The organism is Micromonospora sp. MH33 (assembly GCF_003013775.1).
GTDB classification, from domain to species: Bacteria; Actinomycetota; Actinomycetes; order Mycobacteriales; family Micromonosporaceae; genus Micromonospora; species Micromonospora fulviviridis.
In genome coordinates this window covers 1-56,660 of sequence record NZ_MUYZ01000005.1, presented here as the reverse complement: position 1 = coordinate 56,660, position 56,660 = coordinate 1, and the positions used below count along the sequence as shown (strand labels likewise).

At 69.5% G+C, this 56,660-nt stretch carries 55 protein-coding genes (1 of these 55 running past the window's edge); 18 read left to right on the top strand and 37 right to left on the bottom strand.

Going from position 1 to position 56,660, the window contains the following annotated elements:
* From B0E53_RS02165 to B0E53_RS02145, 5 genes are all read right to left on the bottom strand, one after another.
* Positions 1–440, bottom strand: the 5' portion of a protein-coding gene (locus tag B0E53_RS02165; protein WP_107074391.1) for a hypothetical protein. The gene continues 34 nt to the left of window position 1, outside the view; the window shows 440 of its 474 coding nt (coding positions 1–440); its start codon is at positions 438–440; its stop codon lies beyond the left edge, outside the window.
* Positions 441–1,337: 897 nt separating this feature from the next.
* Positions 1,338–4,433, bottom strand: coding sequence for an HsdR family type I site-specific deoxyribonuclease (locus B0E53_RS02155; RefSeq protein ID WP_246835178.1), 3,096 nt, complete (start codon positions 4,431–4,433; stop codon positions 1,338–1,340).
* Positions 4,434–4,463: 30 nt separating this feature from the next.
* Positions 4,464–5,159: a restriction endonuclease subunit S gene (locus B0E53_RS02150; protein ID WP_146167562.1), complete on the bottom strand. Its 696-nt coding sequence runs from the start codon at positions 5,157–5,159 to the stop codon at positions 4,464–4,466.
* Between the two features lie 76 nt (positions 5,160–5,235).
* On the bottom strand, positions 5,236–5,535 hold the full coding sequence (locus B0E53_RS36845; RefSeq protein ID WP_146167561.1) for a hypothetical protein: 300 nt from the start codon (positions 5,533–5,535) through the stop codon (positions 5,236–5,238).
* A gap of 94 nt (positions 5,536–5,629) precedes the next feature.
* The gene (locus B0E53_RS02145; RefSeq protein ID WP_146167560.1) at positions 5,630–6,223 is read right to left on the bottom strand and encodes a hypothetical protein; all 594 of its coding nucleotides are present in this window, start codon (positions 6,221–6,223) and stop codon (positions 5,630–5,632) included.
* A gap of 425 nt (positions 6,224–6,648) precedes the next feature.
* Between B0E53_RS02145 and B0E53_RS02140 the strand changes: the two genes are divergently transcribed.
* Positions 6,649–7,038: an Lsr2 family protein gene (locus tag B0E53_RS02140; protein WP_107074386.1), complete on the top strand. Its 390-nt coding sequence runs from the start codon at positions 6,649–6,651 to the stop codon at positions 7,036–7,038.
* A 139-nt stretch (positions 7,039–7,177) separates the two neighbouring features.
* On the opposite strand, the gene B0E53_RS40335 is transcribed toward B0E53_RS02140, so the two are convergent.
* The 3 genes from B0E53_RS40335 to B0E53_RS02125 form a co-directional block, all read right to left on the bottom strand.
* Entirely contained in the window at positions 7,178–7,519 is a 342-nt protein-coding gene (locus B0E53_RS40335; protein WP_107074385.1) for a hypothetical protein, read from the bottom strand.
* A 189-nt stretch (positions 7,520–7,708) separates the two neighbouring features.
* Positions 7,709–7,960, bottom strand: coding sequence for a hypothetical protein (locus B0E53_RS02130; RefSeq protein WP_107074384.1), 252 nt, complete (start codon positions 7,958–7,960; stop codon positions 7,709–7,711).
* A gap of 874 nt (positions 7,961–8,834) precedes the next feature.
* Entirely contained in the window at positions 8,835–9,032 is a 198-nt protein-coding gene (locus B0E53_RS02125) for a hypothetical protein (protein ID WP_107074383.1), read from the bottom strand.
* A 510-nt stretch (positions 9,033–9,542) separates the two neighbouring features.
* Between B0E53_RS02125 and B0E53_RS02120 the strand changes: the two genes are divergently transcribed.
* From B0E53_RS02120 to B0E53_RS02110, 4 genes are all read left to right on the top strand, one after another.
* Complete coding sequence (locus B0E53_RS02120) at positions 9,543–10,544, top strand: ATP-dependent DNA ligase (protein ID WP_107074422.1); 1,002 nt, start codon at positions 9,543–9,545, stop codon at positions 10,542–10,544.
* A gap of 665 nt (positions 10,545–11,209) precedes the next feature.
* Positions 11,210–11,914: a hypothetical protein gene (locus B0E53_RS36840; RefSeq protein WP_146167559.1), complete on the top strand. Its 705-nt coding sequence runs from the start codon at positions 11,210–11,212 to the stop codon at positions 11,912–11,914.
* Between the two features lie 162 nt (positions 11,915–12,076).
* Positions 12,077–12,757, top strand: coding sequence for a hypothetical protein (locus tag B0E53_RS02115; protein WP_246835177.1), 681 nt, complete (start codon positions 12,077–12,079; stop codon positions 12,755–12,757).
* 85 nt (positions 12,758–12,842) lie between these two features.
* Complete coding sequence (locus B0E53_RS02110) at positions 12,843–13,148, top strand: hypothetical protein (RefSeq protein ID WP_146167558.1); 306 nt, start codon at positions 12,843–12,845, stop codon at positions 13,146–13,148.
* Between the two features lie 57 nt (positions 13,149–13,205).
* On the opposite strand, the gene B0E53_RS02105 is transcribed toward B0E53_RS02110, so the two are convergent.
* Complete coding sequence (locus tag B0E53_RS02105; protein WP_246835176.1) at positions 13,206–15,479, bottom strand: hypothetical protein; 2,274 nt, start codon at positions 15,477–15,479, stop codon at positions 13,206–13,208.
* Between the two features lie 515 nt (positions 15,480–15,994).
* Here B0E53_RS02105 and B0E53_RS02095 point away from each other — a divergent pair.
* Positions 15,995–16,261 carry a hypothetical protein gene (locus B0E53_RS02095; RefSeq protein ID WP_146167557.1) on the top strand — a complete coding sequence of 89 codons (267 nt, stop codon included), beginning with the start codon at positions 15,995–15,997 and terminating at the stop codon, positions 16,259–16,261.
* A gap of 444 nt (positions 16,262–16,705) precedes the next feature.
* On the opposite strand, the gene B0E53_RS02090 is transcribed toward B0E53_RS02095, so the two are convergent.
* The 8 genes from B0E53_RS02090 to B0E53_RS02055 form a co-directional block, all read right to left on the bottom strand.
* On the bottom strand, positions 16,706–17,716 hold the full coding sequence (locus B0E53_RS02090; RefSeq protein WP_107074379.1) for a hypothetical protein: 1,011 nt from the start codon (positions 17,714–17,716) through the stop codon (positions 16,706–16,708).
* 78 nt (positions 17,717–17,794) lie between these two features.
* Positions 17,795–18,397: a hypothetical protein gene (locus B0E53_RS02085; protein WP_146167556.1), complete on the bottom strand. Its 603-nt coding sequence runs from the start codon at positions 18,395–18,397 to the stop codon at positions 17,795–17,797.
* A gap of 11 nt (positions 18,398–18,408) precedes the next feature.
* A complete protein-coding gene (locus B0E53_RS02080) occupies positions 18,409–19,065 on the bottom strand; it encodes a GNAT family N-acetyltransferase (protein WP_107074377.1) in 657 nt (218 codons plus the stop codon).
* Positions 19,066–19,074: 9 nt separating this feature from the next.
* Positions 19,075–20,571: an APC family permease gene (locus B0E53_RS02075; protein WP_107074376.1), complete on the bottom strand. Its 1,497-nt coding sequence runs from the start codon at positions 20,569–20,571 to the stop codon at positions 19,075–19,077.
* A gap of 65 nt (positions 20,572–20,636) precedes the next feature.
* Positions 20,637–21,371, bottom strand: coding sequence for a GPP34 family phosphoprotein (locus B0E53_RS02070; RefSeq protein WP_246835175.1), 735 nt, complete (start codon positions 21,369–21,371; stop codon positions 20,637–20,639).
* Positions 21,368–21,601, bottom strand: coding sequence for a hypothetical protein (locus tag B0E53_RS02065; protein ID WP_107074374.1), 234 nt, complete (start codon positions 21,599–21,601; stop codon positions 21,368–21,370). Before B0E53_RS02065 ends, B0E53_RS02070 begins: the two co-directional genes overlap by 4 nt.
* On the bottom strand, positions 21,598–21,861 hold the full coding sequence (locus tag B0E53_RS02060; protein ID WP_107074373.1) for a hypothetical protein: 264 nt from the start codon (positions 21,859–21,861) through the stop codon (positions 21,598–21,600). The genes B0E53_RS02065 and B0E53_RS02060 overlap by 4 nt, the downstream gene beginning before the upstream one ends.
* 122 nt (positions 21,862–21,983) lie before the next feature.
* Complete coding sequence (locus B0E53_RS02055) at positions 21,984–22,199, bottom strand: hypothetical protein (RefSeq protein ID WP_146167555.1); 216 nt, start codon at positions 22,197–22,199, stop codon at positions 21,984–21,986.
* 112 nt (positions 22,200–22,311) lie between these two features.
* On the opposite strand from B0E53_RS02055, the gene B0E53_RS02050 reads away from it, so the two are divergent.
* The 3 genes from B0E53_RS02050 to B0E53_RS02040 all read left to right on the top strand — a co-directional run bounded on the left by B0E53_RS02050 (position 22,312) and on the right by B0E53_RS02040 (position 24,234).
* On the top strand, positions 22,312–23,121 hold the full coding sequence (locus tag B0E53_RS02050; protein ID WP_107074371.1) for a GntR family transcriptional regulator: 810 nt from the start codon (positions 22,312–22,314) through the stop codon (positions 23,119–23,121).
* Complete coding sequence (locus B0E53_RS02045) at positions 23,118–23,672, top strand: GCN5 family acetyltransferase (protein ID WP_107074370.1); 555 nt, start codon at positions 23,118–23,120, stop codon at positions 23,670–23,672. Before B0E53_RS02050 ends, B0E53_RS02045 begins: the two co-directional genes overlap by 4 nt.
* Positions 23,673–24,018: 346 nt before the next feature.
* Complete coding sequence (locus B0E53_RS02040) at positions 24,019–24,234, top strand: hypothetical protein (RefSeq protein WP_146167554.1); 216 nt, start codon at positions 24,019–24,021, stop codon at positions 24,232–24,234.
* Here the strand turns inward: B0E53_RS02040 and B0E53_RS02035 are convergent.
* From B0E53_RS02035 to B0E53_RS02015, 5 genes are all read right to left on the bottom strand, one after another.
* Positions 24,231–25,550 carry a glycosyltransferase family 4 protein gene (locus B0E53_RS02035; protein ID WP_146167553.1) on the bottom strand — a complete coding sequence of 440 codons (1,320 nt, stop codon included), beginning with the start codon at positions 25,548–25,550 and terminating at the stop codon, positions 24,231–24,233. The genes B0E53_RS02040 and B0E53_RS02035 overlap by 4 nt on opposite strands.
* A complete protein-coding gene (locus B0E53_RS02030) occupies positions 25,478–26,131 on the bottom strand; it encodes an AAA family ATPase (protein ID WP_107074367.1) in 654 nt (217 codons plus the stop codon). The genes B0E53_RS02035 and B0E53_RS02030 overlap by 73 nt, the downstream gene beginning before the upstream one ends.
* Positions 26,097–27,020 (bottom strand): DUF2797 domain-containing protein, encoded by a 924-nt coding sequence (locus tag B0E53_RS02025; protein WP_107074366.1) that lies wholly within the window; start codon positions 27,018–27,020, stop codon positions 26,097–26,099. Before B0E53_RS02025 ends, B0E53_RS02030 begins: the two co-directional genes overlap by 35 nt.
* Positions 26,965–27,450: a hypothetical protein gene (locus B0E53_RS02020; RefSeq protein WP_107074365.1), complete on the bottom strand. Its 486-nt coding sequence runs from the start codon at positions 27,448–27,450 to the stop codon at positions 26,965–26,967. The genes B0E53_RS02025 and B0E53_RS02020 overlap by 56 nt, the downstream gene beginning before the upstream one ends.
* A gap of 294 nt (positions 27,451–27,744) precedes the next feature.
* Positions 27,745–28,119 (bottom strand): 6-carboxytetrahydropterin synthase, encoded by a 375-nt coding sequence (locus B0E53_RS02015; RefSeq protein ID WP_246835184.1) that lies wholly within the window; start codon positions 28,117–28,119, stop codon positions 27,745–27,747.
* Between B0E53_RS02015 and B0E53_RS38980 the strand changes: the two genes are divergently transcribed.
* A complete protein-coding gene (locus B0E53_RS38980; protein WP_246835185.1) occupies positions 28,114–28,275 on the top strand; it encodes a hypothetical protein in 162 nt (53 codons plus the stop codon). The genes B0E53_RS02015 and B0E53_RS38980 overlap by 6 nt on opposite strands.
* 256 nt (positions 28,276–28,531) lie before the next feature.
* Here the strand turns inward: B0E53_RS38980 and B0E53_RS02010 are convergent, their stop codons facing one another.
* The gene (locus B0E53_RS02010; protein ID WP_210405869.1) at positions 28,532–29,200 is read right to left on the bottom strand and encodes a TrkA family potassium uptake protein; all 669 of its coding nucleotides are present in this window, start codon (positions 29,198–29,200) and stop codon (positions 28,532–28,534) included.
* 1 nt (position 29,201) lies between these two features.
* The gene (locus B0E53_RS02005; RefSeq protein WP_168215187.1) at positions 29,202–30,569 is read right to left on the bottom strand and encodes a potassium transporter TrkG; all 1,368 of its coding nucleotides are present in this window, start codon (positions 30,567–30,569) and stop codon (positions 29,202–29,204) included.
* Between the two features lie 207 nt (positions 30,570–30,776).
* On the opposite strand from B0E53_RS02005, the gene B0E53_RS02000 reads away from it, so the two are divergent.
* A complete protein-coding gene (locus tag B0E53_RS02000) occupies positions 30,777–32,090 on the top strand; it encodes a cation:proton antiporter (protein WP_348639640.1) in 1,314 nt (437 codons plus the stop codon).
* On the opposite strand, the gene B0E53_RS01995 is transcribed toward B0E53_RS02000, so the two are convergent.
* The 4 genes from B0E53_RS01995 to B0E53_RS01980 form a co-directional block, all read right to left on the bottom strand.
* A complete protein-coding gene (locus tag B0E53_RS01995) occupies positions 32,072–33,370 on the bottom strand; it encodes an ArsB/NhaD family transporter (protein ID WP_210405868.1) in 1,299 nt (432 codons plus the stop codon). The genes B0E53_RS02000 and B0E53_RS01995 overlap by 19 nt on opposite strands.
* Positions 33,367–33,813 (bottom strand): CBS domain-containing protein, encoded by a 447-nt coding sequence (locus tag B0E53_RS01990; protein ID WP_107074363.1) that lies wholly within the window; start codon positions 33,811–33,813, stop codon positions 33,367–33,369. The genes B0E53_RS01995 and B0E53_RS01990 overlap by 4 nt, the downstream gene beginning before the upstream one ends.
* A 408-nt stretch (positions 33,814–34,221) precedes the next feature.
* Complete coding sequence (locus B0E53_RS01985) at positions 34,222–35,010, bottom strand: ABC transporter permease subunit (RefSeq protein WP_107074362.1); 789 nt, start codon at positions 35,008–35,010, stop codon at positions 34,222–34,224.
* Positions 35,003–35,917: an ABC transporter ATP-binding protein gene (locus B0E53_RS01980; RefSeq protein ID WP_107074361.1), complete on the bottom strand. Its 915-nt coding sequence runs from the start codon at positions 35,915–35,917 to the stop codon at positions 35,003–35,005. Before B0E53_RS01980 ends, B0E53_RS01985 begins: the two co-directional genes overlap by 8 nt.
* 87 nt (positions 35,918–36,004) lie before the next feature.
* Between B0E53_RS01980 and B0E53_RS01975 the strand changes: the two genes are divergently transcribed.
* The gene (locus B0E53_RS01975) at positions 36,005–36,460 is read left to right on the top strand and encodes a MarR family transcriptional regulator (RefSeq protein WP_107074360.1); all 456 of its coding nucleotides are present in this window, start codon (positions 36,005–36,007) and stop codon (positions 36,458–36,460) included.
* A 245-nt stretch (positions 36,461–36,705) separates the two neighbouring features.
* Here B0E53_RS01975 and B0E53_RS01970 read toward each other — a convergent pair whose 3' ends face one another.
* Positions 36,706–37,542 carry an IS5 family transposase gene (locus tag B0E53_RS01970; protein ID WP_107074359.1) on the bottom strand — a complete coding sequence of 279 codons (837 nt, stop codon included), beginning with the start codon at positions 37,540–37,542 and terminating at the stop codon, positions 36,706–36,708.
* Between the two features lie 626 nt (positions 37,543–38,168).
* Positions 38,169–39,638 carry a site-specific integrase gene (locus B0E53_RS01965; RefSeq protein ID WP_107074358.1) on the bottom strand — a complete coding sequence of 490 codons (1,470 nt, stop codon included), beginning with the start codon at positions 39,636–39,638 and terminating at the stop codon, positions 38,169–38,171.
* Between the two features lie 1,703 nt (positions 39,639–41,341).
* On the opposite strand from B0E53_RS01965, the gene B0E53_RS01950 reads away from it, so the two are divergent.
* Positions 41,342–43,474, top strand: a complete 2,133-nt coding sequence (locus tag B0E53_RS01950; protein ID WP_168215186.1) for an NACHT domain-containing protein — start codon at positions 41,342–41,344, stop codon at positions 43,472–43,474.
* Positions 43,471–45,783 (top strand): NACHT domain-containing protein, encoded by a 2,313-nt coding sequence (locus tag B0E53_RS01945; protein WP_107074354.1) that lies wholly within the window; start codon positions 43,471–43,473, stop codon positions 45,781–45,783. Before B0E53_RS01950 ends, B0E53_RS01945 begins: the two co-directional genes overlap by 4 nt.
* A gap of 682 nt (positions 45,784–46,465) precedes the next feature.
* Here B0E53_RS01945 and B0E53_RS36830 read toward each other — a convergent pair.
* The 6 genes from B0E53_RS36830 to B0E53_RS01915 form a co-directional block, all read right to left on the bottom strand.
* On the bottom strand, positions 46,466–46,936 hold the full coding sequence (locus B0E53_RS36830; protein ID WP_146167552.1) for a hypothetical protein: 471 nt from the start codon (positions 46,934–46,936) through the stop codon (positions 46,466–46,468).
* A gap of 357 nt (positions 46,937–47,293) precedes the next feature.
* Positions 47,294–47,641: a helix-turn-helix domain-containing protein gene (locus tag B0E53_RS01935; protein WP_107074352.1), complete on the bottom strand. Its 348-nt coding sequence runs from the start codon at positions 47,639–47,641 to the stop codon at positions 47,294–47,296.
* A 270-nt stretch (positions 47,642–47,911) separates the two neighbouring features.
* On the bottom strand, positions 47,912–48,502 hold the full coding sequence (locus tag B0E53_RS01930) for a hypothetical protein (protein ID WP_246835174.1): 591 nt from the start codon (positions 48,500–48,502) through the stop codon (positions 47,912–47,914).
* Positions 48,503–48,578: 76 nt separating this feature from the next.
* Positions 48,579–49,127 (bottom strand): DNA cytosine methyltransferase, encoded by a 549-nt coding sequence (locus B0E53_RS01925; RefSeq protein ID WP_107074350.1) that lies wholly within the window; start codon positions 49,125–49,127, stop codon positions 48,579–48,581.
* On the bottom strand, positions 49,124–50,095 hold the full coding sequence (locus B0E53_RS01920; RefSeq protein WP_107074349.1) for a DNA methyltransferase: 972 nt from the start codon (positions 50,093–50,095) through the stop codon (positions 49,124–49,126). Before B0E53_RS01920 ends, B0E53_RS01925 begins: the two co-directional genes overlap by 4 nt.
* A 43-nt stretch (positions 50,096–50,138) precedes the next feature.
* On the bottom strand, positions 50,139–51,095 hold the full coding sequence (locus B0E53_RS01915) for a hypothetical protein (RefSeq protein WP_246835173.1): 957 nt from the start codon (positions 51,093–51,095) through the stop codon (positions 50,139–50,141).
* 857 nt (positions 51,096–51,952) lie between these two features.
* Between B0E53_RS01915 and B0E53_RS01910 the strand changes: the two genes are divergently transcribed.
* Entirely contained in the window at positions 51,953–52,816 is an 864-nt protein-coding gene (locus tag B0E53_RS01910) for a hypothetical protein (protein WP_107074348.1), read from the top strand.
* 317 nt (positions 52,817–53,133) lie between these two features.
* On the opposite strand, the gene B0E53_RS01905 is transcribed toward B0E53_RS01910, so the two are convergent.
* On the bottom strand, positions 53,134–53,847 hold the full coding sequence (locus B0E53_RS01905; RefSeq protein WP_246835172.1) for an AAA family ATPase: 714 nt from the start codon (positions 53,845–53,847) through the stop codon (positions 53,134–53,136).
* 447 nt (positions 53,848–54,294) lie between these two features.
* On the opposite strand from B0E53_RS01905, the gene B0E53_RS01900 reads away from it, so the two are divergent.
* Genes B0E53_RS01900 through B0E53_RS01890 form a run of 3 tightly spaced genes read left to right on the top strand, consistent with a single transcriptional unit; the run spans position 54,295 to position 56,566 of the window.
* Positions 54,295–54,678 (top strand): pilin, encoded by a 384-nt coding sequence (locus B0E53_RS01900; protein ID WP_107074346.1) that lies wholly within the window; start codon positions 54,295–54,297, stop codon positions 54,676–54,678.
* A gap of 2 nt (positions 54,679–54,680) precedes the next feature.
* On the top strand, positions 54,681–55,601 hold the full coding sequence (locus tag B0E53_RS01895; protein WP_107074345.1) for a conjugal transfer protein TrbL family protein: 921 nt from the start codon (positions 54,681–54,683) through the stop codon (positions 55,599–55,601).
* Positions 55,598–56,566 carry a PrgI family protein gene (locus B0E53_RS01890; RefSeq protein WP_107074344.1) on the top strand — a complete coding sequence of 323 codons (969 nt, stop codon included), beginning with the start codon at positions 55,598–55,600 and terminating at the stop codon, positions 56,564–56,566. Before B0E53_RS01895 ends, B0E53_RS01890 begins: the two co-directional genes overlap by 4 nt.
* Positions 56,567–56,660: the final 94 nt, after the last annotated feature.

The following is a 56,660-nucleotide window of genomic DNA, read 5'->3' as shown; positions in this document are numbered from 1 at the left end:
CCGTTCGTCCATTCCGGGAGGCGGCGGGCTAGCTTTTTGAGGGACGGGCCGCGGACGTGGTGGAGGTGGACCGCGAGGTTTGTGCCGAAGAGGGTGTGGAAGTACGAGCCGAGGGCGTGGCCTGTGCCGGAGAAGGGGTCCTTCGGGGTGGGGGGTGGCGGGGGGTTGAGGCGGTAGATGCAGAGGGCCTTGCGGCCTGGGATGGGGCCCGGGAGGAGCGCGATCGCGCGGATCGCCGGCCAGCCCAGTTTGAGGATGGGGGTGTAGCCGTACGCGTAGTGGTATGCGATTCCCTCCGGGTGGAAGCGGATTGCGGGGTCGTCGGGGCGGGCGGGGGTGGGGCCGCCTGTGTAGGCGCGGAGGGTGGTCAGCCAGGTGCTTGCCGGGCGGTAGAAGAGGGATTGGCGGTAGAGGTTTCCGTAGTGCGCTTCGGTGGTCACCGCGGAGTTCCTTCATGGGATCGGTTCCGTCAGTTTTTCAGGGCCTCCCCGGGACGGGTCCCCGGCAGAGACCCCGAGCCCCGACAACGTGACGAAGATGCGGACACGAGTTCCTGGGTCCAGGACCTATGTTGCGGGCCTGCCGCGGGCACCCTTCCTGAGTCGGAATGCGCGACGTTCCTGAGAGTCCGGCCAGTGGAGCCGCCCGGTTAGTCGCCAGTACCGCACGCACGCCCATACCTCGCGTAGCCGGCTCGGGACGCAGGGCAGGTGCTCGCACAGATCCTCGGGCTCACTGCTCAGCTCGGGGGGAACGTGGTCCCAGAACTCCTTCGACCGTGAGGCTTGCCCGCTGCGTGTCCAGCGGTAGTCGTCCGGCGCCTTGGTCCGAGCCATGTGCAGCATCCGGATTTCCCACCCCTCCCCGTGCATGACGGCGAGGAGACCCAGGGTCCAGACGTGTCCCCGCCGGCAGCGGCGGCACAGATCGAAGTCCAGCTCGCCCCAGCTCCGCTTGCCGGTCATGACGAGGATCTGACGGCTCTCGCTGTGGGGCGAGTACCGGAAGTACTCAAGCCTGGTGTACCGGGCCGCGGATCGCGGGCCGGCGGCATCTGCGCGGGCAAAGATCAGATCGCGACGCCGTTCCGCTTCGATCTCGTGTACGGGGCGACCCTCGTTCGCTGCGTCGTCGTCGTATGCCGAGCCATACTCAATTCGCACATTTCGAGCCTAGCCTATATCTCTCTCCGTTCACCTGCTGCTACGTAGCTGTGGCTCTTTCCTCGATTCTCGACCGGGCCGCCGGGACGCGCGGCCCACTGCCCAAGGGCACGACCGATACATGGTCCGTGCTTATCGGCGACCGCCACAGGTTGCCGAGACGCGATGCACTCGTCAGTCAACGAGGTAGTGGGCTTCGATGTAGGCGACGGTGGAGTCATACGGCTCTCCCACCGGCTTCAACATGTACCGGCGGAAGACGGCGGCGGTGGCGCGGCGGACGCCTCGGTTGCGAGCATCTGCGTTGTCCCATGTTTGGGCGAGGGTGCGGGTGACCACCTGGTCGATCTCCTCGGCCAGGTTCCGCTCGGTGACGGTGAGCCCGGGCGGTGCGTGGTCGTGGATGATCCGCGACAGGACGCCTACATGGTCGTCGTCGAGCACGACGACGGCTTCGTCGGGGTGCTTCTCGGCGTTCACGATGGCGCGCGCGATCCGGAGTGCTTCGGACAGGAAGTCCAGGGCCTCCTGGGCGTTCTGGATGATCCGGTCGCGCAGCAGCCTGATCCGCTCCGCGAGGGCGGTGTACTTCGCGGAACCCGGTTCGACGCCCTTTTCGAGGGCGGCCCTGATGTGGTCCAGGATCTCCGCCGCGGACGGCGGCATCTTATCCTCGCCGCCGTCCTTGTCGGGCTTGGGGCGGACGAGGGCCAGCAGCTCTTTGAGGATGGCGATGCCCTGGGCGTCCAGAACGAGGGGTTCCTCCTGGGAGGCGACGACGGTGAAGGAGTGGACGTGGGCGTTGATGATCTCTAGAACCATCGGCCCCAGCTCGGCCAGCCGCTCCTTTCTCTCCTCGTCGGAGGACTTCTTGAACAGGGTCGTGTACACGGACCCGAACAGCCCGAAGCCATCCCGGTACTTGGCTATCCGATTGTCGGTGTTGATGAGCGGGTACAGGCGGGCCAGCAGCCGGTAGTCCTTGGTGAACACCTCGGCGGCGCCGGGGTTGGTGTCCAGGAAGACGTTGATGGCTCGTACGGACTCGTATCCGTGGACCGTGAGGTCCAGGTCGTCCACGTCGGCGAGGAGGTCTTCGATGCGGGCGAAGGTGGTGCGGAACTCGGCGACCAGTTCGGACAGGTCGGTGACAAACCCGCCGCCCTTGCCTGCCCCTTCCGCCGTGGGGTCGACGACGGCCCGCTGGACCTCTTCGGCCAGGCCGATGTAGTCCACGACCACGCCGCAGGTCTTCACGAACCCGGTCGGGGACACCCAGGTGCGATTCGGGCGGGTGATCGTGTGGAACAGGGTATGGGCCTTCAGCGGCTTGTCCAGGTAGAGGACGCCCTCGTTGGGGGCATCGAACCCAGTCATCAGCTTCGCGGTCACCACCAGGAAGCACAGCGGGTCGTCCGGGGTGAGGAACCGCCGCTTCTGCTCCTCCTCCTCGGCCTCAGAGAGGCGGTACGGCCGCATGGCGGGATCTTCGTCCTTGGAGTCCGAGACGGAGATGTTCACCTCGGCGGTGATCCGGTCGTGCTTCCCGACCTCGGCGGGCACCTGTGACGCCTCGAAGCCGGCCAGCAGGTCGTTGATCTTGTCCGTGTACGCCACGGCCAGCTCGCGGTTGTAGGCGACAACCTGGGCCTTGAGGCCGTTGCGGTAGGCGCCGGCCAGGTAGTGGTCCACGATGTCTTGGCAGACCGTGTGGATGCGGTCGGGGTTGGCGAATACCGAGGTGAGTCGCCCGAACTTGCGGGACAGGGCCTCACGATCGGGATCGTCGAGGTCGAAGTCGTCGGCGAACTGGTCGAACTCAGCCTGCAACTCCTGGTCGTTCATCTCGAACGAGACCGGGCGCGGGTCCAGCATGACCGGGACGGTCGCCTCGTCCCGCAGAGACCTCGACACTGAGTACCGGTGTAGCACCCTGCCCGGGTCGGTCTCCTCGCCGAAGAGAGCGAACGTGTCGGTGGCGAGGTTGCGGAGGGGGGTACCAGTCATGCCGAAGAACTTCGCGTTAGGCAATGCTGCGCGCATCTGCTCGGCCAGTGTCGGCCTGACGGGCAGTCTCCCCCGGTCCCGGCTGACGGCCTGAGTGCGGTGTGCCTCGTCGACCAGCACGATGATGTTGTTCCGGGTCGACAGGTCCTTTCCGGCGTCGGCGAACTTGTGGACGGTCGTGGAGATGACGCCGCGCACGTCGTCGGCCAGCAGGGAACGCAACTCCTGGCTGGTGGCGGGCTGGTGGAAGTAGGCGTCCCCCATCGCGGAGGTGAACACCCCGGAGGTCTGCCGGACGAGCTGCGTCCGGTCGGAGAGCAGGATGATCGTGGGCGACTCGGTGTGAGTGTCGGCCAGCAGCAGCGAGGCGGCGAACACCATCAGCAGCGTCTTCCCGCTGCCCTGGTGGTGCCAGATCAGGCCCTTCTGACCGCCGGCCAAGACTCGCTTGTGAATCAGGTGGGCGGCTTCCCTCTGCGGGTAGCGGGGCAGGTACTTCTTATCCACCCCACCACCGACGGTATCGAACAGGGCGAAGTTGGCCAGCATGTCCAAGACGGTCGCCGGGTTGAGCAGCAGCTCGACGGAGCGCTGCACGTCAGCCTGCCCGGACAGGTTCTCGTCGTCGGCGGTGGACCGGAACGGCTGCCACAGGTTCAGCGGCGAGCCAACGGCGCCGAATCGCAGCTTCAGCCCGTCAGAGGCGATAGCAAAAACGTTGGGGGTGAAGAACCACGGGTACTCGGAGACATACACGTCGTTGATGTCGCGGGCAGCCTTGGCCCACCCGGACTTCGCGGTCGGCGACTTCACCTCGACCACGACCAGGGGCAGGCCGTTGACCCAGTAAACGAGGTCAAACCGGCGGGAGGTCTTGCCGGGGACAGTGATGGTCACCTCGTCCGACACGACCAGCGTGTTGGCGGTCGGGCGCTCGAAGTCGATGATCTTCAGGGCGTGCCAAACGCCGTCGGCGTCCCGGAACTCCTTCTGCCCGCGCAGCAGGCGTAGCACCTGCTCGTTGGCCCGCACCAGCCCGCCCTCAACAGCGTTGACCGTGGCGATGATCTCCTCGATCACAGCGTCCACGTCGAACCCTCCGATCATCCCAGGGTTGAGCCGGACGATGGCGTCCCGCAGCTGGCCGGCGACCACCGTCTGCGTCGTCTCACGCGGCAGCGACCTGCCCGCCGTGAAACGCCAGCCCATCGGCAGGGACCACTGGATCATCAGGTTCTGGAACTCGCGCTCTCGAATGCCCATCGCCATAGCTCGGACCCCCAGCTCGGCTGACTAAATCTCGATGGTGCGGCCCAGCAGGCCCGACAGCAGCCCCGCCCGGGCCTTACGAAGACGGTCTTCCTCAGCACGGGCGGCCATGATTCCCCTAACCACGGCCTCGCACCGCCGTACGTACTCACCCTGTTCAGGGAGTGGCGGAATGGGCACCCGAACAGCAGCAAAACCGCGCTTGTTGATCTTGACCATCGACTTGCTCGTTCCACCGGAAGCGCCAGAGATGCGGGTCCGCAGTTCACGTGATGACAAAGCGTGCTCGAGGTAGTCCGTGGAAACACGAGATTCGTCCACGCGAAGGCGCCAGATCAGATCAGGCATGAACGTCCCCACAGGCACATTCTTTGCGACGGCAACGAATCCAACGCGCTCCGGTGTGTTTGCTCGCGTAATGAGGAGGTCTCCGTTCTTCACCACATGACTGGGCGAGAAAGCGGTGTCCTCTGTCAGCGCCTTTGCCTCAGAAGGCTTGAACCAACCACGCTGCACCGCGCTGAGCTTCAGGATTCGGTACTCGTCCTCGGCAGAGGCTTCTTCCCCAGCCTGGACGCTTTTGCCGCTGTCGATTCCCACCAGTACGTCAGCAATGGGAATATGAAACGTCTTCACCATCGCCTGTAACACGTCCGGCGACGCGCCCTCGATCTGCTCGCGCAGCAGGTCAACAGCGTTCACACTCTCAGATGCGGCCATCGCGTTCCTCTCCTTCATGACTTGGTCGTCTCGAAGGATCACGCGATGGCCGTCTCCTATCTACGCAACACGCCCATCACGGGCAAATCGTACACCACTCCCGTGGACGCAACCTTGACCAGTAGCGGCCACGCCGGTGTCGCTGCAGGCGCCGCATGTGGGTGAACCGTTCGGTGTTGTACATCGGGCCGCGGTTGCGGGTGAGCATGTTCCAGGGGCGGTACTTGTCCCCGTTGAACCAGTGGTAGTCCGGGAAGTCTTTGTGTGGGGGTGGCACGCGTGTCCACTGCTGCCACCAGGAGGGGCCGGCGAAGACCCGGGTGACCCGGTCGTCGGGCTCGGGGTCGGGATAGCGCCACACGTAGGGAAGCCGCACAGCGGGGTGTTTACGCATCAGGTTGACCGTTCGGGTGTCGGGGTTGTGTGGACGGGGTTGTCGAGGGCGGGTGGTGACCGGCGTGGGGAACCGGTCAGCCGGGGTTGACGGGCGCTACGAGCAGGGCGTGGCCGTGACGATGCGGACGTCGTGGTGCAGTCCTTGCCGCTGTAGGCGCAGCCCCTCGGCCGGGTTCGCCAGCGGGTGGAGCACGATCGCCGGCTGCCGTTGCAGGGTCCAGAAACGCGTGCAGCAGGGCGGCGACCGCGCGTTGCCCCTGCACCGGGTCGTCGAGGCAGCAGCGGCCCTCCGGGGCCGGGTCCTGGACCTGGTCGACGCGCCTCTGTGGTGTGTCGAGGGCGATCAGGGGCCTGCCGGCGGGGATGTCGGCGAGCCAGATGAGCACGTACGGACCGAACTCGGCGGCGAGCCCGGGAGCGGTGGCGAGTTGGGTGCGGCGGCGGGCTGCGGCCGGGTCGAGGGGGTCGTTCCGGTCGGCCCAGCCGGTGATCCACCAGCCGGTGCGTCCGGTGACGGTGGTGCGGTAGGCCGTCCAGGCCATCGCGCCGATCGAGGTGACCTCGCCACGGATGTCGCGCTGGTAGATCGGTTCGGACAGCAGCACCACTCCGGCGTCGCTGGGAACGATGTCGGGGTCGACGACCGCTCGACTTCCCGGGTTGATCAAGTCGACATCTGCCCGCAGATGTGACTGGGCCCTGTGGTCGGAACGTGGGCGCGCCTGCTGGCACGAACGAGCCAGGCCGTTGCCGTGCCCCGTTGTCGTCCGGCGGCGTCCGGTCCTCCGAAATGAAGAACCGCCGCAGGACACCTCTCGGACACGCTAGGTCATGGGGCATCTACGTAGGGTCGGCCGGCGTGCGCGCCGAGTCACCTGCAGGACGGGCGATCGCAGCAGACGAACCAGTCGACCAAACTCAATGTCGCCATTCCCACACGCGATAGTGATGGTTGCGCACGTTGGAATTCATGACGCCGGTTAATCGCGCTTAATGCTCGTTGTGGCTTGTGCGGCGTCCCACTTTCGCGGCAAGCGGCGAGCGGGATAGTGTGCAGTCCAGCCGGTACTCGCGGATTGGAAGGAACGAAGACGTGGCCAAGCAGATCATCCATAAGCTGATCGATGACCTGGACGGTGGGGACGCCGTCGAGACCGTCAGGTTCGCCCTCGACGGCGTGCAGTACGAGATTGACCTGTCGGAGGTCAACGCGGAGAAATTGCGCGACGTATTCGCCCCGTACACAGCCAACGGGACCAAGGTTGGCCGCGGCGGCGTCGTGGGCGGCGGCGGGCGGGCCGTCCGTGGCGTTGCAGGGGTTGGCGGCGGGCGAGGCGCCCGTGTTGGTGGCAGCACCACCGTCGACCGGGAGCAGAACAAGGCGATCCGCGCTTGGGCCAAGAAGGCCGGCAAGGACATCTCTGACCGCGGCCGGATCCCGCAGGAAATCGTCGACGAGTACCACGCCACTGCCGGTCGCTAAGACCCAGCGGCCAGCCACCAAGCCGATGACATGCCGCTACGGACGGGCTAGACGAAGGCATTCCTCATAGGCTCATGGCGCAGCCGGAAATAGCGGGCGCTCGCGGGGTGTACGGCGACGCGGTGCCGCGTTTTCGATGTCATCGGCAAGAGCGCGGCGACCCATTCGGCCGCTGACCTACGGTGGGCCCGGCCGGAGAACCGCTCGCGTCGCCGCCGCTGGGCTGGGGTGGCGTGCCGCCTGCTTGTTCACGCCACTGCCTGGCGGTGTCGGCGCGCAGGAGCCGGTCGACCATGTCCGCCGCTTCCCGCTCCGTGTCGAACTCCCACCGCAGTACTTTCCCGGTCTCGGTGTCGCCGGCACGGGCGATCACCGTCCAGCGGGTCTGGCGGACCAGCCACACGTCACGGCGGGCCAGGCGCCCCCAGACACCGTTCCAGAGCCGCCGGACCACCCTCCTCCACCCCGCAATCGTACACATGTTCGACCCGGATGGGGTGGAGTGATGTGGTTGAAGCCGCCGCCAGTGTGACTACCAGCGATAGTTGGCGCTTCCAAGCGATAGTTGGCACCGGGGCGGTCGTCTCCCGATGAGGGCGGGTGCCGCATCAACGAGTTGGTGAAGGTCTGGCAGTGCGGGTCGCCGATGACGACCCGCACTGTCGCCGAACTACCTCCGGCTGCCGGGAGGCCGCCTGCGGAGCACCACCGCGATGGCGCTGATCGCGGCCAGCGCGATGGCGCTGATCGCGGAGATCGCGACTGGGGCAACGTTGCCCATGTCAGCGCTGATCTTCACCACGTAGACCAGTGCACCGATCGCCATGATCACGACCATCATGAGCGCCGCGATCAGGACGTTCTCTGTGCTGTTGGTCCCCCTGCTCTGGTGCGGTTCCGCACCTCTCGTTACCGTGGTCACCTGGTTTTCGTTCTCCTCGTGTAATGGTCCTTGCCTCGGACATGGGTGGACGTGACCATCACGGCGGCCCCGGGGCTCCTACCCCCCGGGTGCCCGCCTTGACCCCGGACTTGCGGCTCACCGGCCACGCTCAAAGCACTGTAGAGGGCGGAGGGCTGTAAACCGTCCCGCCTGACCTTGCGGGAAGGCGTCGCACCCGTAGCGCCACGCCTTCCAAGTAACCCAACGGCGTAGCCGCAGCAGTGTTACCGCCACGACCATCCGTCCGCGTCCCCGTCTATGGACGAGTCCCGCAGGGGCCTTGCACTTCTACCGAATCACATCGACCTGACAGGGCTATGGCACCCGGTGTGGATATCTTGCGGGCGTGGTCTGAAAAACGGCCGCCCCAGCATCGACACTGTGAGCTAGTCGTCGTCGGGAGTGGACGCCTCGAGCACGGGCGAAGTTACCTCCGGCGGCATCGTTTCCCAGGTCAGAGGCCACGGGAGGCAGGTGCCTACCTCCCGGACGGTTGCTCTAGAAGGGGAGGTTGTCGAGGACCCTTTTGTGCATGTCGAGGTCGTAGATGAACTTGGCATGCCCTCATCGGCGTTGCACAGCGCGTTGAGCAGCCGGTCGAGGTCGCTGAAGCTGATCCGGCGGCTCCGCGAACACCTTGTGCAGTGGCTGGCCGGGGACCGGTTGAATGTCCACGCTGCGGCGCGGAGCCCTCGGGACGGGGCGAGCCATGTTTCTGGACAGCCTCGCCGAGGCCAAGAATCCCTGGGAATCGATGTCAGCTACCGCTGGCCCGGCATCGGAGACTCCCAGGCTGATGCCCACTCCCGGTGTCAACTATCGCTGGTAGTCACAGCCAGCCGGGGGGCCCGGGTCACTCGCAGCGGTCCTCGCCGCCCCGCCCGTACGGCTCGCAGCAGTCCGGGCGATGCCGGTAGACCCGAAGGTCGCGGCCGCGCCGGTGGCCGTACTCGGGCGTGATCTCGTACAGGCAGGCCTGCCACACCACGGTTTCCCCGCTACCGGGCACTACCTGCCCGTCACCTGGCCCGCCGCGCAGCAGCACGTCCACCCTCCGACGGTACTGCTCGACGATGCCGGGACCCAGGTGTAGCCGATTCTGCCGCCCACGCGGAACCCGCACCTGGACGGGCGGCGCCGGTCTCCGCGACTGGCCGTATCGTCGCGGAGACCGGCTTTGTCGGTGGCCTGCGGCCGAAGCTGCTCCACTGCACAAGGGCCGTGGCCAGCAGCCGAAGCGGTGACCTCGCCGACGTGCTCCAGGCTCGTCGCCCACCGCCGTGCTCGCCAGCACAAGCCGCTGCGTTGTGGATAAGTCTGACGGGATGTGGATATCGCCCTGATCATGTCCGGATCTGCTATGGCAGTTCGCCGTCGTGCCTCACCTGCCATTTGTTGTCGCGGATCTCCGCCCGGACCGAACCGCCTTCCTCCCAGGATGACGTGGGAGGCGGAGGATGAGCGGCACTGACGGTCGGCGTAGCGGGAACGACGGGTGACACCCGGCCGTCGCGAGCCAGGCGGCCGGCCGATACCAGTGCTGCGCCGGCCGGTCGCCCCGATGCTCGCGGCGCCGGTCGACGTGGTGCCGGAGGGCCCGGGCCTGGTGCACGAGCCGAAGTGGGACGGGTGGCGGTGTATCGCCTTCCGCGAGACCGGCGGGGTGTACCTGCAGTCGCGGGCCGGCCGGAACCTGACGACCTACTTCCCCGACGTCACCCGGACGATCCGGGCGGCCGTCCCGGCCGGGGTGGTGCTCGACGGTGAGCTGATCGTCTGGGAGCGCGGCCGGACCAACTTCGCGCAGCTCCAACGCCGGATCACCGCCGGCCGTGACCTGCTGCGCCTGGCACACGAGTATCCCGCCCACTACGTGCTGTTCGACCTGCTCGCGGACGCCGGCGGGCGGGTGATCCTCGATTTGCCGTTGGGGCAGCGGCGGGCCCGGTTGGAGCGGCTGCTCGCCGGCGCGCCGACGCAGCTGACCGTGACGCCGCAGACGGCGGACATGCGGCAGGTGGCGGACTGGTTGCTGCACTGGACGGTCGCGGCGGGCATCGAAGGCGTGGTCAGCAAGCGCCTGAGCGGCCGGTACGAGTCTGGCCGGCGTGGCTGGTCGAAATTCCGCACCCGGATCGTCACCGAGGCCATCATCGGTGGGGTGACCGGCAGGATCAGCAACCCGGAGACGGTGCTGCTGGGCCGGTTCGACAGTCGGGGACGGCTGCCCTACACCGGCCGGTCCCACCCGCTGACCAGCGACCAGCGTGCCGCACTGGCCGAGTTGCTGTCGCCGTCGCGGATGCCACGGCGCGGCGCCGTGGCTCACCCGTGGCCGGAGCCGCTGCCCGCGTCTTGGTCGGGCCAGTTGGACCGGCCCGAGCCGCTGTCGTACGTCCAGGTGGACCCGACGGTGGTGGCGGAGATCGACGCCGACGTGGCTTTCGAACACGGACGCTGGCGCCACCGAGTGCGGTACGCGCAGGCTCGACCAGATATGTCGGTCTACGACGCGCCGCTGCTTCTCGGCGAGGAGAAGGGCTACTTCGGCGACCTGGGGTGAGCAACGGCTACTTCCCGCGGGCAACGATCCGATCCCTGCGACGACGCCGTGGCGAGGTCGACGACGCGCCGTTCGGTGCTCGCGTCCCTGCTCCGGTGTTGGGCAGCGGCCGAAGCCCGCGTCTGGCCAGGACGCGACGCGCCAAACCCGACCAGCATCGGACTGTGATCGGTTGACTTCGTTCGGTAGAGTGCGGGCGTTGATCGTCGGCGATGGCCGGGGGTCGGAGGGGTGCGGGGATGAGTCGACGGGGAGGGCGGTGGACGCGGGTCGCGCTGCGCCTTGGACTCCTGCTCGGCGGGGTCGTCGTGGCGTGGGGCGTCCATGAGGCCGCCACCACCGGGGTCGCCTACGCCGCCGACCGTCCGCCGGCCGCGCCGGTCGACGCGGCCGTTGACCTGCTCACCGGCCTCCTCCGCCCGATCCTCGACCCGACAGCACCGCCTGCCCCTGACGTGCCTAACGGCGAGACGACCCCCGGCATCCCTCCGAGCGGAGCCGGCCCTCGTCCGGCGTCGAACCGACCGCCAGCCCGGCCCGCGGCCCCGCCGGCGAACCAGGTCACGCCACCGCCGGCCCGCCCCGCCCAGGTCGGCACGCCGAAGCCCGCCGATGGGGCGGGCCGACCGGCCACCCGACCGGGGGGCGGTGAGGTGCTGGCACCGGTGGGTGAGGTTCTCCGTCCGGTCACGGGTCCGGTTCGGACCGGGGTGCTCACCCCGGTGGCCGACGTGCTGCGCCCGGTCACCGACCCGGTGCGGGCCGGCGTGCTCGCCCCGGTAGCTGAGGTGCTCAGCCCGGTGATCCAGCCGCTCGCCCCGATCCTGTCCCCCGTCTGGCGAGGGCTGGAGCCGGTGCTCGAGCCGCTGGACCCCGCGCTGGACACCCTCGACCCGGTGACGGACCTCCTGAACCCGCCCGCCGGCTCGGCCATGCCACCACTGGACCCGCCCGCTGGCCCGCCGGCCACGCCACCACCTGCGCCGGCGCTACCGGCGGCGCCGCAGGCCGGCCCTGGCTGCTGCACCGGCCCGGCTACGGCACCGGTCGGCGAATCAGGCGGAATCGTTGCGGCCCCCACCCCCACCAGCATCCCGACGGACTGGCACACCACCACACAGCTTTCGTCCCTGCCGCGCCTCGCTGGCTCGGATGGGCCGTACCCGCCCCGGCCTGACGCGGACTCCCCGCCAGCCACGCCCACCCCTGGTGCCAGTGGATCCGGCTCGTCCGGCTCCGCCCACGGAGGCCCGGCTGACGCCACCGCCTGCGTGTGGACGCCGCCCAGCCTGGCTGGACGCCACTGCCACCCGAGCGGTGGCGTCGCTCTCCCGTCCCGCTCGCCTCGACCGGGCACCCGGCCCGCCTGACCGGCGGGGCGTTTGCGTGCCGCCTGTGTGACACCGGCGGCCTCTGCGCACCTGCATGCCTGACGGCCCCTGGTGGCCCACGCCGGCCCGCGGCGGTCCCGCGACGAAGCCGGCGTCCTTCCCCGACTTTTCTCGATCACGATGGTTGACCAGGAGTTACTCATGAGCGTGACCATGCCCGTCGTCCGGGCCCGGTGGTGCGACATCGCCCGGATCGCCGATCTCGCCGCCGGAACCCTCTCCCCCACCGCCCTCGGCGCCTGGCTCGTCCCCGACGAGCAGCACCGGCCCACCGTTCTCGCCGCCGTGGCCCGGATCTGGATCGAACACGCGCTGCTCTTCGGCGACGCGTTCCTGCTCCCCGACGGCACGGCCGCGACCGTCTGGTTCCACCGCTACCGGCCCATCCCGCCCCCAGCCCGCTACACGGACCGGCTCGCCGCCGCGTCCGGCGCGCACCAAGAGCGTTTCCTTCAACTCGGCCGGGCCCTCGCCGCGCGGCGGCCCACCGAGCCGCACAACCACCTGGCGCTGCTCGCCGCGCCCGGTCCGGCCGAGTCGGGCCGCGCCGCGGCCGTCCTCGCCGGAGCGCAGCAATGGATGGACACCCTCAGCCTGCCCACCTACGCGGAGGCCTTCACCGACGCCGACCTCGACCTGTTCCTGCAGCACGGCTACACCCACCGCGACGCCGTCCCGGTCGACGATCACACGACGGCGCATTCGATGTGGCGTTTGTCGCCGTTCTGCCGCGGCCGGTCCAGCCGCAACGTCCGCTCACCAGTGCGGCGTCCGCTCGTCCTGGCCCACAACAGTCCGTCAACCCGGTGGGCGCTGCGCTGATCCATCCGGCCTGATCGGGGCGGCACCGGCCGCCCCGATCAGTCGGGCCGCCATACGGCCGCGCCAGGACGCGTGGACCAGCAGCATGGAGCACGGCGAACCCACCGGAGCAAATCGATGGGTCGCGCTCGCGTCGGTGGAACACACCCGGCGCCGCCACGTCTCGGCCGATGATCGGAACATGTGGGCGAAGACCGACGTACCGTGCGCCGGAGGGCCGGTGGACGGACGCTCCCTCCTGGTGCCAATCGATGAGAACGGCGCGCCCCCTGAACGAATCGATCAGACCTGGCTGTGGATCGAGTACTGCGGTGAGTTGCTCGACGCGGACATGAACGGCGTCTACGAGTTGGAGTCAATCGCCGGCGAACGCGCCTGGCGAGATCCGTAAAGGCCGGCGGACTCGGGCGAGGTGGTCTGATCAGCGGCGCCGATAGAAAGGGCGCTGTTACGTGTTGGGGTGGTTGATCCCGTCGGTGAGCTCCCGTACGGCGGTTTGGTACTGAAGTTGGGTGTGGTACGGCCAGTGGCGTTCGACCGGTGGTGGCACGGTGTCCGCCGGGTCGATGGTCACGGCGCGCGGGTCGCGTAGCCGGACGTCGACCGCCTCGGCGGCCGGATTGTCACACACAGGTGATGCGCCGTGGCGGCGGTCGAAGACTGCTCCGCCGATCGGGTCGGTGTCCCGCCAGAGATTGCGCCACCGCCAGTCGAGTCGTTCGCCGAGGTCGCACATCGTCTGCTGCCCTAGATAGGCGGGGTAGAGGCGGGCGTAGATGCGGCGCAGCGGGCAGCCGTGGGTCAGCAGAGCGACCCGGGACAGGGCGGCGGGCGGCAGTTGCAGGACCGCGGCCGCAGCCAGGACGGAGCCGTGACTGTGGCCGGAGATGACCACCGGGCCCTGCGCGGCAAGCGCGGACACCCGCTTGGTCAGCTCCGGCACGGCCCGGGCGGCGTAGCAGGGTGGCGCGAACGGGTGGACGGTGCGTGGCCAGAAAGTGCCCAGATCCCACAGGACCGCCACGAGACGCCGGGCCTCGGCCGAACGGTAGGCGCGGAAGCCGAGGATCAGCAGCCCGATGACGAGCAGGCTGATAACCCAGATCCCGACGTCGCTGACGTACGCGACGAGCACGGCGCTCCCGTCGCGCCGCCCACTGATCTCGGCGACGAGCTGCGCCGGACCGATTCCGACCAGGTCGAGCGCGACGGCGGCCAGGCCGATCGAGGAGATCACGAAGAACGCGACCAGTGTGGGTCCCAGTTCCTCGGTCACGTGGGATCTGGCGATGGTCTCGCGAACTACGCGAAGCCGTGACGACGCGCTGGCGGGGACACGGGGATAGTCCTGTTCGGCGACGCGATGCGCATAGGCACGCCGTCTTCGACGGCTGATCAGCAGCGTGATGGTCGCCGCCGCAGCAACGACCAGCAGGGCGGTGAGTCCGGCGAGCGCGGCCCACCAGTACGCCACCGGCGGTTCCAGCGGACCAAGGGCCGGCGGGTTCGGCCGGATCGGATCCGGAATGCGACCGCGGTCGAGGTGGTCGGCGACCCGGAAGACCAGAGTGGCGGTGAACGCCGACGCGACGCTGACCGACAACGCCGCCACGAGCGGCGTGCCGAGCCCCCACAGGAACGGGCGGGTCCCGTCCGGGCCTGCCCGCCGCCGCACGACGGTTAGTGCGGCGACCAGCACGAGCAGAACCCCCTGCGCCCCGACCAGGCCAGCGACGCCGCCCTCGTAGCCCGGCATCTGCCCGACCACGACCGGAACCTCGCGGGTGAACGCGGCGTAGCCCAGGCTCAGGACAGTCACCCCAGCGACGACCCCCCACAACAGGCGCAGGAAGCGCCGGGCCGGCACCCCTGCCGCCGGCACGGGCAGACAGAGCAGCACCACGCAGAACATCACCAGGCTGGCGGCGGCGTACCGCACCAGCGAACCGACCAGATTCCGCCCGCTGTCCGACACGCCGACGAGCAAGCTGACATCGACCGTGCCAGCGCCGAGCCCGACATGGATCTGGCGCAGCCACGAGGTCACCCGCTCGTCGTCCCAGAAACCCGGAGCGCTCAGGCTCTCGGTCCCCTCCGATGTTCCCGGCTCCGAAGGTGTCGCGCCGAAGCCCTCGAAAGCTCGCGCCGACCGGGCACCGATCACCCAGAACAGACGCAACGCGAGCAGCGGGATCAGCGCCAGCACGGCCAGCCGAGGGCCCATCGGCAACGCGGCGAGCCAGGACAGGTACGGGCGGCCGACCCGGCATTCGACGTACGGCACGCACTGCCAGCCCACCAGATTCATCGCGGAACCGACGATCGCCAGCGTGAACGCCACGGTGAGAGAACCAGCGAGCAGACGGCACAACCCGCCGAGAAGACCGAACCGGTCCGCCGTTGTCGGGCGTAACCAGATCGCGACGTTGCCCAGCATGAACGGCAACAGCAACAGCATCGACGCCGTCCGCACCGCCGCACCAGCGGTCAGGGCGCCCCAACGATAGGCCTCCACGGCCACCCCGGCGGTGGCGCCGCCGGCCGCGCCGTTCCCCGGCCGGACCCGGTAAAACCCGGCGTTCCGGTCCCCGGCAACCCGCACCACGATCGGGTGATCGAGAATCGTTTCCGCCGACGCGCCCGACACCCCATGCACCCGCAACTCGACCGCCTCACCCCCATGCGCCCCCACGCCGACAGGGTCACAAATGACCACCGCCACCCGCTGCCAAAACCGTTGAACTGCCCCGACAAAGTTGCACGACGCTGACGGCTGTCAGGGCGTATCTGTCCGAGCTCATCGAGGCTGTTGTTCATGGCGTTTCGTACGACGGTGCGATCGGTTCGGGTGACTGCTGCGATGGCGATGGCCAGGTGCTCGGGCGCAGACAGGGGCGGCCAGGCTGGCGGGGGGATCCAGATGTCGCGCCTGTTGTCGTGGAAGTTGCCGCTGCGGATGAGCTGGGCGTAGTAGGGATTGACGTCGGAGTCGAAGCCCCATGTGTTCAACTGATCCCAGCCGTCGAGGAGGCCGGGCGTTGCCGGGGACGGTCAGTCCTCGCCGAGTCGCGTACGGTGACTGAGGTGGATGGCCGTAACCGATCCTCCCCGCCCCCCGCTGAGGCGGACGCCGGCGAGCGTGACACCGCCGACCGGGTCCCAGTGACACCTAACAGGAGCCGGTCGGCCGCGAACTACTCTTTTGCGTGCCTGGTCCTGCTCAGCTGGCACGGCCTGGTGATCATTGCCTACTTCGTCCTCCTTGACCAGCAATCGGGAATAAGGGAGTCGTGGGGCAACTCACCGCAGGAAGGCATGCTGACCTTCGGGGTCTACGTCGTCGCACCGGGACTTCTCGTCACCCTGCTGGTTGGGCTGATCCTGATCCTGAGGTCCCTGGCGAGAAGCCGGATCAGCTCGGCGGTGGTGCTCGGCACCGTCGCCGCGTCACCGATGCTCCTGTTTGTGGCGGCGGTCGCTGGCCTGTGGCCTGGCCTGCGTTGAGAATCCGCCCGGTCGACCTGCTCAACCGGGAGCAACCGGCGCCAAGCCCCGGCAGTGGCCCGGCCCCCGAACCCGACGACAGCAAGGCGACACCGTGAGCACGCCCTGCACCGCACCTGCCTGACGCGGTCGCGGCGGCTGTACATCGTGCTCGAGGCGTGCCGAGGCGTCGGCGCGGAAGTGGGCGAAGCACTGGTTCACCGCCATGAGACCGAAGAGTGGATCACCACCAACGGCGGCATCTCCGCAGCCGTCGCGGCCTCGCTGCGCGGCGCCGGACTGACGCCCGAAGACGCCACGGTGCGGATCCGCACTCCGCGTGGGTTTGTGCCCAAGCTTTCGCTGGCGATCCGTGTTTCCTGCGGTGGGCTGACCGCGGCCGAGGCTGCGGCCGAGATGCGGGAGATGCGGGAGATGCGGGCTGGGGTGTATTGCGACCGGTCTTCACCTCAACGGTCCCGCCGGTCGCCAACCAGCCCATGGGCTGTGCACTTTCTGGTGCGCTGTGCAGGGCTGCGTGGAGAACAGGAGCCACCTGCGGGAGTGATGGGGCTGCATCCGCTGGTCCGGTCGATTCGCGGTGGTGGTGTGACCGTCGGAGGGTGGCTCCCACCAGCGGCGCGCGGTGTGGCTGTGTGCGAGCAGAAGCAGGTAGCGGTCCGGCCGCCAGCCGGTGGCCGTGAGCCTGGCGTGCTCGTAGGCGAGGACCTCGCCGCTGGCCGGGTGCAGGATCAGCAGATGACGCTCGCTGCCGTCGCGGCTGGTGGTGGCCACGCCGATGCCGCCGCGGCCAGCGCGGTCAACTGTGTGGGGGTAGGCGAGCAGCCCGGGCGTGTCGGCGAGGACGGCGAGGCTCAGTGCCCGCCCGGACCGCGGCGGGCTGCGCCAGGTGGCCAGCATGGCCAGGCCGACGAGCACCTGCTGCGTGGGATCGATCTGTTGAGGTTGTCGCGTGACTCGGCTACGCAACCAGTCGGCGCTGACGAACACCTGCTGCAGGCCTTGGTCGTGCAGCCACCCTGGCGCCCACCAGTCGACCGCTGTGGCGGTCCACCGGCCGGAGTATTCGTTGACCATCTCGGCGCCGGAGTCGTCCTCGGCATACCAGCGCACGACATCCCGTGTGGTGGTCTGTCCGGTCGCGCCGTCGATTTGCCAGGCGCGGTGTCGCACCAGGTCGAACCGTCCCTGTGCCTGGTCGCACGTCGCCGCGCCGATGTGCAGGGCGAGCTCGCGCAGGACGGACGCCGCCGGCCGCGGATAGGCCAGAACGGTGGTGCTGGCGTCCGACGGCGGTGCGGGAGCGAACCCATCGCAACCGCTGCCGGTGCTGGTGAGCAGGACTGGCCCCGGCAGGCGTACCGGGGTGGGTAGCGCCGTCGTGGCCAGGGCGGTGGCTAGCCCAGCGGCGCCGGCGGCTGCCAGTGCGCGGTCAAGGCACGTGGGTGAGCGCATGTGTGACGGATCCTTACGGGTGCGAAGGTGCGGTGGTGGCCGTCGTACCGGGCACGGCGGCCACCACCGGCGGGACGATCAGCTGGAGTTGGTGTTCCGGATCGGGCGGCCGGCGCGGGTCATCGGCCAGAGCGTCGGCGCGCCGGGCAGTCCGATCGGCAGGCCGGCGTGGTAGCCGTGCTCGCACAGCAGGTCCCGTGCCGCTGCGGTCGTGACGACGCCGTACACGGGGTGGCCGACGGCGTCGACGACCTGGTGGTGCTCGCGCAGCAGTTCGCCAGCGATGTGCCATCCGTAGGCGGGATGCACCGCGAGCCACGACAGCCAGTGGTGCGGCGCCGCTGACCCGTAGCCGCGTACGGCGGCGTGCAGCTGGCCGAACCGGTTCGCTGACCGGCCCGCGAACGTCGTCAGGTGGTAGTCGCCCAGCGCCCAGCGCTCCGCGTCCAGATCGTGGCGCCGCCACACCGCGATAGCCGACCAGTCCAGCGTGACGTAGACGTTGCCCGTCTCGATGGCGTGGTCGACCTCGACGGCCAGCAGCCGGTGCAGCACGTCCGGCCGCTCCTTCGGATCCGGCACCAGCCACTCCGCGACCGGGTCGCGTCGTAGCGCGTCGACCAGCAGCGCGGTGGCCGCCGCGACGTCGGTCGGTCCGGCCTGTCGTACATGGGTGCTCATGGCGGACGCGGTCACAGCGACCGCAGGTGCAGCGACGTCGGCGGCGGGAACGACGAGCGCGCGCCGCCGTTGAGCTGCGCACGCCACATCGGCCAGAACTGCGGTCCCGACGACGTGGGTCGCATCGGCGGGCCGGCCTCGTAGCCGTGGCGCCGGTAGAGGTCACGGTTGCGGGGATCGCTGGCCTCCAGATACGCCGGCAGGTTCTCGGCGTCGACGTCCTCATGGGCCTCGGCGAGCAGCGCGGACCCGACGCCCTGCCCCTGCCAGGCCGGGGCTACGCCGATGTAGGCAAGGTAGGCGTGCGGCAGACGCGGGTGGCGGGCCTCGAACATCGCGTCGAGCAGGAGGAACTTCGGCGCGTACTTGCCGATGGCCTCCTCCAGCCCGAACACGTGGTCCGGCACGGGCGACGGCGTCTCGTCGCGCCGATACCAGATCGCGGCGCCGGACAGGTCGCTGGTGGTGTCGACGCGGCCGTAGCGCATGCCCAGCTCGAGCATGAACCGGAAGTAGCCGGTGAACACCTTCAGCCGGTCTGCGGGCTCGGGGACGGCCCATTCGGCGACCGGTCCGGTCGAGAACGCCTCGGCCAGCACGGGCAGCAGCGCCGGCAGGTCGGCGTGCCTGGCCGGGCGGACGGTGAGGTCGGTGCGTGTCGTGGACATGGGCGCTCCTCAGACGGGCATGCGGACGGAGTCGGTGGTACGGAGCGGGGCCGCGGCGCTGTCGGCGCCCAGCCCGATCGCGCGGTAGACGTCGGGCCTGCTGGACCGCAACGTGAACGCCCACCCGAGCCCGAGCAGCGCGGCGACCGCGTAACCGGCCGGGAACCACCACCGCAGCGGGTTGGTCGGCTCGACCCCGAGCAGAGCGTCGAACTGGCGGACGGTGACGACCAGGATCGACCCGAGCGCGAGGGCAGACAGGAAGGGCGCGACCGCTGTTCGCCAGGGTCCATCGCCGTGGACGGTCCGGCCGAAGAACGCGACCACGGCCACGCTGGTGACCGTCATCAGGATCAGCACCCCGAGTGCGCCCATCGACGTGAGCCAGAAGAACAGGTGCACGATCGGGTCCGCGTCGGCCAGGACGTACCCGACGAGCACCACCGCGGCGATGGCGGTCTGGAGCATGGAGCCGGCTTTCGGCGCTCCGGTGCGCCGGCTGGTCCGTCCGAGCGCGGCCGGCAGCACCCGCTCGCGGCCGAGCGCGAAGGCGTACCGGGCGACCGTGTGGTGGAAGCTGAGTAGGGCGGCGAACAGGCTGGTGATGAACAGCCACCGGCCGAGGGTGACCAGCGACGAGGTGAGGTGTGGGGACACGAGGTTGAAGATGAGGTCGGTGCCCTCGGTCTGGGCGGCTGCGACGATCTGGTCGGGCCCGGTGGCGACGGACATCGCCCACGCCGACAGCCCGTACAGCAGGCCGGTGACCGCCACGGCGATGTACGTGGCCCGGGGCACCGTGCGCTGAGGGTCCTTGGTTTCCTCGGCGAACACCGTGGTGCCTTCGAAGCCGACGAACCCGGCGATGCCCGTGACGAGGGCGGCGCCGATGCCCGGGCCGATCAGGTTGCTCGGGGCGAGGGTGTCGAAGCTGACGCCGAGATCGTTGACGGGTCGGGCGACCATCACACCGTCGTAGACCAGGGCGATCGCGCACTCGGCAACCAGTAGGAGGGCGAGGACCTTGCCGTTGAGGTCGATGCGCAGCAGGCCGAGCACGGCGATCACCGCGCAGGCGCACAAGGCGCACAGCCACCAGGTGGTGCCCCAGCCGTACCGGTCGTTGAGGAACCCGGACAGGACCGCGCCGAAGACGCCGTACAGGCCGATCTGCATGCTGTTGTAGGCGAGCAGAGCGACGATCGCGGCGGCGACGCCGGCCGGTCTGCCGAGGCCCCGTGTTACGTAGGTGTAGAACGCTCCGGCGTTGACGATCCGGCGGGACATGGCCACGTAGCCGACGGCGAACAGGGCGAGCACTGCGGCGACCACCAGATAGGCCAGGGGGATGCCGAGCACGCCGGTGACCGCGTATCCGGTGGTCGCGCCGCCGGCGACGGCCGTCAGCGGCGCGGCGGCCGCCACGACGAAGAACACGACGGCGGGGATGCCGAGTCGGCCGCGGGCCAGCACGGCGGAGACGGTGTCAGGACGAGATGAGGACATGGGGGGATCGGTCCCTCTCATGGGCTTGAATGGGTGGAAGGGGTAGCGCGGGCCGCAGCCCGTGGTCAGGTGCGGTGGCTGAGGACGGCGTGGCCGATCGCTGTGTCGAGGTCGGCGAGGAGGTCACGCATCGGCTCCGGGGCGGCCGCCAGCAGCCGCCGCAGGTGCGCGCCGGCCGCGTACGGGGCGCCGTCGAGGATGAACTGGTCCAGGCGGCAGGACGCGGCGATGCCGGCCAGCGCGAGGTCGAACGGTTCCAGCTGCTCGTACCGGCGCAGCTTCTGCGACAGCCGGGCCCACGACCAGGCGGCCACGTTGATGTCGGTCGGCACGTGCACGGTGACGTTGCCGAGCACGCCGAACAGGCGGCGCTGCTGTTGAGGCTCGACCTTGCCGGCTTGGAACAGCCGCTGCGCGACCTGGTCGTGCGCCGTCTCGGCGAGGTAGGCCAGCCACACGCGGGTGGCGGTGTGCTGCGACTCGGCGACCAGCCGGTCGAGGACGAGGTGTTGCAGCCAGTCGGCCGGTGGCCGGGCGTCGAGGACGAACAGGCTGCCCCGGTCGAAGGTGATGTGGCCGGCGCCTGCCAGCTCGCCGAGTAGCCCGGCGGCGAGGCCGTGCCGGATCGCGCTGTCGTGCAGCCGCGGTCGGCCGGTCTGGTCGTCGTGGGCGATGAGGAAGAACTCGTCGGCCAGCAGCACGGGCGTGTGCGGGCCTGATCGTGCGGGCCGGTGGCGGCCGGCGGGCTCCGGGTGCATGTGCACGGGCTGGCCGTCGGCTGTGCCAGGGGGTGTGGTCACCGCTGCTGGCCTTCCTCGGTCATGGTTTTCACGGGTTTGGGGGTGCGGAGCTTGTCGAGGACCTGACGCCCGCCGGGGTGCCGGGTGAGTTCCTCCAAGGCCCAGGTTCTCTGGGAGCAGGTGCCGCCGATGCAGTGCCAGCAGGTGCCGCCGTCGACGTGCTGGAGCGCGGTTCGGCGGGCGGCGTCGAACCGGTCGGCGGGGCGGTCGCTCTCGTCCACGGCGGTCACCGGGCAGAGCGGGGACGACCCAGTCCGCGCAGGCGTTGGCGCAACGGCGGTCGGGCCGGCGCCGGAGCGCGGTCGAGGGCCACCCAGAAGGCGTGATTCGCCTCGGCCAACTCAGTGGCCGGCGGGCGGCCCAGGCCGTCGGCGCCGGCAAGGTGGCAGCCGCCATGGTTGCTGTAGAGAGTGGCGGCTCCCTCGCAGTCGATGCCGAACGGCGCGAAGGCCCGGTCGTCGGCCGGAGTGAACCACTTGATGCGCCTCATTGCCACCACCTCCCTGTGAAGGAACCGCGGTCGGGCCCTCCCCGGCACCGACCGCGCTCCCCGGTCCGGTGGGTGCAGAGACCGCCCGTGCTGGGGGGACCAAGGCGAGCCCTGCACCCGGCTCATGTGCGGGACTGCTCCCGCAGGTACTGCGTGACCCGGGCGGCCGACTGTCCGGCCTGCTCGACGAGGGTGAGCAGCGGCGAGTTGGTCTGCTTCTCGCGCAGCTCACGGACGTCGGCAGCTCGGTCGAGGGCGGCCAGGTGGGTACGGGCGGCGTCGAGGGCGCGGTTGACGCGCTCCATCTCCCGCGCCGCCTCGCCTGCCTGAACGCTCATCGGTGCCCCCATGGTGATCATTACCCAACCGTCCGTAACGTTGGATTCATACCAACCATTCCAGTGGAGTGCGACACAGTCAAGGCCATCCCGTTAGATTGGTTGGGACGACATGAGGGAGGGTGTGGGCGTGGCCCAGCAGCCGAAGTACCGCCAGATCGCCGCCGAGCTCCGGGAGCAGATCGTCTCGGGCGCTCTGCGCGTCGGCGACCGGCTTCCGACCGAGCCGCAGCTTCAAGAGCAGTACGGCGTCTCCCGCAACACCGTCCGTGACGCGACCGCGCTGCTCGTCAACGAGGGCCTGGTCGAGTCCGTGCCCGGCCGCAGCGGCGGCATGGTTGTCCGCAAGAAGGTCACCTTGACCTTCCACGCCCACCGCGCGGAGATGCCCGGTCCGACAGCCGAGACTGACGCCTGGCGGTCCGAGGTCGAGCGCCAGGGCTACGAGGCGTCCCAGGACTTCCGGCTGACGATCGAGGTGCTCCCCGCGGAGCTGGCCGAGCGGCTGCACGTGGAGCCAGAGTCTGCGGCCGTTCTGCGCCGTTGCGTCCGGTACATCAACGGGGAGCCGTCCTCGATCCAGGACACCTACTATCCGATGGACCTGGCCAACGAGGTCTCCGAGCTGCTGTCACCGAAGGACATCCCGCAGGGCACCACACGGCTGCTCGCCGAGCGTGGTCACGCGCAGGTCGGCTACTACGACGAGTACGTCTCCCGGATGCCAACGCCCGAGGAAGCCGCCACGCTCCGGTTGCAGCCCGGCACGACGGTCCTTCTGCACATCCGCACCGGCTACACCGCGAAGCGGCCGGTCCGGGTCTCCATCAACGTGTTCGCCGGCGACCGGAACCGGATCGTCAGCACCCACGGCGACGCCAGTGTCATCGCCACGTTCCGGCCGGAGGAATCGACAGAATGATCATCACGCCTGCCCGGCTGAGCGACGTCGACGTCATCATGAGCTGGCGACGCGAGCGCGTCGCCTGGCTCGCCGCCCGGGGCGAGGAGCAGTGGTCGATCCCGCTACCGCGCTCCGCCGTGGCGTCGACGGTCTCGGCCGGGCAGACGTGGATGGTCTGGGACGGCGACGACCCGATCGCCACGATCACCTTGACCGCGTACGTGGACGTCGACAACCTGTGGAAGCCCGACCGCGACCCCGAGGCCCTGTGGTACCCGGAGGACGACCCGGCCGACGCCCTGTACGCGGCGAAGATGATGATCCCGCTGCGCTACGCCGGCGAGAACCTGGGCGGCGAGATGCTGGACTGGGCCGGCGGCCGCGCCTACGAGGCCGGCCTGACATGGCTGCGGCTGGACTCCTGGACCACGAACCACCGGCTGCACGACTACTACCGGCGGCAGGGCTTCCGGCACGTCCGCACCGTCGAGTCCCGGGTGTCCGGCGCCTGCTTCCAGCGGCCATCCCAGCCGTACACCAGCGGCCAGCTCAAGACCGAGGGAATCTGACCGGCACACCGGGTCCGCAACCCGCCCCGGCGCGCCCTCTCCGCCGTGTGAAGGGCCAACCTTTAGCCTTCCGCCATGCCCATCACACTCCCATTCAGGTGGTTCGCTGACCGGCCAGCGCCGGCCGTCACCGTGGTGCAGGTCTACGGCTGGCTGTTCGACGACCACGGGCGCGTGCTCGTGCAGGACACCCCAGACGGTCACAACCTCCCCGGCGGCAGTCCCGAGCGGGGCGACGCCGACGCGGCGGCCACCCTGCACCGGAAGCGCCGAGGAGTCACAGGTACGCCTCACCGATCCGGTGCTCCTCGGGCACGAGCTTGCCGGCGAATACGCTTATCTGCGCATGGCAGCGCGGATCGTCGGGTTCGACCCCCGCCGCCCGGACCCGGACGGCGGTCGCCTGCTCGGCCGCCGGCTGGTGCCCGTGACCGACGTGCCGCTCCTGCTCGGCTGGGGAGAGTCAGGAGCGGAGCAGGCCGTTCTAGCCGCCCGTGTCGCCGAGAGCAGGTGGATGCTGCCGGTGTGGTCGCACACCGCCCCGCCGGTCGCCGTCGACTAGCGGACCGCCCACGGCGCGACCGTACGCAGGAAGCGACCCACGGCGGCGTCATGGTCGAAGCGAGAAGTCAGCGCGTCCTGGCCCGCCCGGCGCATCCGGTCCCGCTGCTTCGGAGTGGTGGCCAGCGCCCGGTCGATCGCCGCGGCAAGCGAATCCGGCCGCCCCGGCTCGGCGGTGAAGCCGGTAAGCCCATCGGTTACCTGCTCGGCCAGCCCGCCAGCCGTGGTGGCCACGACGGGCGCGGCGCCAGCGGCGAATGCTTCGAGGGGGATCCGGCCGAACGGTTCCTGCCGCGAAGGCACGACCACGGCACGGAGGCCGGGATGGGCAAGCAGCGTTCGTAGCCGCGGGTCGAACCGTGTATGGAGGCTGACGTCGACACCCAGCTCTGCCGCCCGATCGGCAAGCTGCCGCTGGTACGGGCTGGCTGACTGGCTGTCGGTCACCGCAGCGAGCACCAGGTGCGGCAGACGCCCGCCCGGATAGTCACTGCGGAGCAGCGCCAGGGCGTCGAGGAGGTCCTCGAACCCCTTGTACGGCTCCGCGCGGCCCAGGGCCAGCAGGAAGTCAGCGCGCCCTGCGGCGGGCACCAAGTCGTCGGCTGGCGGCAGCGCGCGACGCTCGTCGGCGGTGAGCCCGTCGGGCAGGTCGATCAGCGCGCCGGCTGGCACCGCAAGCTCTTCCTGTAGGTGCCGGCGCATGTACGCGGAGATCACTCCGACCCGCGCGCCGCCGGCGACGGCAGCCGCCAAGCCCCGCCGCTCGTAGTCGACACGCTCGCTGTTGTCCGGGTCGTGCTGCAACGCACTCGACCGGGGCACGTACGTCAGGTGCGGCAGGTAGGTCGACGGCAGATGCATGGCGACGCCCGAGAACGGCACATCGAAGGCGACGACAGCAGGCGGTTCGTCGAGTCGGGCTGCGATGTCGGACAGGACCCGGCCGGTGTCGTCGGCGAGGTGCTGGAACGCGGCGAGCCCACCGAATCGGGTGACCCCGTCGGTGCCGTTGCTCAACGGCGCGACGTGGGCGCCGACGGGGCGCAGCATCCGCGCGGTGTCACCCGCCCACTGTGCGTCGTACTCAGGGCTGGCGGGTGCGAGGTAGACCGGCGCGACCACCAGCGGCACGCGAGGCGCGAGGTGCCGGACCGTCGCGCGGAGGAACGCCCGGTTGGCGTACCCGGCACCGGTACCCGCACCGTAGAACCCGTCGTGGACGCAGACGATGAGGCCCCGGGCCATCACGACGCCGCCAGCAGTGCAGTAACGTGCCGGCGAATCACGCCGAGGTCGACGGCCGGCAGCCAATGCCACGACGCGGCGCGTAGCTCGGCGGCCAACGCCGGGTGCACACGGCCGATGGCGGCCGCCGGGTCGCGGTAGAACACGGCCAGCTTGGCAAGGCCGGCTCGTGTGCTCCACGGGTGGCCGGGGGTGAGCCGATCGACGCGGCGGGCGATGCTCGTCTCGGGGGCGCAAGCGACGATGAGGTACGCGTCGGGGACGGTGAGGTGCCCAGCCGTCAGGTGCCCATGGGCCCACGACGCGCGGGCGGCGAGTAGAGCCCGGTCGCCCAGCGAAGCCGCGTACGCGAGTGCGGAGAGCCAGTCCCGGTCGCTGAGCACGGACCCATTCATCCGTGCTGCGGTGACCTGCTGGTGCTTAATGAGCCAGTTCGCCTGGTGCGCGTTGTCGTCGTCGACGTGCGGGTGTCGTCGGACCGGGATTGTGGCGCCGCCCGGGGTGGTGTATTCGCCGACGACCGTGTGGCCGGCGGCGGCGAGGGTGTCCGCCGTGGTGGTCTTCCCGGAGCCGGGCATGCCTTCCAGGACGACGAATCGGCCCGCCCGGGGGCGAGGGCTAGAAGAGCGCTTCGGGGACGTGCTGCTGGTCATGAGTTCCTGCCAGGTTGAGAGGGCGCATCGGAGGCGCAGCGGCGCCGCGGACGTCCGCGCGGGTGAGATTCCAGCCGGCGAGCGTGCGTACGTTCAGCAGGCCTGGACCGGCGATCGTGTCGAGGATGAGGTCGTTGCCAGCCACGGCGCTGATCCGCCCGACGAGCGTGGCCCCGTCACGAAGTGCCCCGATCTCCCGAGCGGGCAGAGCAGGCGGCGCGGTCAGGCCGTAGGTAGCGGCGAGATCGTGTATACGCGGCTGCCGCACGGTGAGCTGGGCGTCCCCGGAGATCTGAGGCACGGCGCGGTGCCATGCCTCACGGAGCTGCTCCACGCGCTGCTCCGGAGTGCCGAGACGCCACCACGCGCTGACCTTGCGGTCACGGCGGACGAACTCGCTGACCTCGCCGAGCCCGCTGATCAGCCGTTCGGCGCGGCGTACCGCCGGTAGCGGCCCTTCGGCGAGCCAAGTGAATGCGAGGGCGGCCTGTTCGGTGAGCCGGTCGCTGCCGCGTTCCAGGGCGGTGAGCCCCACCTTGATCAGCCCACTGTCGAACCAGGCGAGGTACAGCCCGAACGTGCGAGGGTCGGTGAGGTCGTCTCCTCGAGCGAACCGGCGACCGGGGTCGGCGGCTTGGCACGGCGGGCACTGGGTACCGGTGGCGTCCAGCACGATGTGGTGCCGGTGGGGGCACAGCTGCTGGCGGAGGCTCTGGCGGTTCCACGTGCCGATGCATCGGCGGGGCCCATGCAGGTTCCAGCCGACGAGCTGCCCGAGCGCGAGGGGCTGGTGGCGGATGGTGCCGTCCGAGGCGGCCAGCGCCAGGGTCGCGCTACCCGAAGTCCAGACGAGTCCGGTACTGAGCAAGGCGTTGGTCGGCTGCGGCACGGTCGTACCTCCCGTACAGGTCGTCGCGGGTGTTTTCGCTGATCAGGTGCGCCAGGTCGCAGAGTGCGTCCCCCGGAGAGTCCGGCATGTGGAGGTGGTTGCGCAACACGTCGCCGCCGGCGAGTCGCGCCCGGATGCCCAGCTTCAGGTCCTTGGGGTTGCGGGCGGCGTCGCCGTCGAGCAGCAGCGCGTACACGGTCACCGGGGCGCTGGTGAGGTACTCGTCCTGCCGGGCGACGTACTCGGCTCCATAGGCGTCCGGGTAGAGCCGGCGAGCGTCCGACGAGGTCAACCTCTTGGATGCGACGGCGGTGACGAGGTGGTCGCCGCGGAGCGCACGCAGAACCCCGGGTGCGTCGCCGCCGGGTTTGACCATGGCGACGCTGGCGCGCAACGGTGGCCAGTCGACGTCGCCGCCCGGCGTCCGCATCCGCTTCGCCCATTCAACCAGGCAGCCGCAAGAGCTCTGGGTCAGCGAGTCCGGGTGCCTAACCGGCCGGGCCTTCGTCAGGGGTCGCCGCCATGGTCAAGCACCGTTCGCACGCGCCAGGCCGCGCCCACACCTTCAGCCCGAGTTCAGGTGCAGGAGTCTGGGTGCGGTAGCAGACCCACCAGGTGTCCCAAGGGTTATCGGCGAGGACGGGTGCCACAGGCGCGCCGATCATGGCTGACTCGGTGACGTAGGCGAGCAGCGCGGCGACCTTGACTCGGTATGCCGGGGCGGTCATCCGCGCAGCCTCCGCACCGTGGCGGAAACATCGGGGGCTTCCGCCAGCTCCAACTCCGCCCAGCGCAGTCCTGGCATCGGGGCGTGCAGCAGCACCTGGTCGATGAGGTGCCCGGCGATCGCCTCCGTGGTGGTGTTGGCCACCGGCAGGACGGTCACCGCGCGCGCGGGCAGGACGTAGTCGCCGAACCCCACCCGGGCCGGGACGCTCAGGTCGACGTCCGCCGCGCGGCCGGCGACGAGGGTGCGTCGACGCAGCGGCGCGATGACCCGGCGCAGGGTGCTCTTCACCGGTCCGAAGTCGGTGACCATGCCGTTGTCGTCAGGCTCCCCGGCCAGGCGCAGCGTGACCACGAAGGTGTGCCCGTGCAGGGGCTCGTAGACGTCGGCGTGCAGTCCGGCGTGGGCGGCGCAGAAGCTGAATGGCTGGCGGTCCTGTGGAAGCAGCGCGACCGCCGCCGCGAGGAGTTCACTGTCCAGCACGAGCGGGTCGAGATGCTCTACAGCAGCGCCAACCCCTACGCCTGACCTCCCTCGTCAAGACTCGGTTGTCCGCGTTTGCGCGGACCTCATGGTCCGCGCGAACGCCTCCTCCCAGATGGGCAGCACATCGCCGCGTTCGGCGTGGCTGACACCCGGGTATCGACACGACCGAACTGATCCTCCAGGTCGTCTTCGCCGCGATCGGCATGTCCGTCGCCGCCGGCGCTACGGCCGACGCCGCCTCTGACCCCCAATAGTCGCCCTCGCCGCCGGCCTCGCAGGGCCTGGCGAAGAGGGCGTTTCACTCGCTGTCGGCGAAGCGTTCCACGTTGTCGATCGGTCCGACGATGAGGATCAGGTCGCCGTAGGCGAGCACGGTGTCCGGGGTGGCATGAGTGAACTCGGGTCGTCGGCCCATCGGTGGAGCCTGTGGTTTGACCGCGACCACCGTGATGCCCCACCGGCTGCGCACCCGGGAGTCGCGCAGCGACACGCCGACGACATCGCGCGGCGGAGTGGTCTTCACGACGGCGAAGTCGGCGTCGACCTCGACGTAGTCGAGGATCCGACCGGAGAGCAGATGGGCCACCCGTTCGCCCATGTCGTGTTCTGGCGCGACGACCTTGTGGGCGCCGACTCGGGTGAGGATGTGCCGGTGCTGGTCGCTGACCGCCTTGGCCCAGATGTCGGGGATGCCGAGTTCGGCCAGCAGGCTGGTGGTGAGGATGCTGGCCTGGATGTCCGTGCCGATCGCCACGACGGCGCGTCGGAACTCTGCCACCCCGAGTTGTCGCAGCGCCTCGATGTCGGTGGAGTCGGCCGTGACCACGTGCGGCAGGCGGCCGGACATCGCCTGCGCCACCTTCGGCCGGTGGTCGATGCCAAGCACTTCGGTGCCTCGGCTGACCAGTTCCAGGGCCAGGGCACCGCCGAAGCGGCCCAATCCGACGACCACGACGGGTTCGGTCATGTCAGCCAACGATCGTCCTTTCCTCAGGCAGTTCGTAGCGTCGGGTGCGGTCCCGCAGCGCCAGCGCGGTGGCCAGGGTGAGCGGCCCGATCCGGCCGGCGAACATCAGCACGACCAGCAGCAGGTCCGCCTGCGGTGGCAGGCTGCCAGTGATCCCGGTGGACAGCCCGACGGTGGCGAAGGCCGACACCACCTCGAACAACACCCGCTCAAGACCGTGCGGCGTGATCGCCACCAGGGCGAAGGTCGCGGTGACCACGGCGCCGACGCTCAGCAGCGCCATCGCGAGCGCCTGCCGCTGGTTGCTGGGCGGGATGCGTCGCTGCCCGACGTTGACGTGGCTCTCGCCGCGCATCTCCGACCAGAGCACGAAAGCCAGCAGCCCGAACGTGGTGACCTTGATGCCGCCGGCGGTGCCGGCGCTGCCGCCGCCGATGAACATCAGCACGTCGGTGGCGAGCAGACTCTCGGGGCGCATGGCGGCAATGTCGAGGCTGTTGAATCCGGCGGTACGGGTCATCGCCGAGGCGAAGAACCCAGCCAGGAGCTTCTCCGGGCCACTTAACGGGCCCAGCGTGTCCGGGTTCGTGAACTCCGTGATGGTCAGCACGGCCATGCCGAGCACCAGCAGGGCCACCGTGAGGGTGACGGTCAGGCGGGTCATGACCGACCACAACGCGGGCCGCCGCCAGCACCGGGCGAGCTCGAACACGACGGGAAAGCCCAGGCCGCCGAGGATCACCGCGCCGGCGACGGTGAGGCTGATCCACGGGTCGGTGACGTAGCCTACGAGGCTGTCCGCGTTGGTGGAGAAGCCGGCGTTGTTGAACGCTGACACCGCGTGGAACACCCCGTGGTAGATCGCCGGCCCCGCCGCTTCGTCGTAGCCTGCGGCGAATCGCAGCGCGAGCGCCACGGCCACGACGGTCTCGCTGGCGAGGCTGAACAGCACGATTCGCCGGACCACTCCTCGTACGTCGGTCAGATCCAGGCTTTTGGTCTCGGCCTGCGCGAGGAACCGGGCCCGCAATCCCAGACGCCGTGACACGAGCACGGTGAACAGGGTCGCCAGCGTCATGATGCCCAGCCCACCGGCCTGGATGAGTAGCAGGATGACCACCTGCCCGAATGACGACCAGTAGCTGCCTGTGTCGACCGTCGCCAGACCGGTGACGCACACCGCCGACGTCGCGGTGAACAGCGCGTCGACCAGCGGCGCCCGCTGCCCCGACTGGGTGGCCACCGGCAGCGACAGCAGTCCGGTGCCCACCGCGATGGCCGTGCCGAACCCGAGGGAGATCATCTGGGCCGGATGCCGGAACCGGGTGCTGCTCCGTTGCCACACCGGCCGTCGCGTGATCAGGGCCATGACGAACCTGTCCGCCCCGGTCCTGCTGCCGGCGTCCTCTGCCACGCCTGTCGTGCCCGCATCACGCCTGGATCCTGCCACGACCCTACCCGGCGGCGATCACCAGCGATGGCCCCTCGCGACGCCGGGAGCGGCCCGAGCGAGGGGCCGATATGATCGGCGGGCTCCATGGCGCGCCGGGAAGTCTGGTCGGCACCGTAACCCGTCGTGCTCGCTGGAGGGTCACCCGTGCTGCTGCTCTGCTTCGCCGCCGTCCTGCTCGCCGCGGTGCTGCTGTCGGCCCTCGCGCACCGCACGATCCTGTCGACCGCGGCGTTGTTCCTGGTGGCCGGGTTTGTCCTGGGCGAGGGCACCACCGGGGTGCTGCACCTGCACGCGGACTCGCCGATCGTCGCGCAGCTGGCCGAGCTGGCGCTGTTCGCGGTGCTGTTCACCGACGGCATGCGCGTCGGTTGGGCGGACCTGCGGTCGGCGTGGCGGCTGCCCGGCCGGGCGCTGGGCTGGGGGCTCCCGCTGACCCTGCTGGTCACCGCCGTGCTGGGGCACTATGTGGCCGGACTGGGCTGGGCGGAGGCGCTGCTGATCGGCGCGATCCTCGCGCCGACCGACCCGGTGTTCGCGGCCGCGCTGGTCGGCAACGACAAGGTGCCCGCGAGGTTGCGGCACCTGCTCAACGTCGAATCCGGCGTCAACGACGGCTTGGCGCTGCCGTTCGTGGTGGTGCTTCTCGCGGTCGCGGCCGGCTCGGACGACCTGCACCTGGGGGAGTTGGCCACCGAGCTGGCCGTCGGGCTGGCGATCGGCGTCCTCGTGCCCCTCGCCGCGATCGCGCTCGAGCGGAGCCGGTTCTTCGCTGCCTCGGCCGCGTATGCGCCGCTCAACGGTGTGGCGATCGGGCTGCTGGTGCTCGCGCTGGGAAAGGCGACGCACGGCAACTTGTTCCTGGCCGCGTTCGCCGCCGGCATCACCGTGGCCACCTTCGGGCCACGCGAGCGGTCCGCGTTCGAGCACTTCGGGGAGAACGTCGCCGAGCTGCTGAAGCTCGCCGCGCTGCTGGTCTTCGGGGCGCTGATCTCGGTGGAGTTCCTCGGCGACATCTCCTGGACCGGCTGGGTGTTCGCCGTCCTGGCCATCGTGGTCGCCCGGCCGATCGCGTTGTGGATCTCGTTCCTGCGCTCCGGGCTGAGCCTGCGGGAGCAGGCCGCCGCGATGTGGTTCGGGCCGAAGGGCTTCGCCTCGGTCGTCTACGGGCTGCTGGTGCTGGAGTCCGGCATCGGCGCCGCGGACGAGGTGTTCCATCTGGTGGCGTTGACGATCGTCATCTCGATCCTGGCGCACTCCTCGACCGACGTGCTGGTGGCGCGGGCGTTCGATGACACTCGGGACATCCCGAGCTGGCACGGCGTGCTGCGCCGTGTGCGGCGCCGGGCAGCGCTGCCCCGACCGCGCGCCGACCGCCGCGCCGCAGCGGGTGGATCCGGGGTCGACGACGGCGCGGGCAGTCAGGCGAGCACGAAGTAGCGCAGCCACAGGTACGGCACGGCCAGCCCGACGGTGACCAGGGAGACCAGGATGCCGTACCGGGTGAACTGCCAGAAGGTGATCCGCTGCCCGGCGCGTTCGGCCAGACCGAGCACCACCACGTTCGCCGACGCGCCGACTGCGGTGGCGTTGCCTCCCAGGTCCGCGCCGAGCGCGAGGGCCCACCACAGCACGCGGGACTGCTCGCCGCCGCCCTGGGCGTGGACCAGGTCGGCGACGACCGGGCTCATGGTCGCCACGTACGGGATGTTGTCCACGATCGCGGACAGCGCCGCGGATCCCCAGAGCAGCACCATGGACGCGGGTAGCAGCCGGCCGTCGGTGGCGTCGATCGCGGCGTGGGAGATCTGCTCGACGACACCGGTGTTGACCAGGGCGCCGACCATGATGAACAGGCTGGCGAAGAAGACCAGGGTGGGCCATTCGATGTCGCGGCTGATCTCTGCGGCGTCCAGCCGGGACAGCGCCAGTAGCAGCAGGCCGCCGAGCAGGGCGACCACCGCGGGTTCCAGCTGCAGGGTGGTGTGCAGGACGAACGCGGCGGTCACCGCGGCGAGCACGGCCAGGCCGAGCACCAGCAGCCGGCGGTTGCGGATGGCGTCGCGCTCGTGCAGGGCGGCGATCTGCGCGGCCCGCTGCGGGTCGTAGCGGAACGCTGAGCGGAACAGCACCCGGCACAGTACGAGGAAAACCACCAGCAGCAGCACCACGAACGGCGAGAGGTGGACCAGGAAGTCGTTGTAGGTCAGCCCGCCCCGGCTGCCGATGATGATGTTGGGTGGGTCGCCGACCAGTGTCGAGGTGCCGCCGATGTTGGAGGCCATCGCCTCGGCTATGAGGAACGGCGCCGCCGGCACGTCGAGCCGCTCGCAGACCAGGAAGGTGACCGGGGCGATCAGCAGGACGGTGGTGACGTTGTCCAGCGCCGCCGACGCGACCGCCGTGATCACCACGAGGATCACCATCACCCGGTACGGTCGGCCCCGGGCGCGCTTGGCGGCCCAGACGGCCACGTACTCGAAACCGCCGGTGCGTTTGAGCACGGCGACGATGAGCATCATGCCGACCAGCAGGAAGATCACATTCCAGTCGATGCCGGCCTGCTCGGAGAAGAACGCGTGGGCGGTGTCGGTGGCGCCGATCAGGAACATCACCGCCGCCCCGCCGAGCGCCGCGGCGACCCGGTGGATCTTCTCGGTGGCGATCAGCACGTACGCGACGGTGAAGACGGCCATCGCCGCCCAGGCCACCCCGGTCACGCGGCCAGCATCCGGTCGAGCAGCGCGTCCAGGGTGATCCCGCCGATCATCGGCTCCCGGGGCGCGGCCACGGCCACCAGGGGGCTGCGCTTCTGCGCCATCACCGCAGCGATCTCGAGCACGGTCGCCTGCGGTTCTACCACCGGCGGTTCGGGATGCTCCTTCGGTAGCAGATCGGCCACCGTACGCCCCTCTGCGCCGCGCAGGAACACGTCCGCCGACGGCTCGTCGATCATCCGCGCCAGGGTCGGGTCCTCCCGGCAGTAGCCGGGGATCACCAGGCGCAGCACCTGGGTGCCGGGCAGGACGGTGACCGGGCAGCCGCGGTCGTCGACCACGATCAGACCCGGCAGGTTGTACTCGGCGAGCAGGCGAGCCGCCTCCAGCACCGACGTGGCTACCGTGATGGTCGGGAAGGGCACGGCCAGGTCTCGGGCTCGCACGATGACTCCTGTGGGTTTTTCGGGACGCGACGGGTCACACGCCGACCAGGCTTCCCGGCACACCGACGATCACCCTAGCGGCCGGAGGCCCCGAACTCACCGGTACACCCGAGCCGACTGCGGCAACCGGTCGGCGCAGTTTCCTGCAGCCACCTGTTCGAAGTGGCAGCAGCGGTCGGCAGTGAACCGACCACACCGCTGCGAACGCCGACGACACCCGGACGCTCATCCTGCTCGGACGGCAGCTCCGTGCCATTCGCCGCACCTGCACGCTGGACCGCGCACGCACCGCAGATCACCACCATGACGAAGGCTGTCGTCCAGCGTCACGACCATGCCGAGCGGCGTCATGGTTGTGTTGCCGACGGTGCCGGACCCCCCGTGTCGGGCGATCCGGCACCGAACTGGCTAGCTGTTCAGGTCACGGCGGTTGAAGGCGGCAACCGCCAAGCCGAGGAAGAGCGCGGTGCCGCCGGCGAGGATCCCGAGGTCGGGCCACTGGAAGCCGTAGCGCAGTGGTTCGGCCGCGATGTAGTAGTGAAAGGGCGAGAGATACTGGAGGACGTCGGCGCCGATCTGTCCGGCGACGGTGTGCGCAGCGTAGGAGAGCACCGCGACGGCGGCGCTGCCGCCCAAAGCGGCGGAGCGGCTTCCAGTAAGCGCGCCGATGGCCAGCGCGATAGCGCCGAACAGGATGGTCAGCAGCGCCAGCGCCGCGCATTGCGCGGCGAACTCGGCGGGACTGATGCTCTGGAGGCGGGCGCCGGGGCGGACCGCCAGCATCGCCAGCCACACCACCCCGGCGATCATCGCGCCGCCAGCGGCCAGAGCGGCGAAGCGGTGCAGCACGAGACAGGTACGGCTGACCGGGTGGGCGACGAGGAGGTCGAGGTAGCCGGATTCCTCGTCGCCGGCGATGGCGCGGGTGCCGACGCTGACGCCGTAGATCACGGCGATCAGCGGGATGATGATGCCGAAGACGCTGGATCCGAGGTATCCGGCCGCCGAGGCGAGGTCGTCCATGCGCAGGGCCTCGCGCAGGCCCGGGGAGAACCCTTGCACCGCCTGACCCATCGCCCCGTCGGCGACCTGCGGGTAGAACCCGGCGTACATGGCACCGACGGCGGCGGTGCCGACGGCGAAACCGGCCAGGCCACGCCGGCCGTCCCAGAGAGTCTTGCTCATGACGTCAGACACGGGTGGCCTCCTTCGCGTCGTTGTCCGTCCCGTAGTAGGCAAGGAACAGCTGTTCCAGATCGGGGGTGGTCGCGCGCAGTGCCACCACCCGGTGACCCGCGAGCAGTCGGATGAGCCTGTCAGGGCTGCCTGCGAGTTGGAACCGCGCCGTGTCCCCGGCGACGGTGAGGCCGCTGACCCCTGCCAGCGCCGCGATCTCCGCCTCCGGTGGCGGGTCCGTGAAGGTGACCTCGACCTCGTGCAGCGTGCTCGCTCGCAGGTGGGCGACCGTGTCGCAGGCGACCAGGCGTCCTGCGCGGATGATGCCAACCCGGTCAGCGACCGCTTCGACTTCGCTCATGATGTGGGAGGACATGAAGACCGTCTGCCCACCGGCCTTCGCCTCCCGGACAAGGTCGAGGAAGGTCTGTTGCACCAGCGGGTCCAGACCCGAGGTCGGCTCATCCAGAATCAGTAGCTCCGGCCGGTGCATGAACGCCTGGACCAGGCCCACCTTCTGTCGGTTGCCCTTCGACAGCGTTTTGATCCGCGCGCTGAGGTCCAGGTCCAGCCGTTCGGCTAGCTCGGTGATGCGGGCCTTCGGGAGGCCGCCGCGCAGGTCGGCCAGGAAGCTCAGGCATTCGTCGACCCGCTGCCGTGGGTTGACCACGAAGTCGCCCGCCAGGTAGCCGATACGCCGGTGCAACGGCACCGCCTGCCGTCGAGGATTCTCTCCGAACACCAAGGCCCTGCCGCTGGTGGGTCGGATCAGGTCCAGCAGCAGGCTGATCGTGGTCGATTTCCCTGCCCCGTTCGGACCGAGATAGCCGAACACCTCGCCACCCGTCACGGACAGGTCCAGGTCGACCAGACCTCGGCGGTTGCCGTAGTCCTTGCCCAGCTTCTCCAGCCGGATCACCTCGCTCATGCCTCGACAGTACCGATATTTCAAAGATTTCTGAAGAGTCAAAGCTGTTAGGGTGGCTTGCGTGACATTCTCACGGGAAGGACGCTGATGACGTCGTTGAGCGAACCGGCTGAACGGCTCGCGCTCACCCTCGCCGAGGGTGGCATGCAGCGCAGCACCGCACGGGTGCTGGCGGCACTGCTGTTCACCGACCAAGAGGCGATGACCGCAGGGGACGTCGTCGACACCCTGGGCATCAGTTCGGGAAGTGTCTCCACGGCTCTGAAGTCCCTGTCGACCGTCGGCTTGATCGAGCGGGTTCCCGCGCCGGGTAGCCGGCGCGACCACTTCCGCGTGCGCGACGGCGCCTGGGCGACCCTCATGTCCAGCCAGAACGCAGTCGTCACCATGATGCGCGACGCCGCTGAACAGGGCATCGCGGCCGCCGGAGCGAACAGCCCGGCAGGGCGGCGGCTGGCGGAGATGCGTGACTTCTACGACTACCTCTGGAAGGAACTGCCAGCCGTCATCGAACGATGGCGGCAAAATCGCAGCGGCTCGTGAGCCCGCCGGAAGCCCGATGGCGAGGGCTTAGCTCGCCTCGCCATCGGTGCGACCCGTCGGGAAACCTCTCTCCTCGCCACGTTGACAGGGGCTGTCAACTGGAACGGGGGACAGGTCTCCCTCACACCCACTACGCTGCACCAGATCGCGGCATAACCCGGTGTCCACATCCCGGGGGGAGATCAACAGGTCGACTCCTGCCTAAGAGGGCGTCTGATTCACGTATTTTGCGGGTGATGTGATCTTCAGATGTCTCGCCAGGTTGGGGTGGTTTCGTCGGTGACCCGTTTGGTGAGGTTGTCGATCATCGCGATGCTGATCATGCTGGCGGAGTTGTTGGGTAGGGCTTCGTAGTCGCGGGCCAGGCGGCGGTGCAGCATGATCCAGCCCAGTGTGCGCTCGACGACCCAACGGCGTTTGACCACCGAGAACCCTTTGACGTGTGGGTCCTTGGCGACGACCTCGACGTCGATGCCGAGGGTGGCGCCGTGTTCGATGACCTTGTTCTTGAAGCCGGCGTCGACCCAGGTCTTGGCCAGGGCCGGGTGGGTGGCTTTGGCTTGGCTGAGCAGGTCGATACCGATGGTGTTGTCGCTGGCGCTGGCCGCGGTGACGATGACGGCGAGGAGCAGACCGAGGGTGTCGGTGACGATGCCGCGTTTGCGTCCGACGATCTTCTTGCCGGCGTCGATGCCCTGGCTGGCCAGGGGTGCGTTGGTGGAGGTCTTCACGCTCCGGGTGTCGATCACACCGGCCGATGGCTGGGCGGCGCGTCCGGCCTTGGCGCGGGCCAGGCCGGTGAGCTCGTAGTTGATCTGGGTGAAGATGCCATCGCCTGTCCAGGCGGTGAAGTAGCCGTAGACCGTCTGCCAGGGCGGGAAGTCATGCGGCAGGTAGCGCCACGCGATGCCGGTGCGGTTGACGTAGAGGATCGCGTTGAAGATCTCCCGCAGGTCGTAGGTGGGTTTGCGTCCCCCGACGCCAGCATCGGTGCGAGCCTGGCGCCAGGCGTCCAGTCGTGGTGCGATCAGCGCCCAGCGGGCGTCGGACAGGTCGGAGGGGTAGGCAGGTCGTTCGGCCATACGGCTTGTCTACTGTGGATCGCGGGTGGATCGCAGTTGGGGTCTGCCGATTCCCGAACTTTGTGAACCAGACACGACCCGCGGATCAAAGCAGGGCATCTCGCATCGGCATCAATCAGGTGAACCTGGCCTCAGTGGTGATCATTCGACCCTGTCGAGGCCTTGCCGACCAGGCCTACGAAAGCAGCAATACATAGCCAGGATGATCAAAACGCCCAGTAAGGGCGTGTCTCAGTTGGTGAGGTTGTGGCCTCGGGCATGATCTTCTATTTGTGGCGGATGTTGTCGAGGTCATGATCCAGACCTGGGCGCCGGAGGACTTGTGGGCGGTTGCGCAGCCGTTGATTCCGGTGGCTGCGAGACGGCCTCAGGGCGGTGGGAAGCGCCGGACTGCCTATTACGTCGAGCCGGGTGCCGGCGTGCTGATCGGCAGATTTCGTCCGCCCGACGACACGCTCACCTGCCGGAGTTGGTGTTGGATTCTGGCGACGAACTCGGCGCGAGGTGTTGGCGTCCGTTCCGGCCTCCAGACCTCCTGCGGCCATTTTCGCCCTTGCGATGCCCCGATCGCACCGCCAACTGCCCCGCATGTGGATGGCCGCCCGGCTGCTCGCGACCAATCCGCCTTATCCCGCAAGGCGGGGACCCCGACGCTTCCGCTTGATCTTTTCCGCGACCGCGTCGGCGGCGTTGCGGTGCAGTTCCTTGGTCACGCTCTGGTAGGTGTCACGGGTCAGAGTGGTCGTGGAGTGGCCGAGTTGCTCGGAGACGACCTTGACGTCCACGCCGGCGTCGAGAGCGATCGTGGCGGCGCTGTGGCGCAGGTCGTGAAGCCGGATCGGGGGCAGCCCCGCTTTGCGAATCAGCTTGCGGAACCGTTGGGTGACGGCGTTGGGATGCCACGGCTTCCCGTCGGGGCGGACGAAGAATAGTCCGGTGTGGGGCCATGCGTCGCCGACGGCGAGTTGCCAGGCGGCCCGGCGGGCCTTGTAGGCGGCAAGGACCTTAACCGTGTCGGCGTCGAGGGCGACGTCGCGGTTCCCGGCCCGGCTCTTCGGCGGCTTCTGGACGGCGGTGTAGCCATGGGTGGCGATCTGGTTGTTGATGGTGGTTTCCCGGCGGTGCAGGCGGACCTCGCTGTCGCGCAGGCCGCAGGCCTCGCCACGGCGGGGCCCGCGGTAGGCCATGTAGTGCCACATCGGGTACAGGTCGGGGGCGTGTTCGGCGGCGTAGTCGAGGAACTGCACAACCTGGGAGTCGGTCCACACCATTACCGGTCCGGGGACCTGGCCGGTGGCCTTCCACCGTTGCACGCGTTCGTCCTCCCACACGATCGGTTGGGGCCGGTCGGCGGGAACCTTGACCAGGGCTGCGGGGTTGGAGCCAACGATGAGCTCGTCGGCGAGGGCGTCGTTGATCGCCTTGCGCAGACAGGCCCGGATGCGTTGGCGGGTGCTCGCGCCGGTGGTTCGCACCCCGGTGACCGTTTTGCGGATGCTTGGGTCGGTGCTGGCCTTCGCGGCGGTGATCTCGTCGTTGCGTCGTTCGATCGCGGCGAACATGTTGCGGATGTGGGTGGTGCGCAGCTTGTCCAGCGGGATGTCGCCCAGGTGTGGGATCAGGTGGACCCGCACGATCGATTCGTATCCGCGTTGCGTGTTCGCGTCGACCGCGAGGTGGGTCAGCCAGCCGGTGAGATACTCGGTGACGGTGGGCATGTCAGCGAGGGGGCCGTCGCCGCGGAGCCGCTGCCGGATGCGGTCGACCTCGGGCAGGGGCCGTTTGGTGCGTACGGCGGCTTGCAGCAGGTCGGCGATCTCGGTGCGGCGGCGCCGGTCACCCTTGGCGAGGCCGAGCAGTTCGCGGGCGTGGTCGAGTTCCTCGGCTGCGGCCCGTCGGGTGGAAAGACCGGAGCGGCGTAGCTGTCGGCGGCGGCCTTCGGCGGTGGGTGGGAGTTCGAGTTGGTAGGCCCAGTGGCCGTGGTCGGAACTCCAGGCGCGGTTCGGGCGGCGCAGTTTCGGGCAGTCGTTTCCCAAAGGCTTGCCCGTCTCGGGGTGGCGACAGCCGCAGCGTTTGAAGATGCTTCCGTCTGGCATCGGTGTGGTACTCCCGTTCGGATGGGGTGGGTGGGCATCGGTTTGTCGATCGACATCCACGCGTGACCGGTGGGCACGATCAAGTCGCGCAGCCCGTAACGGTGGGTCTCACACGCCGCGAGGGCGCACGACGCGGCCAGCAAAGCGGATTCGCCTCGGTGGAGTCTGGGGCCCTGTCCGGTTCGCGTGAGTCCGGGAGCGTGGAGGATGGTCAATGGTGCCGGCGGATGAGCCGGTAAGCATCGGGTGCGTGCGCAGCCTGCGGCGGCGCAGATGTTGGCGGGCAGTCCCGGCGACCTCGCCGTCGACGACGTGGTGCTCGCGAGCGTCACGCAGTTCGGCGAGGGGCACCGCCACGGGTGGGAGTCGCTCGTCCGCCAGCTGACGCGACATGTGGCAGGTGCCGAACCGGGTCGTGGGCTAGCGGTTCCGGGACACCTTCGCCGAGATGGCGGGCGTACGCGCCGGGTCCGCGCCGTCGTCGCTGACGACGAGTTGCAGGGCGACGCCCGAGTAGGCATCGACCGCAGCGAGGCCCGCAGGACCCTTGACTTGCCCCGCATGATCGCAGGCATGGCCCGAAGGTTCGCCCGCGTGGCCGCCGCCATCGTTGTGCTTGCGATGGCGGCGTGCAGCGAGAGCAAGACCCCATCTACGACCAGCTCATCGCAAGCTGCGACCAGCGGATCGCCAGCTGCCGCTAGATCATCGGCGAGTCCCACGCCTTCCCCGGTGTCGTCTCCGACGCGCCACGGTCCAGAGACCGAACGCGAGCTGAGACAGTTCCTGCTGACGTCAGACGACCTCGGGCCCATGTGGCACCTCGACAGCGCTGACGCGCCAGGGAAGCAGCGGACCAACAACGCGGCCTGCAGCGCCGTCGAGCGTGGCCTCTACACCAAGGGAAGCGCCCGTCTTGTGGTCACTGCGGGTTGGGCATTCGACGGCGCAGCTCAGACTGAACAGGTTGACCACATCGTGAAGGCCCACCCTTGGGCAGGGGGAAGCCGCGGCTGAGATCACCCGCGTCCGTGCGAGTGCCAAGAGATGTCGTACCTGGAAGGAGGGCGGTCTGGAACCTGGCTACGCCTTCACCATGTCGATGCAGTCAACTAAAGCACCGAATGTGGGGGACGAGGCGTTCGCCTGGCGGCATAGCGCGAAGACGAGCCTCGCACCGGACGTTGGCACGACGTACAGCGTTCTGCTGAGAGTGGGAGACGTTACCTCGTTGGTCCGGTACACGCCGGGAACGCTGATGCCGGGTGCGACAGCCGAGGAGCACCTGCGCGAGTTCATCGCCGCAGCGGTAGCCAGGACTGAGAAGGGGTGGCAGACGCGTCCATAGAAGGGCATTGATCTCTAGTCCATTGATTGCACCAGAATGACGCTTTTGATGCGTCTTCGAGGGCCAGCGCCCTCTGTGCTTGGCGTTGCCCTGCTCGGCCTCTCGGGCAGTGCGGCGTGGCAGGTGTAACTCGGCGAGGATCGGTGGTGGGATCTGCACTCGGCAGTGCTCGCCGACGCTGATCAGCGGCATGGGAAAGGTGTCCCGGGCGAGCCAGCTTGTAGGCCGCTGACCAGAGATGCCCGGGATGTCGGCTCGGCTCGTTCACCATGGACCGTGTCTGGGGCCGCCCGGCGGGCATCCCGCATCTACGCTTCTTCTCTCGGGGTCGATTCAGGATGAGAGGCTGCCGCCGGTGAGTCGGGTCAGCAAGCAGACCGCGCTGCGACTTGCCGACGTGCTGGTGAAGACGCTGGGCGCCGTTGTCTTCCCCGGCGCAGGTGGGACCCTGACCGGCGAACTGGGCGCCTGGTTCGTAGAGAAGAAGTTTGGGACCACCGACCAGGGAAAACAACTGGCGGACGAGATCGAACGGACCATCGACGACGTCACAAGGAAGCTTCTGCGCAATCTGGTCACCACCTTCCCGTCGTATGACGTCGAAGCCGCCGCGATGAAGGTCGTCACGACCATGGATTCCGTCGAGCTCGATCTCGGCGGCCTGGTCGACCTCGGCCTTTCGGGCGAGCGGCTGACCGCCTACTACCTTGCTGCCGCGCCCCAGGATCCGGAGGCGGAGCTTGGTGAGGCGGCCGCCGCCTACCGTATGCTCCTGGCCGAGATCTGCTACCGGATGGCCCGGCTTTTTCTGGAGAACGCGTACGTCCACGGCAGGATCCTGCGGGAACTGCTGGAACGACGCCGGGGCGAGGACACCGTCCTCTTCAAACGCAAGATCGAGTGGGACGACGACGAGTTCACCTGGGACTACCGCTTCGAAGCTCGCGACCTCATGCCGACGCTCGATGTGCCCGGCCCGAGCGGAGCGCCGATCGAACTTCCTCTGGACATGGTGTTCCAGGAACCGGCAGCCGTCCTCGACATCGACGGCGGCGACTGCGGCTGGATCGTGCGCGGTCACGCCGGCTCCGGCAAGACGTATCTACTGCGGTGTCTCGCGCTCAAGGCCCTGGCCGGCGGTCTTCCGGGGCATCTCGCCGCGTGGGGTCGGAAGGTCCCGCTCTACCTCGACCTGGGCGGCGACGGCGCCCCGGTGCCTGCGGACGCAATGGCCAGATTCGACGGGCGGCTCGCGAGCCGCGCCCCGAGGGGGTGGGAGGAGCGCCTGATCAGGGACGGCAAGGCGATCCTGCTCATGGACAACGTTGACGTCCACGCCGTTCCTACCAGGTTGAGAAAGATCAAGCAGCTGATGCGCGACGCGATGGGCTCCGGCTGCGTCGTCCTCGTCAACACCCGCTCGGCCGTGCCCGCCGCTTGGACGGCCGAGCTCGGTCTGCGCGAGATCCAGCTGCGGGAGATGGTCCCGGTCGAGGTCGACCGCTTCATTGTCCGCTGGCACGAGGCGGTGGCTGAGGAGTGCGCCACGGAAGAGGAGCGAAAGGCGGTACGGGCGGCACGAGACGGCCTTCTCATGGCCGTCGGCCGGTGCTCGGACATCCGTGGCCTATGCGCCATCCCGATCTTCCTTGCCGGGCTCTGCCGGGAGTTGCTCGGCGGGGGACTCATCCTCCCAGACGACCGGGCGGCGCTCGTGGAGCGGATCCTCCGGTCGACGAGCGCGGAAGACCCGCTAAGCCCGGCAGAGGGGGAGACGGTCCCCGTCGACGACTGGGACGACCTCATCGAGCTAGCGCATTGGTCGACGCAGAACGACGAGGAGTTCAGCGCCGCGCAGGCCGCCGCCTGGCTGAGGACCACGCCGGCGCATATCGGCGCGCTGGCGCACCGGCATCGTCTCCTCCGGTACTGCGAGGGTGGGCGTCTTGCCTTCGTCCAGGACACGGTCCGTCAGTCGCTGGCCGCCCGATTCCACGCGCAGCGCGAGTTCCTCGGCCAGCTCGCCGATTGGGCGGCGATTCCGGAGAAGCGGCGCGCGGTGGTGGCCGCCGCAGCCTGTCTCCCAACGTCCGGCGCAAGCGAGCTGCTGGGCCGCCTGGCCGATGCCGGGCACTTGGGCACGGCACGTGCCGCGTTGCAGGTGATGCAGCAGGTCGATCCCGACATGCGCGAGCGGATAGCGGGCGCTACGGCCGAACTAGTCCCGCCGCGCTCGCCGGAGCTCGCCGCTCGGGTCGTGGCGATCGGGAACGTCATGCTGGACCTGCTGACCCAGGAGGAATTCACTGGTCCTGAGACGGCCGCGTGCGTGATCGCGCTTGCCCGGCCCGGGGATCTCGCGGCCGTGGCGACGGTCGCTGCCACGGCCGACGCGGCGACGCGGAAGATGATCCTCGAGTCATGGAATGATCGGCCGGAGAAGGCGGCGTTGGCAGAGATGATCCGGCATCGGGAGGAGCGGGAATGATGGACATGCTGCCCGTGATGTCGCTCAGCTCCAGCGTCATCCGCATCGTCATGGAATTCTGGCTTGGCGGGCAGAAAGCCCCGGGCGAGCCGCTAGACGAGTTCCTGGACGCGCAGGTCCCCAACGCCCTGGACCGGCGCCGCCTCACCCGGCGGCTGGAGTCGCTCACCGACACAGTCATGGCCAGCATCGCCGCTGACTCGGAGTACGAACAGCTCGACGACACCTCCCGGTCGAGAGTCGTCGACATCGTGCACCTCAGCCTGGACCAAGCCGCCCTGTCACCCGCCGACCTAAAGGACGCCGGGCTTGAACCGGCCCGGCTGATCACGATTGTCTGGGAACGGTCCACAGCCGCGAACGAGCTGGACCTCACTAAGTCGGAACGACGCTTTTACGACGCGCTCCTCGCGAAGACCGTCTCCGTGTTGATCACCGCCGCCTCCGCTTTCCCCGAATCCAGCCCGTACGTCGTAGCCGAGCTTCTCCGCGACGAAGGCGAGATCGGCAGCAAACTGCGGAGCAGGCTCGGCGAGCTGCCCACAGCCGGCGACGACGCCTACCGCCTGGCGATCGTCACCAGCCTCGACCAAGCCGAGATAGTCGGCTTCACGCTGCCCGCCGCGATGCGTAGGTTCTCGCTCAGTAAGACTTACAGTCGCCCCCGGGTAATGGTCAAGGGCGACGAGATGCCTGTCGAGTGGGCCCTGGCCGATTTCCGCAGGCTCTACCTGACCGGCCCAGCAGGTTCCGGAAAGACGGCACTAATGCGCTGGCTCGCGGTCGACGGAGCGCGCAAGTCCCTCGATGGCCTCCTCACGACGCACAACGAACTGCTGCCGATCTACGTGCCCGGCAGCCGCCTAGGCGAGGCCCCCGACAAGGAGCCGAGCTCGGTCGTCGACTTCATCTTCCAGTACGCTCGCCCGTCGCTGGGGCGGAGCTTGTCGCCTGCAGAGCTGAACCGACGCTGCACCCAGGGCAACATCCTTCTGTTGATCGACGGCCTGGACGAGTTCGGGCAGGGCCACCTTCCCAGGATCCGGAAGTGGCTGAACCGACTTGTCGAGCGCTTTCCAGAGTGCCGCTTCGTGGTCTCGTCCCGACAGGCCGCGATCGACCCGGCGTACCTCGCCGACCTCGGCTTCACCGTCGCCTCCCTGAAACCGCTGGATGACTCGGGCGTGACCGACCTGGTCACACGCTGGTTCGCCACGGTTAGCCCGGTCGTACCGGAACGGACGGCCCGCAGGTCGCCGATCCAGCTCGGCAAGGAAGTCATCCGGCTCATCCGCAGCAATCCGCAGCTGCGCGAGCTGACCACCAGCCCTCTGATGTGCACGCTTGTCTGCGGTGTCTACCTCGACCGCGGCCCCGAATGGCTCAGTGGATCCAACGTTTATGAGGCGTTCGTGGAGATGCTGATCGAACGCCGGGACGTCGAACGAGGCCTCGGCCGGGTGCGGCTGCCTCGCTCCATCGCCTCGATCTTCCTGGAGGATCTGGCCGGCCTTATGCTCCAGGAGGGATGGATCGAGCTACCCCGCGGCCGCGTGCTGGAGCAGTTTGCGCTCACCAGCCGTAGCCTCACCAAGCAGGTGCCGAATCCCTCGGACGTTCTCGACTCGCTCCTAGTGGAGAGCGGCGTCCTCGTCGAGCCAGAGAAAGGCCGGATCCGCTTCCTGCACCTCACCTTCCTGGAATACCTCGCCGCACAGAACATCTTGCACAACGGCCGGGCCGAGATGCTGATTGCACGTGCCCATGAGCCACTCTGGCGCGCGACGTTCGTCATGGCCGTCGCCCAGGCCCGACACCGCGAGGCCGAAAAGCTGGTCATGCTGCTGGTCGCCCGCTTCGAGAACGACCCGCACCGGCGCAGGGTGCTCGCGGGCGTGCTGCAGGAGTGCCTACAGAGCGCCCAACGGCTCGAGCCCTACGTGCGGGGGCGAGTGAACGACGTTGTGGAGCGGTTGTCCCACGAGTTCGACGAGTCCTGGCAGCTCTGGCTGAACACATCTGACCGCGCGGTCGCCGACAGCCTGGAGTCCTGGCTGCTCGCCGAGCCCGCACTCCGCCGCGAAGGTGGCCTGGCCTTCGTCGCCAACCGTCGTGGCCGGCAGCACCCGGCCCCGTACGGCATGATTGACTGTTTGTCCCTCACCATAACCGGCCTGATACCGGTCGGCGACCTTGTGAACGCGCTGACCGCCTGGCGAGTCGTTCAGCATGACCAGGACCACCTGGAACTCGTCCTAGTCGTTCCCGAGTCCTCCATGTCCATCCGGATCTCGCCCAACCACCCCTAGCTTGATCTCAACCTCATGGGCAGGGCCGGCCCGGTAGGCCTCTTGTAGCCTCGATGATTCCGGATGATGACGTCAGTTCCTTTCGCCCGGCAGCTTTTATCGCTGTTGATCGATATTGTCCTGGGTCCTCCGGTCGTTGGGACAACTGCCGGGCTGGCCAGCCGGGGGCGGGGATGGCCGCGATCCGGTTGAACGGGGCGGTGATCTGTTCGGCCCAGGGCCAGGCGGCAGAGATGCGCAGCCAGCGGTGGCGTTGCCCGCGCACGAGGCGGGCGGCGGGTGTGCAGGATCGGGTCGCGAAGCCGTTTCGGTTCAGCCTTGGCCAGGTCGCCGTCGAGGCCGATGAGCCGCAGCCAGGCGATGAGTTCGAGCGCGGCATCCACCACGGCGACGCGGCCGCAATGTGTGGCGGGTTTCCGGATCAGGGTCTGGTGCGCCCGGGCCACGACCTTGACCGCCGGCGGCGGGTGCATCGGTTCGGCCGTGAGGCGGTAGGCCCCGTTCTGGAGGAACGGGGCCTACCTGTGCGCCATGCGGGGACCCGGGGGTCGAGGGCACCCGCTCCGGTTGGTAATCTCTCGCACCCGAGACTCTCAAACCGGTCACTAGCGCATCAGAGGTAGATAGTAGGTGAGACCGGCTCGGAGTGCAGTGTGGAGGGTGAAAGTACGCGCTCCGTACATCAGCAACGGCACGGGGACAGGTAGGGCACCATACGGCCAATGACCAGCCCTTCCGTGTCGTGATATTCGAGAACGATGTCAGGTTGATTGTCGGTGTCTTGGTCTCCGTCGCATCGCTGGCTGGCCACGCCACCGGGTCCCGCCGGTCTGCCAGCAGTCACCTCGATGTTGACGCGCCGTACGTCATCGCCGTGTTGAGCGAACGGCTTGGTGATTACAGCAACGACTGATTCCGAGGCTCGGTGATCCGACGGCGAGTCGGCGTCAGACGAGTGGTGCTTCGAGACCACGCAGCGGCATGCCAGACCGCGAGCGTGCAGCGTCCGCACAAGCTGACCGACGTAGGGAAGAAGCGCCTCGGGACACGTGACCGCCGCTCGCAGACCCCTGCCGACCGCGGCAGCCACAATCGCATCGGCGACGGCCGACAGCACCGCCTGCTCGCGTGCGGCCAAGGAGAGATCAGGCACAGTGATTCCCTTCCACCCGGACTTGCCGTCACCTGCCGCCCAAACGGGTGATGACGGTGCCGCCCGGCATTCCAGGTCCGGCCCCGGCTACGTCGCCGGGATGAGTTTCCATCCCTGTCGACAGCACAAGCGCCGCCACCGCGAGCACTCGTTACACCGTCCCAACAAGACAGACCGTTTCGAGGAGCTGCGCAGCCCGGAAGTACAGCACCGCGCCCGACCGCTGGCACGCCAGTCCGACCGGTTGGCATTGTGGCTTCCTCATAGAGCCCTCCCCGGTCGCGCCGGTAGCCCGGAGGAGTTGACCAACGATGTGCAGCGCAGACGCGGACGCAAGCCACCGGGCTCTGCGCGACGTCATCGATGCTCGGGCGCGGCCGGTTGGCGTGGCTGAGGCGGTGGCAGGCTCATGGCGTCGGGGTCGGCGTCTTCCTCGGTGGGGGCGTTATGGGTGAGGTGTAGCGCAGTGAGGATCGGTGGGATTGGCACCCGGTAGTGGGTGCCGGCGCGGATCAGCGGCACGGGGAAGGCGTTGCGGCGTGCGAGTTTGTAGGCCGCTGAGCGGGAGATGCCGAGGATGTCGGCGGCGGTGGTGAGGTCGGTGGTCAGGCCCAGAGCGCGGACCTGGTCCGCGGTCCACGCCGACCGCTTCCGTTCAGTGTCTGGTGCGGCGGCGGTTGCGCGAGCACGACGTGTGGAGGGCATGGCGGATCCTTCCTTCTGTGGAGGAGGCGCCCGGCAGGCTGGCGCCCTCGGCGGTGCGGCGGATGCAGTGACGTCGGCGGATGTGGATGTCTGGCGCGGGGTGGGGCCGGCCGGCTCAGGCCCGGCCGGCCCCACGAGCGGCGCCCTCGATACGGCGGCGCCGGGTCATCCGCTAGACCGGCGAGCGCGCGGCGCCCGCCGAGGTTGAGCAGATGCGGACCGCCTGCCTGGACGAGGAAGCCGGGAAACCTGGCCGGTGCTCTCGGTTTCTCAGGCGGGGATGTGCCAGCGGTGCGGGCACAGAAGCAGTCGTAGAGCGGCGGCGGCCTGTTGGGGGACGACGCCGTTGCCGAGGACGCGCAGCGCGAGGGTGCGGGGCAGTCCGAGAGCCGTCACGTGCCCCTGCTGGAGTCCCATCAGCCATTCGACGAAGGGTGGGGCGAGAACGGGCTTGCCGTGCCGGCCGGTCTGGGTCGGCTCGGGGACGGGCCGGCCGAGGATCAGTTCCCAGCGGGCGACGGCGGCGGCGTAGGCGCCCCACCGCTCGTCGTCGAGCTGGCCGAGGCCGGCGACGGTTGTGCGTAGGTCGTCGCCGCCGTCGCCGTGCCGGCCGGGTCCGCGCCCGTCGGAGGCGCGTGGTGTGGGCAGGGTTCGGGCGGGGACCCGCACCGCCGCCGAGGGCAGGGTGAGGTCCCCGTGTGAGCCACGCTGCCCCGGGCAGCCTTTCTCCCCGTCAGAGGCACGTGGCGTGGGCAGCAGCACCTGGGACAGCGGTGGTCGGAAGCCTTTGCCGGCGCGTCGTCCGGGAGTGCCGGTGTCGGTGGCCCGTGGCGTGGGCAAGAGCCGGTTGGCGTCGGTCAAGTGCGGCAGGCGATGGCGGGCGCCTCCGGCCTCGACGAGATCCGGTAGCCCGTACTGGTGGCCGGGGCCCTTGCCGTCACGAGCGCAGGGCGTCGGCAAGGTCCGCACCTCGGCTGGATTGTTCGGGGGTGGCGGCCAACAGGAACAGGCGGTCGCGTCGGTGAGGGGCGCCGACGTCGGATGCGCGTAGGCAGAGCCAGCTCGTGTCGTACCCGATCGCGGCCAGGTCGGCGGCGACGACGTCGAATCCCCGCCGGAGGAGGGCGGCGACGTTTTCCACAAACACGAGTGGCGGTCGAAGTGCGCGAACGGCGTCCGCGACGCTTGTCCACAGGCTGCTGTGGATACCGGTGATGCCGGCCCGCTTGCCGGCATTGGAGATATCCTGGCAAGGGAACCCGGCGGTGAGCACGTCGACGGGCTCGACTCGGGTCCAGTCGACAGTGCGGAAGTCGCCGAGGTTGGGAACCCCAGGCCAGTGGTGGGCGCACACGGTGCTGGCGTACCGGTCGGTCTCGGCGTACCAGGCGAGCCGGCCGCCGAGCACCAGCTCGACGGCCAGGTCGAGACCGCCGTAACCGGTGCATAGGGATCCGATGCGTGGCCAGGCCGGACAGGCATTCAACCCCCCTCCCCCGGATCCCCGGCGACCTTTCGGCCGGACGAGCCCTCGTGTCCGGATTGGCCCTGCGAGCACTTGGGTTCGCCGGAACTCACGGACTTCCACGGCCGGCGGAAGATCATCACATCCTCGTGCGCGATCAGGTGCAGTGGAGTGCCGGCGGCGCGGGCCTTGCGCACGGCCTGGAGTTGGAAGAACGACGGGCGGGCCACGAGGTGCCCGTCACGGACCGCGGCGAGCAGCGCCACGCACCGCTCGGTCGGCATCAGGCCGGCGCGGACACCGGCGGCGATGACCGCGGAGGGCAGGTCGACGAGCTGGCCGTTCTTGCGCCACGGTCGGGCGGTGACCACGACGATGCCGCCGGGGCGCAGCAGCGTGGCGCAGCCGGCCAGGATTTGTTCGAAGCCGTCAGTGAGGCCGGTGAGGTCGCGGTAGGCGAGGTTCCCCTTGTCGGTGCCATCGTTGTAGGCGTTGTCGAACTTCGCCACCCCGTCCGCGCCGGGCCGGACGAGGCCGTGAACGGTGGGTCCGTACGGCGGCGAGGTCACCACGAGGGCGACCTGCCCAGTGAGGGCGGCGGGCAGCAGAGACCGCAGGCGGGTGGCGTCCCCGCGGACCACGGAAGCTCGGCCTGCGGCGCCCTGGTCGTGCGCGTGGGTGACGTTGGCGTCGGCGATGTCCGACCACCGCGACTCGTACTCGACACCGATGGCGTCCCGGCCGGCGTGCACCGCCTCCACAAGGGTGGTGCCGATCCCACACATCGGGTCCAGGACGAGGTCCCCCGGCCGGGTGTAGGCATGCACCGCGTGCGCGGCGATCGCGGGCAGCATCCGGGCGGGATGCTTGACCGAGTCAGGCACGTACCGGCCACGGCGCTGCACCGGGCCGGTGCGCTGGGCGGTCGTCCACACCGACAGCCCGTCCGGGCCCGTTTCGGGGCGCTGGTGATCCAGGTGGGCTGGCATGCCCGTGTGCGGCTGGTCGCGCTCGGGGTGGGCAGGCTCGTGGTTAGTCACGGTGGCCGCCTTTCGGGCGGCGACCGCGCTGCGGCTGGTCCCACGTCGGTACGGCAACCCCGGAAGGTTCGTCTCGACGCCCCGCCGGTTTCTGGGAACTGGCAGAGGTCTGATGCTGGCTGAACACGAGCAGGTCGGCGTGCACCCGTAGGTGGGCCGTCGTCCACGGCTGCTCGGCGGTCTGCTGGGCGAGGGTGAGCAGTTCCTCGTCGGTGACGTGGTAGACGAACGTGTCACCGTCGGTGTCCGCAGCGACCGCGACGATGTGCTGCAGGTAGCCCAGGCCGACCGACGCGGCGACGGTGGCCACTGGGGTGAAGTCCTCCGGCCCGCCCGTGCTGATGGCGGGGACGGTGACGACGAGGACGAGGCAGCCGCCGGGGCGCAGCAGCCGCGCGCACGCGGTCAGCAGCCACGCCAGCCGCACCCGGTTAGTCGAGTCGGCCGGGTCGAGGGGCCAGGTGGCCACGACGAGGCTGGTGGCGGCTTGCAGCGAGGTGCCGTCGGGTGGCGGGGTTGCCAGGTCGCCGGTCGGGGGCAGGTCGGGGTCGGTGAGGTCGTCGCCGAACCAGGTGCTCAGCTCCGGCAGCTCCGCATCCGGCAGGGCGGCCGGGGCTGGCGGGGTGGCCGGCCCGATGATCAGGCTTGACGCGTCGGTGAACCAGCCGGGGTGGTGGCGGCGCAGGCCGGACGTGCATGCGCCGGTCAAGGCGTGGTCGGCGGTGAGGTCAACGACGGCGTCGCCGGGGTGGCTGTAGGCGGCCACGAGCCGGTAGGCCAGCCGGGCGCCGATGCTGCCGCCGGTGTCGGCGTCGGTGCGGGCGGTGCGCCACACGGTGATCGGGACCGGCGGGTCGCCGGCCACCAGGTCGATCAGGGTCGGGTCGACACCGGGCGGGTCGACGGGGTGGACGGGGCGGAGGTGGTGCTGCGGCGGGTGCTCGCTCATGTGGTGTCGGCTCCGCGCCGCGCAGGCCGTGCGCTGACACCCTCAAACCGGCGTTTGTGTGCTCCGGCGAACGCCTGCCGTTCTCACAGCCACTCACGGCGATCCCGCAAGCGCCGCTCGCCGCAGCTGCCCAGCGATTCGTCCGCCATCATGCCTCCACGGCGACTCGGGTGCCGGCCGCCCGTTGTCATGCTCGACCGCTATGGCGCCGAGACGCCTGATGGGTTGTCGTCAACGGATGCGCAGCGTCAAGGGCAGCGACCACGCGCGATGCCAGGGGCGCCTGTCGTGACATGACGTGGGGGGTCGCCCTGTCAGACGTGACTGTGACCTCGCCGCTCGTGCCGTGGCGCAGGTGACAGGACGTTCGATGGTGACATCGACGCCGATGGTCATGACACCGCGCCGACCCGGCGGTGCGACATCGCCGCCAGCGCCGGCTCCGAGATGCCTGACACCGAAGCGCGCGCCGATGTCACAACCGCCACGGCGAAAGCTGCCGTGAGTCGCTGTGAGTGGCTGTGAGTCGCTGTGAGTGTCACGCCCGCTGCTGTCGTCATCGCCCCGCCGCCGTTGCTGCGGGTGGCCGGCATACACCCGCCAGCGATGACACGCCCCTCGATCGTCGTGTCACAGTCCAGCTCAACGACGTTGTCACCGACCGATGTCAACGACGGACGCCGATGGAAAAGATCAAGTGTGAGGCCCGGTGTCGCCGCGGGCGGGCTGTTGTCAGACCCTGCCCCGGCCTGCGCTGTGAGGGTCGTGTGTGCCGGTCGTGGCGCAATCGGGTCCCGGCACCGCCGCGACACCACGGCGATGTCAGTCGACGATCTCTCGAACTTTGGAGTGATGACATGAGCGTGTCCGACACCAACTGGCCCGCCTCGCCGCTGGATGCCGCTGACGTCGCCTTCTTGGCGTTGACGAGTGATCCGGCGCCCCTGTCCATCGACCTTGACATGTTCGACCCGGGTGACGGCTTGCCGGCGGGTGTGATGGCCTTGCCGGCGGTGCGGGACTGGCTGCTGCGGCATCCGCGCGCCTACACGGCGCGGGACGTGTTGTGGCGGGAGTTGATCCGCCGCGCCCGCTTGTGCGGGCCGCAGTGGGTGATCGCCGCGGTTGGGATGGCGATGCCGGCGCTGCGCCGCTACGCCGGGCAGCTGTGCGCCGGCTACGGCGGCGACCCGGACGACATCGGCGCGGAGATCCTGACGGGTTTCCTGGCTGCGTTGCGTGACCATGTGGACGTGGCGCGGCCTGCGCCGTACGCAGCGTTGTGCCGGGCCGGGTGGCGGGCCGGTCACGAGCTGCGCCGGCAGGCGGGCGAGTTCACGCCGTTGCAGGACGTGGATCACGTCCCCGGGCCGCGCACCCCGCAGGTGCCGTACGGGCATCCGGACGTGCTGGTGCGCCGCGCGGTGGGCCTGGGGATCCTCGACCCCGTGGACGAGGAGCCCTACATCGACGTGCGGCTGGGGCGGCGGGCCCTCGAGCCGATCGCGGCTCGGCTCGGTATCACCGCCGACGCCCTGCGGATGCGGCTGCGGCGCATCGACACCCGCATCGCCGACGCCCTGGCCCGTGGGCTGCTCACCGGAGTGGCGGCCGTGCAGGCCGCTGACGAGCGGGAGGCCGCCGCGCAGCGTCGGGTCGCGCTGCGCCGGACCTGCGAACGCCGCGCCCACCCCGGGGCGGCTACGGCGCAAGCCGCGTAGACAGCAGCCCCGCGCTGGAAGACCGGCGACGAACCGGACATCTGCGGCGCCCTCGCCGATGACCATGGCGAGGGCGCTGCGGCACGTTCCCGGGTGTGCGTCCGCTTCCGCACAGGTCGCGACGTCGGTGACGCTGCCGGCGGTCTGGCGTGAGCCGGCCGGATCAACAATCGGCGGCTGTGGCGTCGCCACTTCCGCAGTCACAGGAACTCATAGCGGCTCACTGCGCTCGGGGAGCCCGGCTGGGCGATGCCCACCCTTTCGGGACCTGCTCCAGGCCGGGCGGCCCCTGCATGTTCGGACCCTGGCGGTGTGGGTCAGCGGTCGTCGCTGAACAGGTAGTGCAGGTAGCGCTGCGGGTCCGCCAGAAACGAGCGGGTCAAGACCACCGGTTGCGCCTCGTCGTAGCTGACCTCGCTGATGGTGCCGCTGGCGTCGATCTGCAGGATCCGCGCGTGCGGTACGGCCAGCAGGATCGGTGAATGGGTGGCCACCAGGAACTGCGAACCGGTCTCCGTGAGGTCGCGGATCCGGGTGAGCATCGCCAGGCAGCCGTGCACCGACAGCGCCGCCTCCGGCTCATCGAGCAGGTACAGGCCCTGCGGCCCGAACCGGTGGGTGGCCAGGTCGAGGAACGACTCGCCGTGGGATCGCTCGTGCAGGCTGCGGCCGCCGTAGCTGTCGCCGACACCGAGGCGGTCGATCTCGGTGGCCACGTTGTAGAACGACTCGGCGCGCAGGAAGAACCCGGTGCGTGGCTTACCGATCCCGCGAACGAGCCGCAGGTACTCACCGAGCGGCGATTCGGTGGCGCGGGTGCTGAACCGGAAGTTGGTGGATCCGCCCTCGGGGTTGAACCCGGCCGCCACCGCGATCGCCTCGATCAACGTCGACTTGCCGGTGCCGTTGTCACCGACCAGAAACGTCACCGCCGGATCCAGCTCCAGCCGGCCCGCCGCCCGCAGCCCGGCGACGACGGGCAGTGTGAACGGATAGCCCGACAGGTCGGCGTCGGCCTCGGCCAGCTCCACCCACCGTAGGAAACCGCCGCCGTTTCGACGTCGTGCCGACGGGTTGGGGCTGGTCATCACCCTGCGACCCCCTGCTCCGCCGCCCTGTCCTCCGCTAGGTCAACCGTAGTCGGCCGGGCAGCCTCCCCCGCCGACTCAGCGGCTGACACGGCCACCTCAACGCTGTCGGGGGCACGGTCCCGACGCGGCAGTGGCAAGAGTTTCGAGGGCTGTCCGCCCACCTGGCCTTTCCGATGTCCGCTGGCGTCGCAGGGCGCGGTGACCTGCGCTGTGAGCGTCGCGGGAGGCGTGGTGAGCGGCTGTGAGGTGCGCAGGCGTTCGCCAGAGCACACAAACGGCGGTTTGAGGGTGAGGAACCAGCACGCCCCGCCGGGGCGTCGATGGTCCGCCCGCTACCGCCCCGCCGCATGCCGTTGCACCCGTCCGGGGCCGGAGGTGAACCCACCCATGTCTCGCATCCCGGCACGCCGTCGTGCCCTCACCCACTCCCGTACCGGCCGGTGGGCCGGCCGCGCCGCAGCCGTCACCGGTGGGGTGATGCTGTTGCTGTCGGTGCCCGCCGCCGCGTACGCCGACGCCGGCGTGCCGGCGCTGGCGGTGAACTCGCTGCCGGTCGTGATCGCGAATCTGCAGGCGTGGCTGATCGGCATCCTCGCCGCGCTGGCCACCCTGTTCCTCGTTCTGGCCGGTGTCTACTGGGCGACCGCCGGGGGTGACCCGGCGCAGGTCGACAAGGCCAAGGGGGCGTTGAAGAACGCCCTGGTCGGCTACGGCCTGGCCGTCCTCGCCCCGGTCCTGCTGGACATCGTCCAGGGCATCGTCGGAGGCTGATCATGGACTGGCTGCTCGACCAGATTCTGGACTGGTTGGCGGCGGCGATGACCGCCAGCCTGGACGCCTTGTTCGGGGTGATCAGCAGCGCGCTGCTGGTCACCCCGAACGTCACCGGCGTGCCGCAGGTGCAGGCGCTGACCGGCCGTTCGGTCCTCGTGGTGGACACCGTCTTCGTCCTCGCCTTCGTGGCCGCCGGGGTGCTCACCATGACCGCCGGCGGCAGCGAAACCTCCCGCTACACCGCCAAAGACCTCGTCCCGAGGCTGATCGTGGGGTTCGTCGCCGCGCACTTCTCCCAGCTGTGGTGCGGCATGCTCATCGACCTGGCCAACGCCCTCACCGCCGCGCTCACCACGCCCGACGGCGACAGCGACGGCGCGCTGCGGGCGATCAAAACCCACATCACGGCGGGGCAGGACAAGATCGCTGTCCTGCTGTTCGTTGTCTGCGTCGCGGTCATCGCGGTGCTGCTCGCCGGCACTGCGTTCAGCGTGATCGTTCGCTTCGCCGCCGTGCTCGTCCTGACGGCCTTCGCTCCCCTGGCGCTGGCCTGCCACGCCCTGCCGCAGACCGATCCGATCGCCCGCCTGTGGTGGAAGGCCTACACCGGCACCCTGGCGGTGCCGGTGGTGCAGGGGTTCACCCTCTACGCCGGGCAGTGGATGCTCACCGACCCCGAGCATCTGCTGCCCACTCTCGGGCTGCCGGTGGAGCCGGGCGGGGCCATCAACCTGTTCGTCGTCATGGTCATGCTGTGGACCACGCTGCGGGTGCCCGCCCTGGTGCGCCGCTACGTGGCCGCCAGCGGCGGTGGCCGGGGCGCGAACATGATCGGCGCGGCGGTGCGGGTCATCGTCGTCCAGCAGGCCACCCGGGCCATTCCCGGCCTCGGCCGCGGGCTGAAGGCGGCCGGCCGATGAACGCCCACGACCCCAGCGGCGCGGGGCGGGCGCGGATGCCCGCCGATGTCGACGCACCCGACAAGATCCTCTACGGACTGACATTCCGGCAGCTGGCGATCCTCGCCGTCGCCGCCCTCGCCTTCTACGGCGCCTGGCGGGCCCTGCACCAGGTCGTCCCCGCGCCGGTGCTCGCCGGCGCCGCCGTCGTGCTCGGCGGCCTCGTCTTCGGTGTCGCGGTCGGCCGGCGTGACGGCCTGCCGCTGGACGTGTGGCTGCTCGCCGCCGTCCGCCACTCACGGGCTCCGCGGGCGCTATCGACAACTGACACGACGTCGAAGACGCCGGACTGGGTGCAGGTGCCGACGACGAAGGTGATGCTGCCGGCGCCGCTGAAGCTGCCCGCCGACGCCATCGACGACGGAGGGGAGATCCGACTCGGCGCCGCGCGAGCGGCGATGATCGCCACGACGAACGTCAACCTCGCGCTGCGCACCGGCGATGAGCAGGCGGCCCTGGTCGACACCTTCGGTCGCTGGCTCAACAGCCTGTCGACGCCGACGCAGATCGTGGTGTCGGCGCAGCCGGTGGACCTGCACTCGGCCGCCCGCAGCCTCGCCCACGCAGCCACACGGTTGCCACACCCGGCATTGAGCGACGCGGCCAGCGACCACGCCCGCTTCCTCGACGACCTCGCAGCGCGCAAGGATCCGCTGCGCCGGCAGGTCCTCATCGTCACCCGCACAAGCACGGGTGAGCGTGGCGAGCACACGGCTCGACGGCGCGCCGACCACACGGTCCGCGCCCTGGCCGGCCTCGGCGTCACCACCCGCGCCCTCGACGGCCCGGCGGTCACCGCGGCGCTCGCCGCGGCCGCCGACCCCTACCGGCCGCCTCGTCCCGGCGGTCTCGCGGCCCCCGACACCGTCATCACCTCACCCACACCGCATCAGCGTCACCGACGCGGAAGGAGCCGACCGACATGAAGCTGCGCCATCGATCCCAGCCTGCCGAGGGTGGCTGTCCGCCGGACGGGCTGGCGGCTGCCGTCGCCCCGGCCGCGGTCGAGGTCACCCCGCG

Excerpts from the sequence above, each read along its gene's own strand:
- B0E53_RS02060 (WP_107074373.1), bottom strand. The coding sequence starts at position 21,861 with ATGAGGCGCATCAAGTGGTTCACTCCGGCCGACGACCGGGCCTTCGCG.
- B0E53_RS02050 (WP_107074371.1), top strand. The coding sequence starts at position 22,312 with ATGAGGGAGGGTGTGGGCGTGGCCCAGCAGCCGAAGTACCGCCAGATC.
- B0E53_RS01980 (WP_107074361.1), bottom strand. The coding sequence starts at position 35,917 with ATGAGCGAGGTGATCCGGCTGGAGAAGCTGGGCAAGGACTACGGCAAC.
- B0E53_RS02110 (WP_146167558.1), top strand. The coding sequence starts at position 12,843 with ATGGAGCACGGCGAACCCACCGGAGCAAATCGATGGGTCGCGCTCGCG.
- B0E53_RS01915 (WP_246835173.1), bottom strand. The coding sequence starts at position 51,095 with ATGAGCGAGCACCCGCCGCAGCACCACCTCCGCCCCGTCCACCCCGTC.
- B0E53_RS02020 (WP_107074365.1), bottom strand. The coding sequence starts at position 27,450 with ATGCGGACGCCGGGCGGCGACGTCGACTGGCCACCGTTGCGCGCCAGC.
- B0E53_RS01895 (WP_107074345.1), top strand. The coding sequence starts at position 54,681 with ATGGACTGGCTGCTCGACCAGATTCTGGACTGGTTGGCGGCGGCGATG.
- B0E53_RS02155 (WP_246835178.1), bottom strand. The coding sequence starts at position 4,433 with ATGGGCATTCGAGAGCGCGAGTTCCAGAACCTGATGATCCAGTGGTCC.
- B0E53_RS02075 (WP_107074376.1), bottom strand. The coding sequence starts at position 20,571 with ATGTCCTCATCTCGTCCTGACACCGTCTCCGCCGTGCTGGCCCGCGGC.
- B0E53_RS02005 (WP_168215187.1), bottom strand. The coding sequence starts at position 30,569 with ATGGCCCTGATCACGCGACGGCCGGTGTGGCAACGGAGCAGCACCCGG.
- B0E53_RS01965 (WP_107074358.1), bottom strand. The coding sequence starts at position 39,638 with ATGCCAGACGGAAGCATCTTCAAACGCTGCGGCTGTCGCCACCCCGAG.
- B0E53_RS02120 (WP_107074422.1), top strand. The coding sequence starts at position 9,543 with ATGCTCGCGGCGCCGGTCGACGTGGTGCCGGAGGGCCCGGGCCTGGTG.
- B0E53_RS40335 (WP_107074385.1), bottom strand. The coding sequence starts at position 7,519 with ATGTGTACGATTGCGGGGTGGAGGAGGGTGGTCCGGCGGCTCTGGAAC.
- B0E53_RS02090 (WP_107074379.1), bottom strand. The coding sequence starts at position 17,716 with ATGCGCTCACCCACGTGCCTTGACCGCGCACTGGCAGCCGCCGGCGCC.
- B0E53_RS02040 (WP_146167554.1), top strand. The coding sequence starts at position 24,019 with ATGGCAGCGCGGATCGTCGGGTTCGACCCCCGCCGCCCGGACCCGGAC.
- B0E53_RS02150 (WP_146167562.1), bottom strand. The coding sequence starts at position 5,159 with ATGGCCGCATCTGAGAGTGTGAACGCTGTTGACCTGCTGCGCGAGCAG.
- B0E53_RS02055 (WP_146167555.1), bottom strand. The coding sequence starts at position 22,199 with ATGAGCGTTCAGGCAGGCGAGGCGGCGCGGGAGATGGAGCGCGTCAAC.
- B0E53_RS02085 (WP_146167556.1), bottom strand. The coding sequence starts at position 18,397 with ATGAGCACCCATGTACGACAGGCCGGACCGACCGACGTCGCGGCGGCC.
- B0E53_RS01935 (WP_107074352.1), bottom strand. The coding sequence starts at position 47,641 with ATGCCCTCCACACGTCGTGCTCGCGCAACCGCCGCCGCACCAGACACT.
- B0E53_RS01890 (WP_107074344.1), top strand. The coding sequence starts at position 55,598 with ATGAACGCCCACGACCCCAGCGGCGCGGGGCGGGCGCGGATGCCCGCC.
- B0E53_RS02045 (WP_107074370.1), top strand. The coding sequence starts at position 23,118 with ATGATCATCACGCCTGCCCGGCTGAGCGACGTCGACGTCATCATGAGC.
- B0E53_RS01920 (WP_107074349.1), bottom strand. The coding sequence starts at position 50,095 with ATGCCAGCCCACCTGGATCACCAGCGCCCCGAAACGGGCCCGGACGGG.
- B0E53_RS02030 (WP_107074367.1), bottom strand. The coding sequence starts at position 26,131 with ATGACCAGCAGCACGTCCCCGAAGCGCTCTTCTAGCCCTCGCCCCCGG.
- B0E53_RS02080 (WP_107074377.1), bottom strand. The coding sequence starts at position 19,065 with ATGTCCACGACACGCACCGACCTCACCGTCCGCCCGGCCAGGCACGCC.
- B0E53_RS02010 (WP_210405869.1), bottom strand. The coding sequence starts at position 29,200 with ATGACCGAACCCGTCGTGGTCGTCGGATTGGGCCGCTTCGGCGGTGCC.
- B0E53_RS01945 (WP_107074354.1), top strand. The coding sequence starts at position 43,471 with ATGATGGACATGCTGCCCGTGATGTCGCTCAGCTCCAGCGTCATCCGC.
- B0E53_RS01900 (WP_107074346.1), top strand. The coding sequence starts at position 54,295 with ATGTCTCGCATCCCGGCACGCCGTCGTGCCCTCACCCACTCCCGTACC.
- B0E53_RS01970 (WP_107074359.1), bottom strand. The coding sequence starts at position 37,542 with ATGGCCGAACGACCTGCCTACCCCTCCGACCTGTCCGACGCCCGCTGG.
- B0E53_RS02115 (WP_246835177.1), top strand. The coding sequence starts at position 12,077 with ATGAGCGTGACCATGCCCGTCGTCCGGGCCCGGTGGTGCGACATCGCC.
- B0E53_RS01975 (WP_107074360.1), top strand. The coding sequence starts at position 36,005 with ATGACGTCGTTGAGCGAACCGGCTGAACGGCTCGCGCTCACCCTCGCC.
- B0E53_RS01910 (WP_107074348.1), top strand. The coding sequence starts at position 51,953 with ATGAGCGTGTCCGACACCAACTGGCCCGCCTCGCCGCTGGATGCCGCT.